Below are 55019 nucleotides of genomic sequence, written 5' to 3' on the forward strand. Positions count from 1 at the left end.
GCTTGCTGCTGATGGGCCTTGGCCTGTCACCATCCGCAATCGCCCAGACAACGATCACATACATTCACACTGATGCCCTCGGCTCGGTTGTGGCCGAAAGCGATGCCAACGGCAACGTCATCAAACGATATGACTACGAGCCCTACGGGGCCGTGGTAGGCGGTCAGGTCACGGATGGACCTGGGTACGCCGGACATGTGAGCGACCTGGCCACAGGGCTGAGCTACATGCAACAGCGCTACATGGATCCACAACTGGGTGTGTTTTTGTCAGTGGACCCAGTCACCGCTCACCAAAAGCCAGTTGAGCAGTTCAATAGGTATCGGTACGCGAACGGGAATCCCTACAGGTTCGTCGATGGGGATGGAAGGCAGGCCGCAGAGCGATTCGTTGAGCAGCATCGGAGGGATATTGCTGCCGGAAATGGCGCCGTATACGAGCCGATGAGACCGGCCGCAATCGCTGTTACAGCGGCAATGGCTGCCCCAGTGCTGATCGAAGCTGGCATGGTTGCGATGGCCAATCCAAGTGTCGTATCAGCAGCTACCAGTATCGCTGCTGATATCGCAGGAGTTACAGGTGCCGGTGGAGCAGGTGTGGCGGCATCCAAAGCTCTGAGTGTTGAAGGTCGGGCACTTCTGAATTCCCGACCTGTGGGAAGTGCACTCAAAGCCGACGCTGGGCACAATTCGGCGACCTTTATGCGAGAGACGGCTGCAGAAGCGGGTGTTCATACTCCGTTGACAGGAGGTGACGGCGTGGTCCGCACTCTGACGCAGCTGCCAGGTGAACTCAATGGAAAGGCCGGTCGATTTGAATACATAGTCGACAAGGCTGGCGACTTGACCCATCAAAGATTTGTGGAAGGTGGCAGCATGAACGGAATACCAAACAAGAAGTGAGTGTCCATGAGAACGTATGACTGTATTCAACCCTATGGACCCTGGAGTCAGACCGAGGTGGCATGGGCACTGGGGCGCCATCTGATTGACTTTGAGGTTGTGAAGCACTGCGCGTCGGAGCAGAAGGAACTGGAAGAGAAGTTCAATCTGAACGCCTTGATTGAAAGGCTTGAAGGGGTTCTTCCCGATGAGCGTAATAGCGTAGCTGCGCAGTTGGCGGCATTCGATAAGAACTCAAACGAGGATGAGATTCTCAGAAGATGGCTTGTTGCATTTCTCGCGGACGCCTACGCCAAGCGCGATGAGATTGCTGATCCGCTCGGAGAGGTTGAGAGGATCTACGCTGATTTTGATTACCCGGAGTCTCTGGAGAGCTTTGTCAGGTACATGCCAGCTTCTGATGGGTATGATCCGTCTGCTCACTCACATGAGCAGAACGTTGCGCGGCTCTTCGAGAACTGGAAACGTTATCTTGACTCGGCGAAATAGCGGATTCACTCAGCGTAATTTCCTTCGCTTGACGTGCGTCGCCTCTTCCCGAAGCGCACCGTCCCGGCTTCCATGCCGAGGACGGTGAAGACTCCCAGAATCCGTGATCTGGTTCCATGCAGGAGGCTGCGTGGTGGATCTATCAGGCCTTACCCCTCACGCGCGATCGCGCGCCAGCCGATGTCGTTGCGGTGGAATTCGTTGGCCCAGCTGACCTTGGCCACACCGGCGTAGGCATTGGCCTGCGCATCACGCACGCTGTCACCCAGCGCCGCCACGCACAGCACGCGGCCGCCGGCACTGACCACCCTGCCCTGCGCGTCCAGTGCAGTACCCGCATGGAAGACCTTGGCGCTGGCCGGCACCTCATCCAGGCCGGAAATCACATCGCCGGTGACTGGCGATTCCGGGTAGGGTTTCGCGGCCAGCACCACACCCAGCGATGGGCGCGCATCCCACTGTGCCTGCACCTGGTCCAGGCGGCCATCAATGGCGGCTTCCACCAGCTCGACCAGATCCGACTGCAGGCGCAGCATCACCGGCTGGGTTTCCGGGTCACCGAAGCGCACGTTGAACTCGATCACCTTCGGTGCGCCGCTGGCATCGATCATCAGGCCTGCGTAAAGGAAGCCGGTGAACGGAATGCCGTCGGCGATCATGCCCTGCACGGTCGGGTTCACCACCTCGCGCATCACCCGCGCGTGCACCTCCGGCGTGACCACCGGGGCCGGTGAGTATGCGCCCATGCCGCCGGTGTTCGGCCCGGTATCACCGTCGCCGACTCGCTTGTGATCCTGCGAGGTGGCCATCGGCAGCGCATGCACGCCATCGACCATCGAAATGAAGCTGGCTTCCTCGCCGTCGAGGAATTCCTCGATCACCACGCGTGCGCCGGCGTCACCGAATGCGTTGCCGGAGAGCATGTCGCGCACCGCATCCTCGGCCTCGGCCAGGGTCATTGCAACGATCACCCCCTTGCCGGCGGCCAGGCCATCGGCCTTCACCACGATCGGCGCACCCTTCTCGCGGATGTAGGCCAGTGCCGCCTCCACGTCGGTGTGCACGGCGTAGAACGCGGTCGGGATGTTGTGCCGGGCCAGGAAGTCCTTGGCGTAGGCTTTGCTGCCTTCCAGCTGGGCAGCGGCGGCGGTTGGCCCGAAGATGCGCAGGCCGGCGGCACGGAACCGATCAACGACGCCTGCCACCAGCGGCACTTCCGGGCCGACCACGGTGAGTTCAACACCTTCGGCCTGGGCCAGGGCCAGCAGGCCATCGATGTCGGTGACCTTCACCGCCACGTTGCGGCACTTGTCTTCGGTGGCGGTGCCGGCGTTGCCGGGTGCCACGAGTACCTCATCGACGCGGGAGGACTGGGCCAGCTTCCATGCCAGGGCGTGTTCGCGGCCGCCGGAGCCGATGACGAGGATCTTCATGGGACAGGGTTCTCGTAAGCAGAAAAGAAAAGCCGGGCAGGGCCCGGCTTGGTGATGCGGATCAGTGGCGGAAGTGGCGCACGCCGGTGAACACCATGGCCAGGCCATGCTCGTCGGCGGCGGCGATCACCTCGGCGTCGCGCATCGAGCCGCCCGGCTGGATGACCGCCTTGATGCCGGCGGCGGCGGCGGCATCGATGCCGTCGCGGAACGGGAAGAACGCATCGGAAGCCATCACCGAGCCTTCAACCACCAGGTTCGCGTCGGCCGCCTTGATGCCGGCGATGCGCGCCGAATACACGCGGCTCATCTGGCCGGCACCGACGCCGATGGTGCGGTTGTCCTTGGCGTACACAATCGCGTTGGACTTCACGAACTTGGCGACCTTCCAGGCGAACAGCAGGTCGGTGAACTGCTTGTCGGTCGGTACCAGCCTGCTGACCACTTTCAGTTCGTCACGGGTCATGCCGCGGTTGTCCGAGGACTGCAGCAGCAGGCCCGAGCCGACACGCTTGCTGTCGAAGTTGTTCAGGCCGTCGCCATGCGGAATGCGCAGCACGCGCACGTTGGCCTTCTTCTGCGCGTATTCCAGCGCCGCCGGCTCGTAGTCCGGTGCGATCAGCACTTCCACGAACTGACGGTCCAGGATGACCTGTGCGGTGGCGGCGTCCAGCGGCTTGTTGAAGGCGATGATGCCGCCGAAGGCACTGGTCGGGTCGGTGGCGTAGGCCAGCTCGTAGGCATCGCCGTTGCCGGCACCCACCGCCACGCCGCACGGGTTGGCGTGCTTGACGATGACACAGGCCGGCGCATCGAACTGGCGCACGCATTCCCACGCGGCATCGGCATCGGCCAGGTTGTTGTAGCTCAGTTCCTTGCCCTGCAGCTGCTGGAAGGTGGCCAGGGTGCCCGGCACCGGGTACAGGTCGCGGTAGAACGCGCCGCTCTGGTGGGGGTTCTCGCCGTAGCGCAGGTCCATCACTTTGACGAAGGTGGAGTTCATCTGCGCCGGGTACTCGGCACGCACCGGCACGGCGGCGTCGGTGGCGGTGACCGCCGACAGGTAGTTGCTGATCGCCGCATCGTACTGGGCGACGCGGTTGAACGCGGCGACCGAGAAGGCGAAGCGGGTGGCCGCCGGCAGCTGGCCATCATGGGTGTCCAGGGCGCCCAGCAGCTCGGCGTACTGCGACGGGTCGGTGGCCACGGCCACGCGGGCGAAGTTCTTGGCCGCCGAGCGCAGCATGGCCGGGCCGCCGATGTCGATGTTCTCCACCGCGTCGGCCAGGGTGCAGTCGGCCTTGGCGGTGACCGATTCGAACGGGTACAGGTTCAGTACCAGCAGGTCGATGGCGCCGATGCCGTGTTCGGCCATCACGGCGTCATCCAGGCCCGAGCGGCCCAGCAGGCCGCCGTGCACCATCGGGTGCAGGGTCTTGACCCGCCCGTCCATCATTTCCGGGAAACCGGTGACCTCGGCGACGTCCTTCACGGCCAGGCCCGCATCACGGATCGCCTTGGCGGTGCCGCCGGTGGACAGCAGCTCGACGCCGCGGGCGGCCAGAGCGGTGGCCAGCTCGACCAGGCCGGTCTTGTCGGAAACGGAGAGGAGGGCCCGACGGACGGGCAACAGATCAGCAGTCATGGGACAGGGCAATCGGCAGCGGAGCGGGGCCGATATTGTAGGCGGTGGGGGCCGACGGCGGGCGGCGGCGGCAAAATTGACCGGCCCCAACGGCCCTGCGGCCGCCTTCGGTATGCCCTGGCCGGCGCCGCGCCGCGGACATTTCGACGGAGGTGCGCTCCCAATCGGGTAGGCTGTGCCGGAACTGCCAGGGAGCTGCGGGATCGTGTCGATCTATGCATTGAAAGGACGTTTCCAGGACCTGCTGCGTCCGGCCGTAGGCGGCCTGCATCGCGCGGGGATCACCGCCAATGCGGTGACCGTGGCCGCTGCCGTGGTCTCGCTGCTGGTCACCGTCGTGGTCTGGTGCTGTGCGCCACAGCAACCGCTGCTGTATCTGGCCCTGCCGCTGTGGATGCTGCTGCGCATGGCCCTCAATGCCGTGGACGGCATGCTGGCCCGCGAGTTCGGCCAGCAGTCGCGGCTGGGCGCCTATCTGAACGAGCTGTGCGATGTGGTGGCCGATGCGGCGCTGTACCTGAGTCTGCTCAGCGTGCCGGGCGTTCGCCCGGAAGCGCTGTGGTTGCTGGCCTGGGGCGCAGCACTGAGCGAGTACGCCGGCGTGCTGGGCCTGATGGTCGGTGCCAGCCGCCGCTATGACGGCCCGATGGGCAAGAGCGACCGTGCCTTCGTCATCGGCCTGCTGGGCCTGCTGCTGGCGTTCGGTTGGGCCGGTGCCTTGACGGTCGGCGGCGTGGCCGCAGCGATGGCGCTGCTGTGCGGGGTAACGGCGGTCAACCGCGTCCGGCGGGGACTGAAGGAAGCGGCCACAGCGCAGCGATAAGTCAACAGCCCACCAGGAGAAGGCATGCGTCAGGTGCAGGAACGGGAATTCCACAGCTTCGACCAAGTACCGCTGTTCTACCGGCACTGGCCGGTTGCGGCCGCAGGCACACCACCGGGGCGCACGGTCCGGGCCATCGTGCTGCTGCATCGTGGCCACGAGCATTCAGGGCGGGTCGCCCACCTGGTCGACGAGCTGGACCTGCCGGAGATCGCCTTCTTCGCCTGGGACGCGCGCGGCAACGGCCGCTCGCCGGGCGAGCGTGGCGACGCACCGGGCTTCCCTGCGCTGGTGCGCGACCTGGACAGCTTCATCGCCCACATCGGCAGCGAGCACGGCATCGCGGTCGAGGACATCGTCGTGGTCGCGCAGAGCGTGGGCGCGGTCATCGCTGCGACCTGGGTACACGACTATGCCCCCCGCCTGCGCGCGCTGGTGCTGGCGTCACCGGCATTCAAGGTGAAGCTGTATGTGCCGTTCGCACGTCCAGGCCTGGCCCTGATGCAGAAGCTGCGCGGCAATTTCTTCGTCAGCAGCTACGTCAAGCCGCAGTGGCTGACGCATGATCCGGCACGGGTGGAGAGTTACCGCACCGATCCACTGATCACCCGGCCGATCTCGGTACGCGTGCTGCTGGGCCTGTATGAAGCCGCCGACCGCATCGTGGCCGACGCGCAGGCGATCAGCGTGCCGGTGCAACTGCTGGTGTCCGGCTCCGACTTCGTGGTGCACCGTGGTCCGCAGGACCGCTTCTATGAGCGCCTGTCCAGTCCGATCAAGGAGCGCGTGTACCTGCCGGGTTTCTTCCACGACACGCTGGGCGAGCGCGATCGTGCACCGGCACTGGCGCGCATCCGCGACTTCATCCAGGCGCGTTTCGCCGAACCGCTGCGCACGCTGTCGCGGCGCGACGCGCATCGGCATGGGCCGACGTTCGAGGAGTCGGAGATCCTGGCCTGGCCTCCGGAACGCAACAGCCTGGCCGACCTGCGCTGGCGCGGGGTGCGTGCGGGCCTGCGCCTGGGCGGCACCCTGTCCGAAGGCATCGCGCTGGGCCTGCAGACCGGTTTCGACTCCGGCAGCACGCTGGACTACATCTACCGCGACGAAGCGCGCGGCAAGGGGCCGCTGGGGCGGATGATCGACCGCAACTACCTCGATGCGATCGGCTGGCGCGGCATCCGCGTGCGTGGCCAGCACCTGCAGGAACTGCTGCGTGATGCGGCCATGCGCCTGCGCGGTCAGGATCTGCCGGTGCAGGTGCTGGACGTGGCCGCCGGCCATGGCCGGTATGTGCTGGAAGCTCTGGGCCAGGGCGAACAGCGCGCCGACCGCATCGTGCTGCGTGATTTCAGCCCGCTCAATGTGACCCAGGGCCAGGCCTTGATCGAACGGCTGGGAGCCGCCGACATCGCCCGCTTCGAGCAGGGCGACGCGTTCGATCCGGCGTCGTTGGCGACGGCGGAACCCGCGCCGACGCTGGCTGTGGTCTCAGGGCTGTACGAGCTGTTCCCCGACAACGACGCCGTGCTGCGTTCGCTGCAGGGTATTGCCGCGGTGGTGACGGAGGGGGGCTACCTGGCCTATACCGGCCAGCCCTGGCACCCGCAGCTGGAATTCATCGCCCGTGCACTCACCAGCCACCGCGGGGGCGCGGCCTGGGTCATGCGACGGCGCACCCAGCAGGAGATGGACGAGCTGGTGCGGCTGTCGGGCTTTGAGAAGGTGACCCAGCGCATCGATGCGTTCGGCATCTTCACCGTATCGCTGGCGCGTCGGGTCGCCTGATGGCCATCACCGCAACGCCGATCGTTGCCGATGCACCGCGTCCGTGGCGCCGCGCGCTGCTGTGGCTGGCGGTGCTGGGCCCGTTCTTCTTCGCCAGTTATGGCTTTGCCAACTGGATGGCCGGCCGCCACGACGTGGTTCCGGTTGTCGTGTTCGACTGGGAGACGCGCATTCCGTTCGTGCCCTGGACGATCGTGCCGTACTGGTCGATCGACCTGTTCTACGCGGTGTCGTTCTTCCTGTGCCGGCAGCGCCTGGAGCTGGACCGCCATGCGCTGCGGCTGCTCAGTGCACAGGTGATCGCAGTGACCTGCTTTCTGCTGTGGCCGCTGCGCTTCAGCTTCGAGCGGCCGGAGACGGGCGGTGCCTATGGCTGGTTGTTCGAAGTGCTGCTGGGGTTCGACAAGCCTTTCAACCAGGCGCCGTCGTTGCACATCGTGCTGCTGATCGTGCTGTGGGTGAAGTTCGCCCACTACCTGCAGGGCGCCTGGCGGCTGGTGCTGCATGCGTGGGCATTGCTGATCGGCATTTCGGTGCTGACCACGTTCCAGCATCACTTCATCGACATTCCCACCGGCCTGCTGGTGGGCTGGCTGTGCGTGTGGCTGTGGCCGGACCAGGGAACACCGCCGTTGCGTGCCTGGCAGTCCGCGGAGGATCCCGCGCGGTGGCGGCTGGCGCTGCTCTACCTCCTGGGTGCCGCCGTGCTGCTGGTGCCGGCGCTGGCGCTGCGAGGCACTGCGCTGTGGCTGCTGTGGCCGGCGATCTCGCTGCTGCTGGTGGCGCTGGCGTACGCCGGACTGGGCACGGCCATGTTCCAGAAGCGCGACGACGGGCGCCTGACCATGGCCGCGCGCTGGCTGCTCGCGCCTTACCTGGGCGCCGCCTGGATCAATTCGCGGCTATGGACATGGCGGGCACCGCAGCCCTCGGCGGTGGCCGATGGCGTGTGGTTGGGACGGATTCCACGGGCGGCCTTGGCGTCGCCACTGCACGGCGTGGTCGATACCTGCGCAGAGCTGTCGTGCCGGGCGCCAGGTGCTGCGTATGCCAGCGTTCCGATGCTGGACATGGTGGTGCCCTCGCCGGCGCAGCTGCGCGAGGCCGCTGCCGCCATCGAACGCCTGCGCATGCAGGGGCCAGTACTGGTGTGCTGTGCCCTGGGCTATTCGCGCAGTGCGGCCAGCGTAGCGACCTGGCTGCTGTGCAGCGGCCGGGCACGGGACGCAGCCGAGGCGGTTGCACGGATACGTGCCGCGCGGCCCTCCATCGTTCTGCATGACGACCACCTGCGCGCCATCCAGGCCGCCATCACCTCGGAGAGCCCCGCATGAGCCTCGCTGTCGACCTGCCGATGATGCGCCTGCTGCTGCGCCAGGGCCGGCTGCCCGCTGCGCTGTCGCTGGGACTGCTGCTGGTGGCGTTGCTGCTGCTGGGCATCGAGCCGGGACTGGCGATGTTCGCGGCCGGCCTGTTGCTGCTGAGCGTGGCGGCGGGGATGGTGCAGGCGTACTACGCGGTGCGCGTACAGCTGGACGCCAGCCTCCTGCAGCTGCTGTTGCAGGAGAATCTGCACGGTGAGGCGGCGGCCGAACGGGTGGACGCGGCCCTGCATGACGCCGGCCTGCGCCGCCGCGACGCACAGGCGCCTACGCGCGGATGGGATGTGCGCTGGGCGGGCATGCGGGGCCTGCTGCTGCGCCAGTACGCGGCAGCGCTGCTGCAGTTCGCCACGCTGCTGCTGGCCGTGCTGTGGCCGCAGACCTGAGGGGAGACATCGATGTTTGCTGAACTGATCGCCCGCGCCTGCAGTGGCGCCATCCATGTGCTCACCGGCGCGCGGGCGCTGTGGGTCGGATGCGCGCCCTCCAGCGAGCGCCGTGTCTACTACGGCAACCACGCCAGCCACGGGGATTTCGTGCTGATCTGGTCGTCGATGCCGCCGGCACTGCGGCGGCAGGTGCGTCCGGTGGCGGCCGCCGAATACTGGCAGCGCGACGCCCTGCGTCGCTACCTGATCGATGCGGTGTTCAACGGCGTGCTGGTCGAGCGCGAAGCGGCGCGCCGCCAGCAGGATCCGCTGCAGGCGCTGCGTGACGCGGTGGATGCGGAGTGCTCACTGATCCTGTTCCCGGAAGGCACGCGCAACGTCGGCGATGAGCCGCTGCTGCCGTTCAAGAGTGGCATCTACCATCTTGCGCGGCAGCGTCCGGAACTGGAATTCGTCCCGGTGTGGATCGACAACCTGAAGCGGGTGATGCCCAAGGGACGGTTCCTGCCGTTGCCGTTGCTGTGCACGGCCACCTTCGGTACTCCGCTGCGGCTGCAGGCCGATGAGGACAAGACGGCGTTTCTCCAGCGCAGCCGCCAGGCGCTGCTGGATCTGGCGCCGGACGGAGGACGCGCATGAGCGGGTTGATCGCCGTATCGGGTGATCTCGCCGCGCGCAGCGTGGGCCAGCAGACCGGGCTGCTGTTCGCCGGGGTCGGCGCGGTGCTGGTGCTGGCGACGCTGGTGGCCGAGACCCTGCGCTGGCGGCAGCGTGGACGGCCCAGCGCGGTCATCGCCAATCTGGTCTCGCGCATCCGCGCCTGGTGGGTGATGGCGATCGTGGTCGGCCTGGCGCTGCTGTTCGGCCGGGCCGGGGTGATCGTGCTGTTCGCGATCATCTCGCTGTTTGCCCTGCGCGAGTTCATCACCCTGGCACCTACCCGGTCAGGTGACTACTACGCGCTGCTGGCGGCGTTCTACATCGTACTGCCCTGGCAGTACTACCTGGTGTGGATCGACTGGTATGGCATGTACACGCTGCTGATTCCGGTCTATGCGTTCCTGTTCCTGCCGATCCTGGCCACCATCGGCGGTGACACCACGCATTACCTGGAGCGCACGGCCAAGGTGCAGTGGGGGCTGATGATCTGCGTGTTCTGCATTTCGCACGTGCCCCTGCTGCTGAACCTGCGCGTGCCCGGGCATGAGCCCGCGCGCAACGTGCTGCTGCTGGCGTTCCTGGTGATCGTGGTGCAGTCCTCCGACGTGCTGCAGTACATCTGGGGCAAGCTGCTGGGCAGGCGCCTGATCGCGCCCAGGCTGTCGCCGTCGAAGACAGTGGAGGGCTTCATCGGTGGCGTGCTGAGTGCCAGCGTGGTGGGCGCTGCGCTGTGGTGGATCACGCCGTTCACGCCGCTGCAGGCGTTCGGCCTGTCGCTGTTGATCAACCTGATGGGGTTCTGGGGTGGCCTGGTGATGTCGGCGATCAAGCGCGACCGTGGCATCAAGGACTGGGGCCACATGATCGAGGGCCATGGCGGCATGCTCGACCGGCTGGATTCGGTGTGCTTCGCCGCACCGGTGTTCTTCCACGTGGTGCGGTATTACTGGAAGGCGGGCGGCGGCGGGTGACCCCGCTTCCACGACGTCGCCATCCGCGCTCAGGCGCTGATGCCGTATTCCTTCAGCTTCTTGCGCAGCGTGGCACGGTGGATGCCCAGCATCGCCGCGGCCCGGCTCTGGTTGCCTTCGCAGTGGTTGAGCACTTCCACGAACAGCGGAATCTCCATCTCGCGCAGCACGATCTCGTAGACGTCGTCTGCATCGCAGCCATCAAGGTCGCGCAGGTACCGGCGCACGGACTGGGCGACGTGTTCGCGCAGCGGTGGCCGGGGAGCGCCACGACTGTTGTCAGGACGAGAAAGGACAGCGTTCAAGGGGGTTCCCGATCTGGTTGGCCCGTGCACGCGGAGCGCGCGGCCGGATGAGGTGGTGGCGGTCAGTCTAGCGCGAGCGTGCCCGACCTGCCATGGCTGGTCGCCTTCGTCCCGATCACAGGAACTCGAAGGTGAATGCGACAGTGGACGCCGCAGGCTCCTGCACGCGGAACGCGATGTGTGCGCTCTGACCCGGTTCCAGCACGGCGGTACCCGGGTTCTCGCCGAGGTACTGCGTGGGGCTGAAAACGTCACTGCCGATGACCCGTCCGTCCGCATCGGACAGCGAAAGCCGCAGGTCGGGCCAGGCCTGTGGCCATCGCGCGTCATTGCGGATGCTGGCCTGGACCTGCAGTACGCCGGCCTGACCAGGCAGCGGGCGGATGTCGCGACTGGTCATGGTGAAGGCGGTGGGTTCGTGCCAGGCGGGCAGGCTGCAGCGCAGCACGCTGCACAGCGCCACCAGCCATGTGCGGTGGCCGGCATCGGCGGCCAGCCGCGCGCGGTCGGCGAGCACGCTCTGCAGGATCAGCAGCGCCGCCAGCCCCGCCACCAGCAGCCAGTGCCAGCGCGGCGCCGGGCGCGAGCGTGAAGGTGCACGGGCGAGGAAACCGGGTGCGTCATGGTTCGATGGTGATGCCACCGCCGCGGCATGCGGGGGCACATCATCGGTGTGCTGCGGAACGGGTTGCGCAGTGATCACCGCCGCTGCCGGCGCATGTTCGATCTCCGCCGCAGTGGGTTCGGGCGCCGGACCGGCCTGTGCAGGCGTATCGACGTGCGCCTCGACGGCAGGTGCCGTTCCGCCTTCCGGCGCGGGGCGCAGGAAGGTGGCCAGTGGACGTCGTGCGGGGGTCGGCTCGGACATGCTCACGGTGCGGGTTCGGGTCGAGCGCTCATTCAAACACGATCAGGCGCGGCGCACGCCGGTAATGCGCATCCAGTCGCCATCGCGGGTCGCCTGCAGGTCGTCGAACCAGGCACCGTAACGCTGCAGCAGTTCGTGTTCCTGTCCGTGCAGGATGCCCGACAGTGCGATGCGGCCACCGCTGGCCACGCGCGCGGCCAGCAGCTCGGCCAGGGCATCCAGTGCCGAGGCGAGGATGTTGGCGACCACGATGGGATAGGTTGCCACCGGCTCGTCCTGTGGCAGATAGACCTGCATGCGGCCCTGCTCGCCATTGCGCTCGGCATTGTCGGCGGTCGCGACCAGGGCCTGCGGATCATTGTCCACGCCGATCGCCTCGGCGGCGCCCAGCTTCAGCGCAGCGAGGGCGAGGATGCCCGAGCCGCACCCGAAATCGAGCACGCGCTGGCCCTGCAGCTGGCCGTCCACGGCCAGCTGGTCCAGCCAGCGCAGGCACAGCGCGGTGGTGGGATGAGTACCGGAGCCGAAGGCCAGGCCCGGGTCCAGCCGGACGACGGCCGCGTCGGCGGCCTGCGCCGCCTCCGGCAGCTCATGGTTCCACGGCACGATCCAGGTGCGGCTGCCGAAGTCCATCGGCTGGAACTGGTCCAGCCAGGCACGCTCCCAGTCCTCGTCCTCGACGGCGCGGAAGCTGCCACCGCTCCAGTCCAGTTCCGGGTCGAACGCTTCCAGCGCCGCCAGCAGCAACAGCGCGTTGCTGTCAGCCGGGAACAGCGCCGTCAGCACCAGGCTGTCCCACAGCGGCGTCTCGCCCACGCCCGGTTCCAGGATCGCCTGCTCGTTGCTGGTGTCGGCCTCGGCATCGAGCAGGGTCACGGCCAACGCCCCGACGTCCTCCAGCGCATTCTCATAGCGGGGCTGGGTGGCTTCGGTGCAACGCAGGGTCAGTTCCAGGAACGGCATGGGATCGGGGGCAATCGCGGGAAAGGGGGCCATGCTAGACCATCGGGGCGTCTCCGTATGCTCTGAGATGAACGGCCCCCGTTCAGACAGGCCTGCCGGGCCTTGCTAAACTGCGCGCTTTCCTGTGCGCCCCCGACGCTTTCCGTTGCCGATGGCACTCGCTCCGACCCTGAAAACCTGGTTGCTCGTGCTGCCGGCGGTGGCCGTGCTGGGCGTGGCCGGGTATCGGGCCAGCGGGCACGTGGGCTCGGTATCGTCTCCGGTCGCGGCCTCCGGGCTGCCGACGGCCCAGGTGGCGGGCAACGAGGATGGGACGACGATGCCGGTCATGCCCGAGGCGCTGGCGCGGCGTCTGGCGGCCTTCGAGCGGGGCGGCGCACTGCCGTCCGGCCTGCCGCTGGACATCCGGGCCGACATCGAGGGCGCCACCGATCTGTTCGCCTATGCGCAGCGGTTGCGTGCGCAGGCCGACGGTGGCAACCACGAAGCGCGCTGGATGCTCAGCCGGGTGTATGACTACTGCGCGCAGTACGCGGTCGATCCCGGGGGGTATCGCCTGGACAACAACGTGCTGGCGGGGCTGGGCCTGAGTGCCGCACCGGCCATGGTCGATGCGCGCGAGCGCGTGGCCCAGCGCTGCGGCGGGTTCGTGCCCGGCGACAAACTGGGCGCGGCGCTGGTGCTGGCGGAGCGTCGCAAGGCGGCCGCGCAGGGCAATCTGGCGGCCGAAGCTGCGCTGTTCGCTGAAGGTGAGCCGCTGCATGACAGCGCGGACTACCGCCGTGGCCTGGTCGAGCGCGTGCGCCTGTCGCGCGATCCGGAGGCATTCATGGCCCTCGCTCCGGGAATGGGCGTGCGCGCCGCCGGTGACAGTGCACTGGACGGGCTGGTGGCCGGCGAGCAGCTCAGCGAAATGGCGTGGCGGCTTGCGGCCTGCGAACTCGGTCTACCGTGTGGGGCCGACAGCGTGCTGGTCAACAGTTTTTGTGCGAATGGAGGGATCTGTTCGCAGGATGAGACGCAGGATTTCCGGGATTTCGTGTATGACGCTGCGGTTTCGCGGCAAGGTGCTGGGAAGATGAACGAATGGATCAAGCGATTGATTGGAAGGGGGAGCAGGCCATGAACTACCGTCGATTCCTTCACGGGGCCAAGTTCTGGTTCTGGGTGGCACTGTTCGTGGCCTATTCGGCCGGCGCGGTGGGCCTGTTGATGATCGATACCTACGAGGATCGCTACCGGCATCTGTCGAAGGTGGAGCTGACCACGGTGAAGGCACAGGAAGACCTGCGCCGCGCCGGCGCCAGCCAGGTCGCCGCGGTCTATCGCGCGCAGAGCGGCGTGCCGTTCGCATCGCTGCCGGCGGGCAGCACCTTCCAGGTGGTCTGGCCCGATGGCTCGACCGAGACCATGGTGATCGTCGATCCGACCTCGCCCAATGGTGTGCGCCCGCTGCCGAACTCGCAGATTCCGGCAACCGCGGCCGACAGGCACTGACACCGATCCTGCAGCGCCGGGCCCTCACGCGCGGCTGCTTTTCCCGGTACGCCGGGCGCGGGGGAAGGCGCTGCAGAAAACAGAAAAGGGCGGGGATATCCCCGCCCTTTTCATGTCCGGCACCTGTGCCGATCAGGTCAGCGCGATCGGCTTGTTCTTGCGCTCGGCCAGACGCTTTTCCAGGTAGTGGATGTTCTGGCCACCGGCCTGGAAGCCCTTGTCGCGCATGATCCGCTGCTGCAGCGCGATGTTGGTCTTGATACCGTCGACCACCATTTCGCTCAGCGCCACCCGCATGCGGGCGATCGCGGTTTCGCGGTCCGGGCCGTGCACGATCAGCTTGCCGATCATCGAGTCATAGTTCGATGGCACGCGGTAACCACTGTAGATGTGGGTGTCCACGCGCACGCCGGGGCCGCCCGGCGGATGGAAGCCGGTGATGGTGCCCGGGCTCGGCACGAAGGTTTCAGCATCTTCGGCGTTGATGCGGCACTCGATGGCATGGCCGGTGAGCACCACGTCGCTCTGCTTGATCGACAGCTTCTGGCCGGCGGCGATCTTCAGCTGCTCGGCCACCAGGTCGATGCCGGTGACCATTTCGGTGACCGGATGTTCCACCTGGATGCGGGTGTTCATTTCGATGAAGTAGAAGCGGCCGTCCTCGTACAGGAACTCGAACGTGCCGGCGCCGCGGTAGCCGATGCGGATGCAGGCCTCCACGCAGACCTTGCCGATCTGCTCGCGCTGCTCGGCGGTGATGCCCGGTGCCGGTGCTTCCTCGACCACCTTCTGGTGACGGCGCTGCATCGAGCAGTCGCGCTCGCCGAGGTGGATGGCATTGCCCTGGCCGTCGGCCAGCACCTGGATCTCCACGTGGCGCGGGTTCTCCAGGAACTTCTCCATGTAGACCTCGCCATTGCCGAACGCCGCCTTCGCTTCGCTCTTGGTGGTTTCGATCGAGGTCTTCAACGAGGCTTCGGCGTGCACCACGCGCATGCCGCGACCGCCGCCGCCGCCCGCTGCCTTGATGATGACCGGGTAGCCGATCTCACGGGCGATCTTGGTGTTGGCGACGATGTCCTCGCCCAGCGGGCCGCCCGAGCCGGGCACGCACGGCACTCCGGCGGCCTTCATGGCGCGGATGGCTTCGACCTTGTCACCCATCATGCGGATGGTGTCGGCCTTGGGGCCGATGAAGATGAAGCCGGATTCCTCCACGCGCTCGGCGAAATCGGCGTTCTCCGACAGGAAGCCGTAGCCCGGATGGATGGCCTGGGCATCGGTGACTTCTGCCGCGGCGATCAGGGCGGGGATGTTGAGGTAGCTCTGCGGCGACGGCGCCGGGCCGATGCAGACCGACTCGTCGGCCATGGCCACATGCTTGAGGTTGCGGTCGACCGTGGAGTGCACGGCCACCGTGCGGATGCCCAGGGTGTGGCACGCGCGCAGGATGCGCAGCGCGATCTCCCCTCGGTTGGCGATGACGACTTTGTCGAGCATGGCGTGCCCCTCAGCCGATCACGAACAGCGGCTGGTCGAACTCCACCGGCTGGCCGTTCTCGCCGAGGATGGCGACGATGGTGCCGGACGCGTCGGCTTCGATCGGGTTGAACATCTTCATCGCTTCGATGATGGCCAGGGTTTCGCCTTCCTTGACCTGCTGGCCCACGGTGACGAAGGCCGGCTTGTCCGGAGCGGACGAGGCATAGAAGGTGCCGACCATCGGCGAACGCAGCACGTGGCCTTCCGGCAGCGCCGGGCCCGGCTTGGCGGTGCCGCCGGTGGAGGCTTCGGTCGGCGACTGCATCGGCATTGCCTGCGGCGCCGGCGCGGCAGGGGCGGCATACACCGGAGCGGCGACCGGGGCGGCATAGCCGGCGACCGGCGCGCGCGACAGGCGCACGGACTCTTCGCCTTCCTTGATTTCGATTTCGGCCAGGTTCGACTCTTCCAGCAGGTCGATCAGCTTCTTGATTTTGCGCAGATCCATGAGGGCCTCTTGGGTTTCTATCTAGGTGAGGAGAGCGCCGTGGGCGCCCGGGTCGACAATCAGGTGGCGGACAACCGCAGCAGCGCCGCGTCCATCGCGTAGCGGTAGCTGTCGGCGCCGAAGCCGCACACCACGCCGACCGCCTTGTCGCTGAAATAGCTGTGCTGGCGGAACGGTTCGCGGGCGTGCGGGTTGGACAGGTGGATTTCGATGAACGGCACGGCCACGGCCGCCAGCGCATCGCGCAGGGCGACCGAGGTGTGGGTGAACGCGGCCGGGTTGATCAGGATGAACGCCGTGCCGTCGGTGCGGGCGGCCTGTACGCGGTCCACCAGCGCGTGTTCGGCGTTGGACTGCAGGCTCTCCAGCACGTGCCCGGCGGCGTCGGCCTGGCGGGCCAGCGCCTGGTCGATGTCGGCCAGGGTGGTGTGGCCGTAGACCTCCGGCTCGCGGGTACCGAGCAGGTTGAGGTTGGGGCCGTGCAGGACCAGCAGCTTCGCCATGGGATCCGATCGACTGGAAAGGGCGGCAGTCTGGCGGAAGCGGCCGATGCTGTCCAGTTCGGCGAAGTTTGCCGCGTTTCAATCGATTGTTTGAAATCGCTGGAAGCGCTTGTGCCCGTATGCCAGGCAGCGCTTCAAGGCGCGCTGAACGCGGCGGCGGCTGGTAATAGCGGCACGTACGCCGACGATGGCAGCCAGCCGCTTCTGGCCCGACCAGGCCGGGCGCGGCTGCTCAGGTTTCCAGCGGCCGCGTCGGCACGACGTTGGGGAACACCTGTTCCAGCGGCTCCTGCTCGCCCGGCCGGGGCGCGGGCCAGTCGTAGGCGTTCACCGGCTGCGCGCGGTTCACCCACAGCGCGTAATGCAGGTGGTCGGCGCGCCCATCGCCGGTGTTGGGGTGGATGAGGATCGTCAGGCCCAGGCTGTTGAGCTGCAGCCATGGCACCACGACCGGCAGGAGATCGTTGGTGAAGCCGAAGTAGAAGGACGGGGTGACATGGGGGCCGCGTGGCTCCGGATTCCAGTTGCCCAGTTCCACCGGGAAGCGTTCCGCCACCCAGCGCCGGATCAGTGCGGCCTTGGCCGAGGTGTCCTCGTCGAAATAGATGTGGGCGTGGTAACTCTTGATGTCGGTGTAGGGGCGTGGGAGGGTCGGCAATGGCGATTCGCCCGGGCGTGTGCTGCGCGGTCGTGGGGTCGGTTCGCTGGCGGTGTCCTGTCCCCAGGGACTGCGGCCCTGCGCCGGCGGCGGGACGATCGCCTGGAATCCGGGACGCCCCGGTGCGGTCGTGTTCGCCACCTCTCGGGCCGGTGTTGCGGCGGCCGGACGCGTGGCGCCGGCCAGGCCACCTGCGGCCAGGCCGGCCGATGCGATCAGGCGGCGCCGGCTGGGTGAGAACGGCGCGGCCTGGTGTGCATCGGTGTCGTCGCCAGCAATGGCGTCAGAAGAATGCGGGGAGCGCGGCATGGTTGTTTCCGTGGACGGCGGACCGTCACCGTCGGACGGATGCGGGGGCCGCGTCCAATGATCCGGTGGCATCACCTGATGCTGCGCCGCAGGTGCGTTGAGTCCTGTGCGCGGCCCGGATAGGGTGGTCAGCTCACCGCACGGATACCCGCCATGAACAGCGCAGATGCCAGCACTGCCCGCAGACGTGCCACGTTCCGGCAGTTGCATGCGCAGGGCTGCTTCGTATTGCCCAATCCGTGGGACATCGGCAGCGCGCGCTACCTGCAGCGGCAGGGCTTCCTGGCATTGGCCACCACCAGCGCGGGGTGTGCATGGAGCGAAGGTCGCCCCGATGGTGCGGTATCGCTGCAGGCGACGCTTGACCACCTGCGGCTGATGGTGGCCGCCACCGACCTGCCGGTGAACGCAGACTTCGGCGATGGCTTCGGCGCCACGCCACAGGACGTGGCTGAGGCCGTGACGGCGGCCCTGGATACGGGCATCGCCGCTCTGTCGATTGAAGATGCCAGCGGTCTGGCCGACGCGCCGCTGCGCCCGCTGGAGGAGGCCGTGCAACGCCTGCGTGCGGCGCGTGCGGCCATCGATCGCGCCGCGGCCGATGTGCTGCTGGTGGGCCGGGCGGAAAACTTCTTCGTGGGCGTACCGGATCTGGAAGACACGCTGCAGCGCCTGCGTGCCTACGCGGCCGCAGGTGCCGATGTGTTGTACGCACCGGGCATCACCACGGCCGAACAGATCCAGGCGGTGGTGGCCGCAGCCGGCGGCAAGCCGGTGAACCTGCTGGTGGGCGGACCGACGTCACTGACGCTGCAGGACATCGCTGCGATGGGGGTACGCCGGGTCAGCCTGGGCGGGGCGTTGGCCCGTGCGGCGTGGGGGGGATTGATGCGGGCCACCGATCCCATCCAGCAGGAAGGCCGCTTTGATGGCCTGCAGGCGGCAGCATCGGGTGCGGCGCTGAACGCGCTGTTCCGCTGAGGCAGGGCCGCGGATGCACGGCAGGATCCCTTCGCTGCGCGAAGGGATCCGAGCCAGTGCTGCATCAGAACCGTGCGGTGGCGCCCACGAAGAAGGTGCGCGCGCCGCCGTCGTAGTTGTTGCCTTCGTCGATGGTGGACACGTCGCCTACGTTCAGGACGCCGGCACGCAGGGTCAGGTTCTCGTTCACGTCGAAGCCGGTCACCAGATCCCAGGTGGTGTACGCCTTGGCGAAGGTGGCGCTGGTGGCCGATACCAGTTGCTTGCCGATGTGCTGCGCACTGGCATTCAACGACCAGGCATCGGTCACCTGCCATTCCAGCGAGGTGTTGGCGGTCAGCTCCGGTACTACCAGCAGGGTGGCGCCGGTGGTGCGGTTCTTCGATTCCAGCATGCGCGTGGCGTGGGTGGTCCAGTTCAGGCGTTCGTGCAGCGGCACGGTCACGCTGGCTTCCACACCGCGGGTGCGTGCCTTCTGGATGTTCTGTGCCACCGTCCACCAGTAGCCGTTGACGAAGCTGGTGGTCTGGCCGGGGATCTGGCTCAGCGGCACCTGTTCGATCTTGTCGTCGAAGTTGGTCAGGAAGTAGGTGGCTGAGGCCGACCAGCCCTCGCGGTCGAAGCCCACGCCCAGCTCGTAGTTGGTGCTGGTCTCCGGTTCCAGGTTCGGGTTGCCGGCCATGTAGCAGCCGCGCGTGCCGTCGGCATTCACCGAACGGCTGCTCCAGCCTTCGGCGGTCAGGGCACGGCAGCCGTTGCCGCCGGACTGGGTCGCAGCGCCGGCCGTTCCCTGCTTCAGGTTGGGGGCACGGAAGCCCTTGGAAATGCCACCGCGCACGGTCCATGCGTCGGCCGGGTGCCAGACGCCGTAGATGCGCGGGCTCAGGTTGTCATCGTAGTTTTCCGTGTTGTCCCAGCGCAGGCCCAGGGTCAGCACGAAGCGCTCGTGCAGGGTGAGGTGGTCCTCGGCGAACAGCGCCCAGGAGTCGGCCTCGCTGGTCGGGCTGATGCGGCCGCTGCCCGTCCAGGTGACCGGAACGGTACCGATGGTGTCGCTGTTCTCCAACTCCTCGCGTTTCCACTGCCCGCCCACATTCAGGCTGTGCTCGACGCCCCAGTGGAAGCCGGTGTTGAAGGCGGTATCGAACACCGTTTCCTTCGAACGGTTGCCGACGTCGCTGCCCTTGTCTTCGTATTCGTTCTGCACCAGCGTGGTCTTCGACGTGGTGGCGTCGCTGTAGGTGCCGTCATGGCGGATGACGTAGCCGGTCTGCACCAGCTTGGACAGTCCCCAGCTGTTGACCTGGCCGGCCCCGCTGTTGCGCTGCGTTCCGCGCGAGGCCTCCACGCCCACGACGTGGCTGTCGCTGATGCGCCAGTCGAACAGCACGTTGGCGTTCTCTGCCTTGTTGCCCGGTGTCTGCCGCGCGCCGCGGTCAGATTCACGGTCAGTGACGTTGGCGCCGATGCGCACGCCCAGGTTGTCGGTCAGCGGGCCACTGAACAGCGCTCCCATCTGCGTGGTGTTGCCGCGGGTGTCCGAATCGGGCTTGCTGTAGTTGAAGGTGGCCGAGCCGCCCCAGTGGTCGGCGATCTTGCGGGTGATGATGTTGATCACACCCCCCATCGCGTCCGATCCGTACAGCGAGGACATCGGGCCGCGCACCACTTCGATGCGTTCGATCATGTCCGGCGACAGCCAGTTCAGATCCTGCGGGCCCAGGTCATCACGATAGTTCACGCCGGCCGAGCTGCCCTGGCGGCGGCCATCGATCAGGATCAGTGTGTACTGCTCGGGCAGGCCGCGCAGCCGGATCTTCGACTGCGCACCGGACAGCGCGTAACCGCCGGTCACCCCGGGCACGGTGCTCAACAGCTGGCCGATGCTGCTGACCGGCTTGCGCTCGATGTCCTCGCGGGTGATCACGCTGATGCTGGCGGGGGCATCCCGGATCCATTGCTGGGCGCCGGTGGCGGTGACCACCACGGTGTCCATCTGCTTGGCGGCGGCATCGGCTGACGCCTCGGCGTGGGCCTGGGAGGCGAGGGCAAGGCCGATGGCCACGGTCAGCGTGGCAACGGAACGACGGGACTTCAGACTGGCATGCAACATCGCGCGGTACTCCGGGTGAGGGGTCCACTGGCGATGGCTGGGACGTCCGTGTGGGGTTTCAGATCTCCTTAACAATCGTATCACGAATCATTTGCATTTGACTTGAGGCGATACAGAACGCCAGAAACAGTGTCCTGCTGGCAGTGCTGATCGGGCTGGGTGCGCTAGTTACCATTAGTAACTAATCTCCAAGGAGTTGCCCATGCACAGCCTGATTGTTGTTGCCCATCCCGATCCTGCCTCGCTGACCCACGCGGTAGCCGCTCGCATCGCGCAGGCCATCGCCGATGCCGATGAGAGCAATACCACCGCCATGGCCGATCTGATGGCCGAAGGCTTCGACCCGCGCTTCAACGGGCAGGACCAGGCCCTGTTCCGCGGCATCGCGCCGCCACCGGCCGATGTGGCGGCCGAGCACGCACGGCTGGATGCGACCGACACGCTGGTGCTGGTCTACCCGCTCTACTGGTGGTCGTTCCCGGCGCTGCTGAAGGGCTGGATCGATCGCGTTTTCACCCAGGGCTGGGCCTACGCCGAGGGTGCCGATGGAAAAGTGGAGAAGCGGCTGCAGCGGCTGCAGGTGCATCTGGTCGGCATCGGGGGTGCCGATGCCGCGATGATTGAACGCCGTGGCTATGGCGCGGCCATGAACACGCAGATCGACATGGGCATCTTCGATTACTGCGGCGCGCGCGTGCTGTCCTCCACCCTGCTGCTGGAGGCGGACACCGGGGCGGCCGCGGCGCATCTGCAGACCGCGATGGAGATCGGCCGTAAAATCGGACATCCAACGAGCTGACAGCCGTGTTCCGCCGATGCCTGCCACCGACACCCCCACGCGTCGCCGACTGACCCGCGAGCAGCGGGCCCGCCAGCTGCTGGATGTCGCATGGGCGCTGGTAGGCGCCGAAGGCACCGATGCCTTGACCCTGGGGCGCCTGGCCGAAGCGGCGGGCGTGACCAAGCCGGTGGCCTACGATCACTTCGTGACGCGCAACGGCCTGCTGGCGGCGCTCTACCATGACTACGACCAGCGGCAGACGCTCATCTTCAATGACCGTATCGCCGCGGCGCCGGCAGAACTGACCGCGCGCGCAGCGGCCATCGCGTCCGGTTACATCGACTGCGTGCTGAGCCAGGGCAGTGACGTGCAGAGCATCCTCGCAGCGCTGGTCGGCGCGCCGGAGCTGCGCGAGGTGCGGCACTGCTACCAGCAGGAGTTCATCGACAACTGCGCGGACTGGCTGGGCCCGTTCGCCGGTGACGGCCAGGTACCGGTGGAGGGGCGCTGGGCGATCCTCGGCGCTGCCGAAGCGCTGTCCGAAGCGGTGGCCAATGGCGCGATCGGCAAAGCCGCCGCGGAACGCGAACTGCAGCGGGTGATCGTATCCACCGTTGTACGGGACTGACTGCCCGCGCAGCTCAGGCTTCTGCGACGGTGTCGCCGGCCAACGCGGCGAATCCACTGGCAAGGTGCCTGCGCACCCGCGCATCGCGTGCTTCGCGGTCTTCCGAGCCAAGCACCACGGTGATCAATCGCACCGGCTGCGCGTGTCCGGCGATGGGGCGGCGCGCCGTAGCCGCCAGGCAGAACCCGGCCGCGCGGGTATAGCCGGTCTTCAGGCCGTCCACACCTTCATCGGCGAGCAGTGCGTTCTGGTTGCTGCGGCTGAACGTCCCGTGCGCGAACGCCGGCTGTGCGGTGATGGCCAGCACCTGCGGATGATCTGCCAGCAGGCGGCCCGCCAGCACCGCCATGTCGCGTGCGCTGGATACGTGCCGCGGCGTGGTGATGCCGGACACCGACGCGAACCAGGTACTGCCCAGGCCGAGACGCCGCGCCAGCGCGTTCATGTGCTGCAGGTACGCCGCCTGCGAGCCGTGCAGATGGCGGGCAAGCACAAGGGCCGCGTCGTTGCCCGATACCACCAGCATGCCCTGCAGCAGCCGGCCCAGCGTGACCGTTTCGCCGGGCACCAGGCCCATGCGCGTTTCATCGTCAGCAACCGCGTGCACGTCCTCGGCGGCAACGGTCACCGGCATCTCCCAAGCGGCGGCGCCGGATGCGACCTGTTCGTAGGCTGCGTACGCGGTCATCAGTTTGGTCAGTGAAGCAGGCGGACGCTGCAGGTCGGCGTTCTCTTGGTGGATGACCGCGAAGCTGCCGGCATCCAGAGTGATCGACGAGACCGGGGAACGTGGAGACGGCATGGTGGCGCGGCAGGGGAGACGTTCACAGGATACCGCTGCCAGGATGCGTGAATCTGCAATATTGCAATGATATAACGTCGCGCATTCCGGGCCGCCTGCCCGACCCCACAGGATGCACGATGACCGCACACACGCCGCGCCGTTGGCTCTACCCGTCGATTCTGGCCGCGCTGGCAGCCCTCGCCGGCTGCCAGCCGGCACCGCGTGCGCAGGCGCCGGTGGCGACCGGCGGCTACCCGCACAACGTGATCGTGATGATCAACGACGGCGCGGGCTGGGGAACCTGGGATGCCGCCGCGTACTGGCAGTATGGCAGCCGCGAAGGCGCCCCGTACGCGCACTTCCCGCAGCGCCTTGCGGTGGCCACGTTCCCGCTCAACGCCAGCAGCCAGCCCACGCACGATTCGGCGCAGACGCTCGGCTACGACGCCGCGAAAGCATGGGATGCCACCCCGGTACCGGCAGCGGATCTTCCGTTCGCCGGTTATCAGCACCTGGCCGCGGTGGCGACCGACAGCGCCGCGGCGGGCACGGCGTTGTCGTCGGGCATCAAGACGTACAACAACGCCATCAACGTCGACAACGACGGCGTCGCGGTCGAGTTCAACACCCTGCGCGCCAAGCGCCTGGGCATGGCAACCGGTGTGGTCACCTCGGTGCCGTTCTCGCACGCGACACCGGCCGCGTTCGCCGCGCAGAACGCGTCGCGCAACAACTACCATGCCATCGCCCACCAGATGCTGGCCCAGGGCCACATGGACCTGGTCATGGGAACCGGCGGCCCCGGCTACAGCGTCGATGGCCGCGCCTGCGATGACGATGCAGGCGCAGTGAAGGAAGAGGGTTGCGCGAACCCCTGGGAGTGGGTGTCGCAGCAGGACTGGCAGCAGCTGGAAGCAGGCACCCCCATCGCTGGCAATCCTGCCGGACCGTGGCGGTTGATCCGCAGCAAGGAAGCGTTCGCTGCGCTTGCACAGGGGAGGGTGCCAGCCGACCGCCCGTTGATCGGCGTACCGCGTGTGGCCAGCACCCTGCAGCAGGCGCGTCAGCTGCAGGTCCTGGGCAGGGATGAGACCACTCCCTCCGGCGTGAGGAAGATCGACAGCGTGCCGGACCTGGCGACCATGACCCGCGGCGCCCTGCAGTTCCTGCAGCAGCGCTCGTCCAAGGGCCTGTTCCTGATGGTGGAAGGCGGGGCCACCGACTGGGCCGCGCATACCAGCGCGTGCGGCACGGAATGGCATTACGGCCAGTGCGGCGACCAGCCGCAGTACGGCCGCCTGATCGAAGAGACGGTCGAGTTCAACGATGCGGTATCGGCGGTGGTGGCGTGGATCGAGCGCAACGGCGGATGGCAGCGCAATCTGCTGATCGTCACCACCGACCACGACAACAGCATGCCGATGGGCCCCGACGCGCAGCAGGTGGCGTTCGAGCCGGTGCGCAACAACGGGCGCGGGCGGATGCCGGGGATGAGCTTCCGCCCCACCGGCAATCATTCCAATGCACTGGTACCGCTGTGGGCCAAGGGCGCCGGCGCCGAGCGGCTCACCGCCCGCGTGCGCGGCATCGACGCCGGTTACCGCCAGCATGTGCGGTGGAATGATGGCAGCTACATCGACAACACCGACGTGGCTGCCGCAGTGGAGGACGTGCTGCAGCGGCCGTGACCCGAACGGCGCACGGTTCGGCCCGGTTGCCATCGCGTCCGAAGCGATGCAGCCTGCGCCGATGGAACCGCAGATCCGCATCGATGGTCGTGTCTTCGCCTACGTCTTTCCCTGCGCCTGGGAGGATTACGCCAAGATCGGCTTCTCGCGTGACCCGCTCGGTCGCATCAGCGCACTGCATCGGCGCTGGTTCGAGTTCTTCGATCTGTGCGCCGGGGCGCTGGTGGAGGCGGAAACCGAGCGCGATGCGCGTGACCTGGAGCTGGAGCTGCGTGCCCCCTTCCGAGCCCATCGCGCGCCGGCACCGATGACCGTGCAGGACAAGGCCGGCGGACGCACCGAATGGGTGCGTGGCGCGAACCAGGCCCTGTCCGATGCTGTGCGTACGCTGGATGGGCGCGGATATCGGACCTTCCCGCTGCGCCCCTGGCTGCGCGCCGCCATGGTCCAGCGGCTGGATCGCCTGCATGACTGGGCCGCCCTGCAGCTGCCGGAAGAGGAAAGCCTGCGCATGCCGGGCAGCCCCGGACCGGCGGTGCTGCGCGATACCCTCGATGGCTATCGCGCGCTGGACATCGACCCGCTGCCATCGCTACCGCCCCATGTGCAGGCCTGGTACGGGCATTAGCGCCCCGGCACTGGTAAGCCCGCCGCTGCCGCGCTCAGCGCGGGGCGGGGCAGGTGGGGCAAGTCACCTTTGCTGCAGCTGGACGGTCGAGGTGCGTGCTCCGGTACGGCTTTGCCGGTGCCCCGGTCGTGCTGGCCACCGGCGTGGCCAACTGGCGGGCCAGTTCGGCGCTTGCGATGTGACCGTGCAGGAACAACAGACTGCTGAAGATGTTCATGATCGTCGCTCCACTTGAGTGGATTGAACGATACGGGCAGCATGAGGACGTAAAAAGCGACATTTCCGCAAGCTTGACTTGAACAGGATTCAAGCCTCATGTCCCGCCCACCCCTCCATGCCCTGCAGGGTTTCGTGGCTGCCGCGCGCCTGGGCAACCTGTCACGCGCCGCGGCGTCGATGAACCTGACCGTCAGCGCGCTCAGCCACCAGATGCGGCAGCTCGAAGAACGCCTCGGCCAGCCGCTGCTGGTCCGCCAGGCGCGCGGGGTCGCACTGACCCTGGAGGGCCAGCGCCTGCTCGATCGGGTCGGGCCGCACCTGGATGCAATCAACGAGGTGTTCCAGCGCTACGCCGCGCGCGCCGAACATGTGCTGACGATCAGCGCCGTACCGTCGATGGCCTCCGCATGGCTGGTGCCACGGCTGGGTCATTTCGTCGCCGCACACCCGCAGATCGAGATCAACCTGCAGTCCAGCGAGCGCCTTGTCGATTTCGATCGGCAGCTGCAGTTCGACGCGGCCTTGCGCGTAGGCGGCGGGCAATGGGCCGGGCTGGTGGTCGAGCGGCTGTTCGATGAGTGGCTGGTGCCGATGGCCAGCCCGGCGCTGATCGCGCGGATGGGCGGCATCGACCGTGCTCCACTGGCGCAGTGGCCGCTGCTGGGCGATCCGGATGGCGCATGGGCCGCGTGGTTTGCCCTGATCGGGCAGAGCCCCCCTTCGCGGTTCGTGGCGGTGCTCGACGATTCGGAAGCGCATCACCGTGCAGCGCTCGATGGCGTCGGTGTGGCCCTGGGCCGGCTGACGCGCGCGCGCCTGCTGCTGGATTCGGGCCAGCTGGTCGCGCTGTCGGAGCAGCGGCTGAAAACGGCCTGGCCGCACTGGCTGGTGTATCCGCAGCGCTCGGCGCGCCACCGTGGATTCCTCGCTTTCCGTGAGTGGTTGCATGCGCAGGCCAGCGAGCATGCGCGGCACATGGAGACGCAGGGCTGATCCGGCCCGGCGCACGCAGCCACCTGCCGCGTGCTGCGGGTCACTGCTGCGTCATCGCACCAGGGTGACCGCCTGTCCGGAACGTGCGAAAGCGTCCTCGAGCAAGGGCCCTGCCCTGATCGCCTCGACCTCGTCGAACAGGGCCCGCAGGGCGGCAGCGGGGCGCGCCGCAGGTGCGGCCACGGCCTGCTGGATCGCAGTGAAGCGGTCGGCGAGCACGCGGTGTCCCGGATGCTGCAGTGCCCAGGCCTGCAGTGGCTGGCGCACGCCAGCGGCGGCATCCAGGCGCCGCGCGTCAAACAGATCGATGGCCGTCGCCGACGTGTCGGCACGCTCGATCGTGGCGTGCCGCAGTTCCCGGCTCAGGAACAGATCGTAGGCGGCACCGCGGCCAACGGCGATACGCAGCCCATCGCGATCCAGATCGGCCACCCGCCGCGCGGGACTGTCCTCGCGCACCAGGTAGGTTCCTTCGATCTCCACATACGGTGCACTGAAGGCGATGCGGCCGGCACGTGCCGGATCGATGGCGAGAAAGGCCAGGTCCCATGCGTCGTCGGCTGCCGCCGCGACCACCGATGCGGCCGCATCGTGACAGGTGAATCGCGCCTGCACGCCCATCCGCTGCGCCAGCGCGGTGGCCAGCTCCACCGAGGGGCCGCGCGGCGATCGTGCGTCGCCCTGCGCAAGGACCGGATTCCCCAGATTGATGGCGACGCGCAGATGGCCCAGTGGCGCCAGTGCACTTCGGTGATCGGCCAGGGTCATGCAGCGCTCCGCGAAGGGTGGGCAGGCCAGCATGCCCGCAACGATGCGCACGGAATGTCAGGGCGGCGCTATCCTGCGACGATGCACCCCATCGCGCATGTCGAGATTCCGGCCAGCGACCTGGCTCGCGCCATCGCCTTCTACCTGCAACTGCATGATGCCGGCCACTGGCGGGTGGCCGAGATCTGCGACAGCGAGGGCAACCGCATTGCGCTGCAGGCGCCGGTGACGTTGTAACCCGGGCACCGTGCCGCGCGGTGCTACCGTGATGCGGCGTGCGAGCGCTGCAGCCAATCGGTGATCGCCGGATCGAGCCGCGCATCGTCCGGCACGCGCAGGCCGAATGCCGACTGCAGCACGTCGCGCACGTCGGCGGCATCGCGCAGCGGGCGCTTGAGCGGCGCCTGCCCGGGGCGGTACTCGGTGTAGTTGCCACTGCCGATGGTGCGCCGCCAGTCCGGGCCGGCCAGTGAGGCGCGCAGCTGGCCAGGGAAACCCGAATCCGGGTGCGTGCACACGTACCAGTTGGCCACCACGTTGTCGATCGGCGCTGGCGGCCGCAGGTCGAAGCGGTACAGCGCCCGCCATGCGTCGCCCGCCTGGGCGGACAGCACGAAATCGTCCCCGCCCGGCAGCTGCTGCAGCTGGAAAGACTCATGCGGCGTGGTTTGCGGCGCCGTTTCGTGCAGCCGCAGTGGCACCGTCGGCGTCAGGCCACCGAAGCCGGCATCGACCAGCCAGTCCTCTCCCTCCACGTGCACGCGCAGCAGCAGGTGGGTACGCGCCGTCGGGGCATCGTCCTGTGCCGCCAGCAGCACGCGCGCGCTCAGCGGCTGTGCGTCGAAGCCCACTGCCTGCAGGAGCACCAGCAGGCCGCCGTTGAGTTCAAAGCAGTAACCGCCGCGCTGCTGGTCGAGAAGCTTGTGCTGCACGCTGTCCAGATCGATCGGCACCGCGTCGCGCAGCAGGCTGCTGAGGGTTTCAAAAGGGAGCAGGGCGTTGTGGCGCTGCACCAGCAGGGTCAGTCCGGCAAGGTCCAGCGACGGCGGAGCATCCAGTTGCAGGCGCTGAAGATAACGGGGGACGTCGAGCGGGGTCATGGCGAGGGCGGCCGGTGGGAAGAATCCCACTGTGCAACCGCAACCGGGGTTGAGGTCAAGCGCGGGCGCTGTGTCACGTCTCCGTCGCCTGGGGCCGGTACAAAGAGCGCAACCGGCACGGTGCGTGCCACGGCATCGGCAATGTGCCTAAAGTTGCCGCCGGTCAGGCCGATACAGGTGCGTCCTTCCGCCTGGAGTCTGTGATGTCGGCCGCCGTCCCCCTTCGGTCCCTGCGCACCCGTCTCATCGCGATGCGCTCGGCGTTTCCACGCCTGCTGGTCTGGCTGCAGCCGCATCGACTCAGCGTGGCCAACAAACTCAAGGCCACCCTGCTGGTCTGCGGCGCGGGCCTGGTGGCGATCGCCGCCGTCCATGCCTGGACCGGCCATGCCAGCAGCCAGGCCGCACGCAGTCAGGCCAGTTACCAGCGTGGCAGCGATCTGGCCGCACGCCTGGCGACACGGGTGGCGGAGGCGCGTCGCCTGCAGACCCAGTATGCACGCAGTTTCGACGACGCTGACCGCAGCCAGCTGCAGGCTGCCCAGCAGGCATTGCAGGTCGATCTGAATGCGCTCAGGGCGATGCCGATGGATGCCGGTCGCCGCAAGGCATTGCAGGCGCTCACCGAGGCCGCCGAGGGATTCTCGCAGGGAGTGGCCGCGCTGTTCGAACGTGTGGATGAGATGGGGCGGGGTGATGCCGGCCTGGCTGCACAACTGCAGCAGGCCGCCGACGCCCTGCAGCAGCGGGTGGATGGCCTGGACCGGCCGGCACTGGCGCTGCACCTGCAGAAGATGCGGCGCCAGGAAGCGCTGCTGCTGCTCGATGGCGATTCGACTCATGCCGACCGCGCCAGCGAAGAGAAGCTGCCGTTCGATCTGGCGCTGGCGGGGTTGCCGCCCGACGTGCAGGAGGCGCTCCGCAGCGGCATGGACGCCTATCAGTCGGCACTGCTCGGCTATACCGCTGCCCGCGTCGGCCTTGACGTGGAGACGCAATCGCTGATGGAGACGGCTGCCGGCGTGGCGCCCGCGCTCGCCGCCTTCCAGCAGGCACAGGTGAATGCGCTGGCCCTGGCGCAGGCGCGGCAGCAGGCCGGTGCACGCACCATGAGCGTGCTGTTCGCCCTCACCCTGCTGCTGGTGGCCGGCGTGCTGATCACCAGCCTGCTGCTGGTGCTGCGCGCGGTGCGCAGGCCGATCCAGGACACCCTGCGGTTCGCCAGCGACATCGCCGATGACCGGCTCGATACCACGTTGCGCGTGCACAACGCCAACGACGAGATCGGCCAGCTGGCACAGCGCCTGGTGGACATGCAGCAGCGGCTGCGTGCGCGCATCGAGACCGAGCGTGCGATGGCCCGTGGCAACACGCGCGTACGCCAGGCCCTGGACTGCGCGCAGACCGGGCTGATGGTGGTCGATGCCGAAGGCCAGGTGGCCTACGCCAATCCTGCGTTGCGGCACGTGCTGGGCCTGCAGGCCGACGCGCTGGTCGGCACTGACGCGCGGGACCTGCATCCGGCCCTGGCCAGCCTGGTAGACGCGCGCCACCGCCAGGAGCGGGAAATCAGTCATGCCGGTGTGCGCTATCAGTTGATCGCCAATGCCATCGTCGATGACGACCAGTTCCTGGGCGTGGCGCTGGAGTGGCGCAGCCGTGCGCTGGAAACGCTGCTGGAGACCGAGGTGGCGGCACTGGTCGACGCTGCCGCGCAGGGTGACCTGCACGGGCGCATTTCGCTGCAGGGCAAGCACGGTTTCGTGCATACGCTGTCCACCAGCATCAACCGCCTGCTGTCCACCTTTGAAACCAACCTGGGGGACCTGCAGGCATTGCTGGCGGCGTTGGCCCGTGGGGATCTCAGCGTGCGCATGGAAGGTGAGCTGCAGGGCGTGTTCGCACGCATGCGCGACGACGCCAATGCAACCGTCGCACAGCTCGGCCGCATCGTGACCCGCATCCAGCGCGCCGCTGCCAGCCTGGACAGCGGTGTCGGTGAAATCGTTGCCGGCCATCACGACCTCTCGCAGCGTACCGAGCAGCAGGCGGCCAATCTGGAAGAGACCGCAGCCTCGATGCATGAGCTGACCGACACCGTCGGCCGCAACGCCGATGCCGCCGGACGTGCCGACGCGCTGGTGCAGGGGGCTGCAGCGGTTGCACAGCGGGGTGGGGTGGCCGTCGGTCAGGTGGTGGAGACCATGCAGGGCATCAGTGAAGCATCGCACCGCATCGGGGACATCACCCAGTTGATCGACGGCATCGCATTCCAGACCAACATCCTTGCGCTCAACGCCGCCGTGGAGGCTGCGCGTGCCGGAGAGCAGGGCCGCAGTTTCGCGGTGGTGGCGGCGGAAGTGCGTCTGCTCGCGCAGCGCAGTGCCGAGGCAGCCAGGCAGATCAAGGCGCTGATCGAGGATTCCGTGGCACGCGTCGGCCAGGGCAGCGTGCAGGCCGCGCAGGCGGGCACCACCATGGACGAGATCGTCGGCAGCGTGCAGCAGCTGGCGGACCTGCTCGCTGGCATCCGCAGCGCCTCGCAGGATCAGCACGCAGGCATCGCCCAGGTGAACCACGCCATCGTGCAGATGGAGGCCAGTACCCAGCGCAATGCCAGCCTGGTGGAAGAAGCCGGCTCGTCGACCGCGCAGATGCAGGCGCAGGTGCGCGCGCTGGCCGAAGCCGTGTCCGCGTTCCGCCTGCAGCCGGACCGTCAGGCCCGCGCGGCGGCGTGATCGCGTCCGCCGCCGGGTCCAGCCCGGCGGCGCGGCTCAATACACGTCGCGCCGGTAGCGGCCGCTCTCGAGCAGCGTTTCCACCACCTCGTCACCGAGCGCGCCCCGCAGTACCTGATCCACGCCCTCGGCCATGCCCTGCAGCGAGCCGCAGACATGGATCACGGCGCCACGCTGCATCCATTCCCGCAGTTCATCGCAGGCCGACCGCAGGCGGTCCTGGACGTAACCGCCCGCTGCGTCGCGCGAGAACGCCAGGTCGACCCGGATCAGATGGCCCTGCGCCTGCCATGCGCTCACCTCATCGGCGAACAGGAAGTCATGAGCGCGCTGGCGCTCGCCGAACAGCAGCCAGTGGCCGTGCTCGCCTGCGTGTGCCGCCTCGCGCAGCAGGCCGCGCAGGCCGGCGATGCCGGTGCCGTTGCCGATCAGCACCATGGGTGCGCCCGGCACGCGATGGAAGCCGGGGTTGCGGTGCACGCGCGCGGCGATGTGCGCGCCTGCCGGCGCATGCAGCGACAGCCAGCCCGAACCCAGCCCCGGGCGCCCGTTGTTGTCGTGCACCAGGCGCACGACCAGTTCCACCATGCGATCGGCCGGGCAGGAGGCGATCGAATACTCGCGGCCCGGCAGTACGGGCAGGGCCGTCAGCCAGCGTCCGGCATCCTGCACCTGCAGCGCACTGGCCGCGTCCGGCAGTTCGCGTTCGCTGGCCAGGCACTGCAGGGTCTGCGTGCCGCCTTCGATCAGCAGCGGTTGCAGCGGGTCCAGTCCATGCGCCAGCAGTACCGCACGGGCATGCGCGGCGCTGTGCCGCGGCGCGATGTGCAGGATGTCGCCGGCCTGCCACTGCACGTCATCCGGCGCGGCCAGCCGGATCCGCCAGATCGGACCACCGACGCTGCCCGGGTTCAGCTGCTGGCGATCCAGCAGCTGCCAGTCGTGCATGCGGGTGGCCGCCGGCAGCACGCTGTCGTCGGCAGCAATGCCGGTCAACAGGCCGAGCTGCTGCTGCCACTGGCGCAATGCCGCGACCGATGCAGCGTCCACGTCGATGCGGTCGAACATCGCGCGGGCACCGTTGCCCAGCAGCCACGCATCGAACTGGCGGCCGAAGGCGCAGTAGTGCGGGTACTGGCGGTCGCCCAGCGCGAGCATGCCGAACTGCAGTGTGGCCAGGTCCAGGGATCGGCCCAGCAGCTGGCGCGAGGCACGTCGTGCCGAATCCGGCGGTTCGCCGTCACCAAAGGTACTGAGCACGAACAGCGCGTGGCTCGCCGCCTGAAGGCGGTGCGCGTCGATCCTTGCCAGCGGCAATACCTGCACCGCCTGTCCGCTGGCCTGCAGCTGCGCTGCCGCGCGCCATGCCAGCTGTTCGGCCAGGCCGCTCTGGCTGGCATGTACCACCAGCCATGCGGCGCCGTTGGCTGCGACCGCCGGCAGCGGCTGGCGCAGCGCACGTGCGGCGCGCTGGCTGCGGCGACGGTCGAGATAGAGCAGCCAGCCGGTGATGAAGAACAGGCTCATGCCCAGGCTGCTGAGCATCACGATGATGCGCCCGGGAATCCCGAAGTAGCTGCCCGAGTGCAGCGCGAACATGCTGGTAGCCAGCTGACCGCCAGCGCCCTGGCGCGCGTAGGGACGCGCGTCCAGAATCGCACCGCTGGCAGGGTCGAGCTGCAGCAGATCGTGCGCGCGGTCATGATGGCCGCCGCGCAATGCTGGATCGCCCGCCATGGTCCGCACATTCAGTGCCTGGCCGGGCTTCTCGGGCAGCCGCAGGTCGATGTAACCGGTGCGCACCCCGGCCTGCGCGTACAGCGTCGTTTCCACGCGGCGCAGGTCGAGCACGGCGCCGGCATCGATCACCTGCTTGGCCGGTGGCGCCACGCCGAGCAGGGCATTGGCCGCGCTGCGATACCAGTCGAACGACCACCACAGGCCGGTCAGGGCACTCATCAGGTAGATCAGCAGCACCCAGGTGCCGGCCACCGAATGCAGGCTCCACAGGAAGCCGCGGCCGCTGCGCTTCCATTCCACGGCCAGCCAGCTTCGCCAGTGCCACCAGCGGCGGGGCCAGCGCAGGTAGAGCCCGGACAGCGTGAAGAACAGCAGGGCGATCGCGCAGCTGCCGGTGATCCATTTTCCGCGCTCGCCCGCGGCGAGGTGGCGGTGCAGGTCTTCGACGAAGTCGAAGAAGGCCTGCCCGCGCAGGGCGCTGAAGCGCTCGCCGCTGTATGGGTCGAAGTACACCCAGTGCGCTTTGCCGCCGGCGAAACGGGCCACCGATGGGCGCTGGCCGCTGGCATCCACGCGCAGCCGCTGCAACGGCCGTTTGCTGTCGGCCTGCAGCATCGGCACCAGCTCGCTCAGGGGCAGCGGCTGCTGGCCTTCAGCGTGATGTTCGGCGATGGCGGCGAAGCCGGGGTTGGCGGCGCGCAGCAGTTCATCTTCAAAAGACAGGGCTGCGCCGCTCAGGCCCATGATGGCCAGGACGGTGCCGGCCGTGATGCCCAGCAGCCAGTGCAGTTGGAACAGGACGTTCTTGAACATCGGGGGATGAAAGCCAGGAGGGCTGCCGCCCGCATCCTGCGCAACAGCAAATGAGAATTAGTCGCGTAATTCTCGGGGGCGCCCTGCCTGCGGTCAAGCCGGTGGGGTGGCGCCAGCGACGGGGCCTTCCATGGCCACCGTTGCGCGCACTTGCACCTGCGTCAGAACTTCCAGCCCACCCGCGTGTAATAGAACCCGCCGTTGAATCCGTAGGGCGAATGCACCGGATACTGCGCACCGGCCACGCCCCCCCAGGGGTTGCTGGCCGGCACACGGTCGAACAGGTTCTGCGCGCCCACGCTGACGTACAGGCCCGAATCGAACTTCCAGCCCACCTCCGCATCCACGATCAACGCGCTGCCCCCGTAGATCGGCAGGCCGCCGTCCTCGGCGGAGATCACGCCGCTGTCCAGGTGATCCTCGTACCAGTTGCTGTAATAGTTGAACCGGAGATTGGCGTGGAAGATCTGCCGCTGGTGATTGATGCTGAAGTAGCCCTTGGTCCTGGGCAGCGATTTCTCCAGCTTGTACACGCGCGCTTCGTCGATGAAGTCGGTGTCGTAGCGGTCCACCTTCGTGCGGTTCCAGTTGGCCGCCAGCGAGTAGGTGGTGACCCCGCCGAAGTGGTTGCTCTTGAAGCTGGTCACCAGGTCCACGCCGGTGGTGGTGGTATCGAAGGCGTTGCCGAAGTAGGTCACCTGCGAGATGGACGCGGCTTCCGCATTGCCGCCGGCCACCAGCGCCGCACGCTCCTCCGGAGTGACTGCAAAGCTGGTGCTCAGGGCAATGCGGTCTTCCACCTTGATCTGATAGCCGTCCAGGGTGACCAGCCAGTCACCTTCGGTCCACACCGCACCCAATGACACATTCCTGGACTCTTCCGGAGTAAGCGGCTGCGCGCCCTTGAGCTGGGCAATCGGATTGGTCGGCGGCAGGGTGGCGATGTCTTCCAGTGCGGTACCGCCGAACACGGTGCTGATCTGGCTGATGTTGGCCTGGCCGGGAGTCGGCGCACGGAAGCCGGTGTTGTAGGCGCCGCGCAGAGCGAAGTGCTCGTTGAAGTCGAAGCGTGCGGTGAGCTTGCCGGTGGTGGTGCTGCCGAACGAATCGTAGTCCTCGTAGCGCAGCGCACCGGCCAGCAGCAGCCGCTCGGTGAGCTGTGCTTCCAGGTCGGCGTAGGCGGCCCAGTTGCGACGATCAAAGGTGCCGGCGGTGCGCGTGCTGAAGCCGTTGAATCCGTTGGAGCCCAGCGCGAAGCCCTGCTCGGTCAGCGGCCCGATGGCGGTGGACGGGCCGTCACCGGGGCTGATCCTGAAGCTCTCCTCGCGCCATTCGGCACCCATCGCCAGGCGCAGCGGCTGGCTGCTGAAGCTGACCGGGATGTCCCGGCTGACGTCCACGTTGAGGTTCTTTTCGGTCTGGGTATTGCCACCCGGGCGGAAGAACAGCCCGGCCGGCTGGTCGGGACCGAGCGAGGCGTTGACGGTGTTGTAGATGGTGAACTCGATGTCGTTGCGTCCCCAGGAGCCGCTCACGTCCCAGTACCACTCACCCCAGGTACCTTTGGCGCCGGCGAACACCGAGGCGTCTTCCAGTTTGCCGCCGAAGCGTGGGGTGAAGCCGCCGGGCAGGCTGGACAGGAAGGTGAAGCAGTTGGCGGGCAGGGCAGCCACCGCGCCGCTCACGGTGCCGTACGGCAGGAGGTTGCCGGCGCCATCGCGCAGGGCGATGGTGGGGCATGCGCCCACGCCGGTCAGGTTGCCCACCAGCAATGTCTGGCCGCCATCGTTGGAGTAGACGCCCGAACGTGCGGTGGGGTCGCGGTAGTAGAACCCGCCATCCACTTCACGCTTGGCGTAATTGCCGAACAGGTAGAACTCCACGTTCTCGGTGTCGTAACCGAGGTTGGCGACCAGCTTGAGGTCGTCGTCCACCTTCGGCGATCCCCAGATCTGCGCAGGATCTTTCACCCCGGGGTAGCCTGCAGCTGCGACCGCGGCGGCATCGTCGCGCTGCACACTGCGCGAGGTGTCGTCGGCGTTGCGCCATTCGGCTGTAAGGGTGGCGAAGCCGTGCTCGGTGAGCGGCAGGCCGATCTGCGCCGAGTACTGGGTGGTGAGGCCGTCGCCCTCGTAGTACTGGCCGGCGAACACCTCGGCGGTGCCGCCTTCGCGCAGCTTCTTCAGGCTGAAGTTGAGCACGCCGGCAATGGCGTCCGAGCCGTATTGTGCCGCTGCGCCGTCGCGCAGCACGTCCACCTGTTCCAGCGCCAGCGAGGGGAACACGGACAGGTCCGGTCCCTGTGCGCCGTCGGACAGTCCGTGGCCGAGGAACGTGATCACCGCCGAGCGGTGGAAACGCTTGCCGTTGACCAGCAGCAGGGTGTTGTCCGGCGGCAGGCCACGCAGGTTGGCCGGACGCACCAGGCTGGCCGCATCGTCGATGGGAATCGTGCTGACGTTGAAGGAAGGCACGAGCACTTTGAGCTGGTCGAGGGCGTCGGTCGCGCCTTGGTTGCGGAACTCTTCACCGCCGATGATGTCGATCGGCACCGCCGACGAGGACACCGTGCGCGGTTTGGTGCGGCTGCCCAGTACCGAAACGGTATCCAGGGTGGTGGCCGCGTCGGGCGTCGTCGATGTGCCGCTGTCCTGCGCCCGTGCAACGGGGCTGGTGGACAGCAGCGCGGTGGCGAGGGCCACCATTACTGCGGATGCCAATGGCGTGATTGCGTCTGGAGCCTGAACACTTCTGCGAATTCCGTGTTTCATGCATGCACCCTGCAGTCGATTTGAGTGGTTTGTCGGTCAGTCGTTCATCCTGTTGGTTCTCCTTGCAGCCAGGGCCCTGGTCGCTAAACGCAGAATTAACAGAACGTAAACCGTACTGCAACGAATCTTTCGTTTTAAGGCGCCAAGACGCGGAATGGATCGCAAAACAGCCTTATATGGTTGCTCAAGGCATGTACTATGTGCCCAAGGCAACCATCAGGAACGTCCCCGTGTCTGCGCTCACTTCCGATCCCGTCGCACAGGTCCGCGCCTTCAACCGCTTCTACACCCGCAGGATCGCGGTGCTCGAGGAGCGTTTGCTGCACAGCGACTTCACCCTCACCGAGGCGCGGGTGCTGTTCGAACTGGCGGCGGGCCAGGGCATCACGGCTGCGCAGCTGGGCCATCGGCTGGACCTCAACGCGGGCTACCTCAGCCGGCTGCTGAGCGGGCTGCAGGCGCGCGGTCTGGTTCAACGCGAACCGTCGGTGATGGATGCGCGCGCGAACCGGCTGGTGTTGACCGAGTCGGGCCGCGCCGCCTTCGCACAGCTGGATGCAGCGTCCAGCGAAAGCGTCGCTGCCATGCTGGGAGATATCAGCGAAGCAGGATGCCAGCGCCTTCTTGAGGCGATGGCGCACATCCAGGCACTGCTGGGAGGTGCATCGTCGGATTGCGTGCTGCGCGATCCCCGCCCCGGCGACATGGGCTGGGTGATCCAGAAGCACGGCGCGCTGTATGCACGCGAATTCGGATGGAACGCGGAGTTTGAAGCGCTGGTGGCCGACATCGTCACCCGCTACCTGCGCGAACACGACCCGCAGACCGAGCGCTGCTGGATCGCTGAACTGGACGGCACCCCGGTGGGGTCGGTGTTCGTGGTCCGGCACGACGCGCACAATGCCAAGCTGCGGCTGCTGCACGTCGATGCCAGCGCGCGCAGGCGGGGCATCGGGCAGCGACTGGTGGACGAGGCGATGAGCTTCGCGCGCGCGGTGGGCTACAAGCGCATGGTGCTGTGGACCAATGCCGCGCTCATCGACGCCCGCGGCCTGTACGAACGGGCCGGCTTCGAACTGATGACCGAGCAGCACGAGCAGCTGTTCGGCCAGCCACAGGTGTCCCAGCTCTGGGCGCGCTCACTGGTCTGACCGGGATCAGGACGCGTGGATGCCGGCCGCGGCCAGGCTTACAGCCGGGCCCACGTCTGCACTTCGCCGGCGGCAAACGGCCCCAGCTTCTGCTTCACGATGCGGCCCTGTGCATCCACCAGCACGCTGTAAGGCAGCAGCCCCTGGGCATTGCCCAGCTGCACGCTGGCATCGCGCGGACCGGGCGTCTCCAGCACGATCGGGTAGTCCACCGGCACCCGCTGCAGGAAACGCTGCACATCTTCGGGTGTATCCAGCGCCAGCCCCAGCACCTGCACGCCGTCAGGTTGCTGCGCCTGCGCGAAGCGCGACAGTTCCGGCATTTCCTCGACGCAGGGCCCGCACCAGCTGGCCCAGACATTGATGAGCAGCGGCCGGCCGGCAAAACGCTGGCGCAGATCGAGCGGCTGTCCCTGCAGGTCCGGCAGCACCAGTGCGGGCAGGGCATCGCCTGCCTGCAGCACGGGCAGCGGTGCTGCAGGTGGCTGCACGTCTGGATCGCCAGCGTCTGCCGCCGGCACCGGCGTCAGCCGATGGCCGGCCCACAGGCCCAGTCCGGCAGCCAGCACCGCGGTCCACAGCAGCGCTGGCCGTTGCCACCTCATCGTGCGGTGCGCAGCAGCGCTTCTTCGACCACGGCCTGGGTAAGCAGGGTCGGCAGCACCGTCGGCGGTGCGCCGGGCCCGTACACCACGTAAAGCGGAACGCCCACGGCCTTGTGCTCATCGAGGAAAGCGGTGATCTGCGGGTCCACGTTGGTGTAGTCGCCGCGCATGTACACCGCGTTGGTGCGCCTGAGCAGCTCCCTGAACTCCGGTCGCGACAGCACGGCGCGCTCGTTCGCCTTGCAGCTCACGCACCAGTCGGCGGTCATGTTGACGAACACCACGCGGTTGTCGGCACGCAGGCGGTCGAGCAGCTGCGGCGAATACTCCACGACGTTCTCGCTGGTGGCCTGTGCCGCACGTGCCGGTGGCTTCAGCTGGGTCACGCCCCACACCGGTACCAGCGCGGCGATTGCCAGCAGCACGCCCAGCAGGCCGGCGGCGCGCTGGCTGCGCCAGCGGCTGCGCTCGAACAACCACAGGCCCAGGGCCAGCAGCAGCAGTCCGCCCAGCGCCAGCGCCATGCCGTCCACGCCACGCTGCTTGCCCAGCACCCACAGCAGCCACAGTGCGGTGGCATACATCGGGAACGCCAGCACGTGCTTGAGCGTTTCCATCCACGGGCCGGGCTTGGGCAGGCGCCGCGCGAGCGCCGGCACGAAGCCGATCAGCAGGAACGGCAGGGCCAGGCCAAGACCCAGGAACAGGAACACGGCCATCGCCTGTACGGGCGTGGCAACGAAGGCATAGGCGACCGCGCCTCCCATGAACGGACCGACGCACGCGCTGCCGACCACGCAGGCCAGCGCACCGGTGAAGAAATCGCCGGCCGGACCGCTGCGACGGGCGAGTGACTGGCCGAGGTTGCCCAGGCCACCGCCGAGGGTGAACACGCCGGACAGGCTCAGGCCAACCGCAAACATGATGTAGGCCAGTGCCGCGACCACGCCTGGGTGCTGCAGCTGGAAACCGATGCCCACCGCATTGCCAAGCATGCGCAGGCCGACCATCAGCGCGCCGATCACCGCGAAGGCGACCAGTACGCCCAGCGTGTACCACATGGCGTGGCTGCGGGCGCGCTCGGCGCTCTCACCGCTCTGTGCCAGGCCCAGCACTTTCAGCGACAGGATCGGCAGCACGCAGGGCATCAGGTTCAGTACGAGACCACCGGCCAGTGCCAGCAGCAGCACCCACAGGAACGAACGGTCCGGATCCGGGGTGGTGGCCGGCGGGCGGGTACGCAGCGCGTTGTCGCCCCGCGCATCGGCGGCGAACCCTGCCTGCGCGCCGTCCACATCGGTACGCGCCGGTTCGCTGTTCGGCACGGTCGGCAGCAGGCGCAACGGGGTGCCGTTGGCAGCCTCGCGCGGTGCGGCGCTGCCCGCCGGCAGCGGTCGGATCATTTCGCTGCGTGGCGCAGGCTGGCCGGCGTGGGCGCTGATCTTTCCCGCGGGGATCGACAGCTTCACCCGGCGGGTCATCGGCGGGTAGCAGATGCCATCGGTCTGGCAACCCTGGAAGGTCACCACCAGTGTGCTGTCCACCGCGTCGGTCACCGTGCGGCGCAGCGGCAGCGGCACTTCGACCTGGTTGAAGTACACCGACACATCGCCGAAGTGCTCGTCGCGATGCGACTGCGCGGCGGGCCAGCGCGGCGTATCTGCCAGCACACCGGCACTGCCTTCCAGCTTCAGTGAAGTGCGATCGCGATACAGGTAGTAGCCCGGCGCGGGACTGAAGCGCAGCAGCAGGGTGTTGCCATCGCTGGCGATCGCGTCGAAGCCGAAGGCTTGTTCGGAGGGCAGCGGAAGCGCCTGGCTGTTGCTGCTGCCGGGCAGGCGCAGGCCACCACCGCTGCCGGCCCCGGCAAGCGGAGTGTTGAACGCGTTCACGCCGGTGACCCGCGCGGTTGGCAGGGCGGCTGCGGCGCCACCGCCACCACCGGGCAGTGTCACCTGGACCACGCGCTTCTGCGGCGGGTAGCAGACACCGGCATCGGCGCAGCCCTGGTAGCGCACTTCCAGGCTGAGGGTGCCGGCCGCATCCGTCGGGGCGCCCGGCAGCGAAACCTGCAGGCGTTCGCGGTAGGTCTCGACCTCGCCGAAGAAATCGTCGTGGTGCTTGGTGCCGCTGGGCATCTGCAGCGCACCGGCATTGAAGGCCGGGTCGGCCTTGACGCTGGTGCGGTGGCGATAGAGGTAGTACCCCGGCGCGATCTTGAACTGCAGCTGGATCTGGTTCCGCTCCGGCGCACTGGCGGTCAGCGCGAACGCCTGGTCCACCGGCAGCAGATCTTTCTCGTCCAGGGCGAATGCAGGCAGGGCCAGCGAGAGCAGGGCGCACAGCGCGGCGGCACGGGCAAACAGATTCATCAAGCGGTGTCCTCCCGGGTCTGCGCCCGGATCCAATCCAGATAGGCCGGCAGTCCGGCCCGGGCTTCGACCGCGATGCACTCGGGGAGTTCATACGGATGCAGTTCGACGATCCGTACCATCGCTGCCTCCACGCGGCTGGCCGTAGTCTTCACCAGCAGCTGCAGCTCGGCATCGGTAGTGACCTCGCCCTGCCAGCGGTAGGTCGACTGCGCCCCTTCCAGGCGCGTCACGCAGGCGGCCAGGTGCTCGCCGACCAGCGCATGCGCGATGCGCTCGGCACTGGCCCGGTCCGGGCAGGTGGTCAACAGCAGCAGGACGGGATCGACGGTCGGCATGACCGTCGAGTATAGGGCCGCCGCCGGATCAAGGTCCGGCGGCGGCGATGGACCGCTGCGTTGCGCGGTCAGTTGGCCAGCTGGCAGGTCGCCGGCTTGGCCGAGGTGAACAACGCCGGCGTCGCCCACTCGGGGTGGTCGATGAACGGGTTGCGGTTGCCCTGGAAGCTGTAGATCACGTCGTTGCGCGCGCGCTCGGCGTCGTCCGGCGGATCGGACAGATGCCAGTCGATCAGGGTCGAGAGCAGGCCCATGTAGGCCGGCGAACTGCTGGTCCTGACGATCCGGCTGCGGTCGTCGGTCAGCTCCAGGTCCGGCTCGGACTGGCCGGTGGCTGCATCCTTGCCGCCCTCGTAGCGGATCGCCATGTACATCACCGCGCGCGCCATGTCGCCCTTGCGATGGCCCCACACCTCGAAGGTGCCGGTGTTGCCGTCCGGCGTGCGCACCCAGTTGGAATTGCCCGGGTAGCCGCCGCTGCCGCCGCCATGGCCGTTGTTGGCCTCGGTGGCGCGCTCGCCACAGTTGGCATCGCACTTGCCGAACGGCTTGTTGCCGCGGTCGGCATTCCACTGCGCATCGGTCAGGTACAGCATGTGGGTGTCGGTGTAGGGCGCGTAGGGCAGGCCCTTGTCGCCGGTGGTGCTGGCAAAGCCCAGCGAGTTCGGCCAGGTGTGCTCGCGGTTGTAGGTCAGGCCGCTGCCCGTGCCAGCGCGATCGCTGACCTTGGCGTAGCTGCGGTTGCGATAGGCATCGAGGATGCGGTTGGGATTGTTCGGATCCTCGTCGGCGATCTCCAGGATGGTCCAGGTGCTGGTGCCCGACCCGCTGTACGGATAGGCGGTGTGGCCCTTGATGGTCGCGTGCAGCGAGCAGCGCAGCTGGCTCGGGCTGGAGGTGTTGACCCTGGAGTAGTAGCCCGCCGGTACGCCGGGATTGCCCGGATCGGGGTTGCCCGTGGCGCTGGCCACGGTGAAGGCGATGCGGCTGTCGGCAGCCGGATGCGCGCCCTGCAGGTCGGTGATGCGCGCGGCGCGGATGTCGAAGCGGCAGGCCTCACCGGCCACCAGCGCGGTGTTGGTGGACAGCTTCACGCTCCTGCCGCTGGCCGGGTGGGTCAGCGGTACGCTGCCGGAGGCGCCGCAGCTCAGCGCGAAGGCGCCGCTGGCCAGGTTCACCGTCTCGCTGAACACCACTTCCAGATCGGCCGCGGCCGGGAACGTGCTGCTGCCCTGGGCGGGGGTGGTGGTGGACACCGATGGCGGCGTATTGGGACCGGGCGTACCCCCACCGCTGAAGGTCTGGCCGTTGTTGCAGCTGCCGAAGGTGTGCGTCGCCGATTCGGCCCAGGTGAAGTGGGCGTACTGGCTGCCGCTGCCCGTCAGCTGCAGTGAGGTGCCAGGGGCCGTGCTGTTGGTCTCGGCCACCGGAATGTTCTGGCTGGTCATGCCTGCGGCAGGACCGCCGGAGGCAGTGATCGTGCCCTCATAGCTGAGGAACTGGACCACCTTGCCGCTGGCGTCGACCAGCGCGATGCCGTCGTTGGGACCGTTCTGGATGCCGTTGGTCGGATAGCTGACCACGGCCAGGGTGGCGCTGCCGCACCCGGCCGCGCTGCCGGCAGGGACGGCCGTGTTGGCGTACACCGAAGCGGCCGACGGCGTGCTGCCGTTATAGAGATACAGCCGATAGCCGGACAGATCCTCGCCGGCGGTGGCCACGACCTCGATCGCCTCGCCGACGTCACCGGCTGCGGTGCTGTCGTCGTAATGCAGTTCGTTGATGAAGACCTCGGCCTGGGCCGGCGCGGTGGCCAGGGCCAGCACGCAGGCGGTGGCGAGCGGGGACAGCAATCGCATCGACGACTCCTTGTGATTGGGAATGCGCGGCCGAGCCTAAGGCCGATCCAGTGACACTTTGTCGTAAATGAACGTCAGATATCTGACAGTGCGACGTTGGTCACCTAATTCGGGGCCGCCCCACCGCACTGCCGCAGCGTCCGGCGCGGAAACTTTTTTCGCTATGCCCCTTGAAAGCCTCCCGGGGGGCTCCATCTCTGCCGTGCTCCCGACCTTGTCGGGTTTCTTCACGTGCGGTTCTGGCACTCGCCTGGTGCGAGTGCTAACATCGCCGGACTTTTTTAGACCAATCAATCACTTAAGAGGTCTCCTATGAGCATCAAGCCGCTGCACGACCGCGTTGTGGTCAAGCCGATCGAAGCCGACGAAATCTCCGCCGGTGGCATCGTCATCCCCGACTCGGCCAAGGAAAAGTCCACCAAGGGTGAAGTCGTGGCCGTCGGCCCCGGCAAGCCGCTGGACAACGGCAGCGTGCGCGCGCCGTCGCTGAAGGTCGGTGACAAGGTCATCTACGGCCAGTACGCCGGCAGCTCGTACAAGAGCGAAGGCGTCGAGTACAAGGTCCTGCGCGAAGACGACGTGCTCGCCGTCATCGGCTGAGCCCCGCCGCGACCTGTTTCAACCTGATCCCCACATCCCAGCCGCCGGGCACGGCCCGGCGCGACCAATGAGGTAATTGCAATGGCTGCCAAGGATATCCGTTTCGGTGAAGACGCCCGTTCGCGCATGGTGCGCGGCGTCAACGTTCTCGCCAATGCCGTCAAGGCCACCCTCGGCCCGAAGGGCCGCAATGTCGTGCTCGAGAAGAGCTTCGGCGCCCCGACCATCACCAAGGACGGCGTCTCCGTCGCCAAGGAAATCGAACTGGCTGACAAGTTCGAGAACATGGGCGCGCAGATGGTGAAGGAAGTTGCTTCGCGCACCAACGACGACGCCGGCGACGGCACCACCACCGCCACCGTGCTGGCCCAGGCCCTGATCCGCGAAGGCGCCAAGGCCGTTGCTGCCGGCATGAACCCGATGGACCTCAAGCGCGGTATCGACAAGGCCGTCGTGGCTGCCGTCACCGAGCTGAAGAACATCTCCAAGCCGACCGCTGACGACAAGGCGATCGCCCAGGTCGGCACCATCTCGGCCAACTCGGACGAGTCGATCGGCCAGATCATCGCTGACGCGATGAAGGAAGTCGGCAAGGAAGGCGTGATCACCGTTGAAGAAGGCTCGGGCCTGGACAACGAGCTGGACGTGGTCAAGGGCATGCAGTTCGACCGCGGCTACCTGTCCCCGTACTTCATCAACAACCAGCAGTCGCAGACCGCTGACCTGGATGACCCGTTCATCCTGCTGCACGACAAGAAGATCTCCAACGTCCGTGACCTGCTGCCGGTGCTGGAAGGCGTCGCCAAGGCCGGCAAGCCGCTGCTGATCGTGGCCGAGGAAGTCGAAGGCGAAGCGCTGGCGACCCTGGTGGTCAACACGATCCGTGGCATCGTCAAGGTCGTGGCCGTGAAGGCCCCGGGCTTCGGCGATCGTCGCAAGGCGATGCTGGAAGACATGGCCGTGCTGACCGGCGGCACCGTGATCTCCGAAGAAGTGGGCCTGTCGCTGGAGAAGGCCACCATCAAGGACCTGGGCCGCGCCAAGAAGGTGCAGGTCTCCAAGGAGAACACCACCATCATCGACGGCGTGGGCGACAAGGCTGCGGTCGAATCGCGCGTTGCGCAGATCAAGACCCAGATCCAGGACACCTCCTCGGATTACGACCGCGAGAAGCTGCAGGAACGCGTGGCCAAGCTGGCTGGCGGCGTTGCCGTGATCAAGGTGGGTGCGTCCACCGAAATCGAAATGAAGGAAAAGAAGGATCGCGTCGACGACGCCCTGCACGCTACCCGTGCAGCCGTTGAAGAAGGCGTGGTTCCGGGCGGCGGCGTTGCACTGGTCCGTGCGGTCACCGCGTTGGCCGGCCTGAAGGGCGCCAACGAAGACCAGAACCACGGCATCCAGATCGCCCTGCGCGCGATGGAAGCCCCGCTGCGCGAGATCGTCGCCAACGCCGGCGAAGAGCCGTCCGTCATCGTCAACAAGGTCAAGGAAGGCAGCGGCAGCTTCGGCTACAACGCCGCCACCGGTGAGTTCGGCGACATGCTGCAGTTCGGCATCCTGGACCCGACCAAGGTGACCCGTTCGGCGCTGCAGAACGCGGCCTCGATCGCTGGCCTGATGATCACCACCGAAGCCATGGTTGCCGAAGCTCCGAAGAAGGACGAGCCGGCCCTGGGCGGCGCCGGTGGCATGGGCGGCATGGGTGGCATGGGCGGCATGGACTTCTAAGGTCCGCTGTTCCCGATGAAGTGAAAAACCCCGCCGCAAGGCGGGGTTTTTTTTGTGGGCGTTCCGCCCCCTCTGCTGGACGTGGACCGTGGTCCACCTGTCAGCGCACGAATGCCTTCGTGGCGCCGTATTCCCAATCCCACGGCACCCCCGTCTCGCCCAGCACGAAGCGCACCAGTGCCGGAAAGGCCGCTTCGGCGCGCACATCGTTGCCCAGGATCACCACGCAGCGTTGGCCTTGTTCGACGCACACCAGCGTGTTGCCCACCGCATCGTCATGTCCGCCCTTGTAGAAGCCTGCGCCCTGTGGACCGGTGAATGTCACCACGCCCAGTCCCGCAGCCAGGTTTCTGCGCCGCTGCGCCACCGGCAGTTCCGGCTGCAGCGTCGGGAACTGGCTGGCGGTGGTGATCGGCAGCTGCGGCCGCACCAGCTCCCGGCGCATCGATGCCGACAGCCCCTGGCCACTGACATAGCCGGCCGCGAAATTGCCCATGTCGGCGATGGTCGTGTCCATCGAACCGGCGGCACGCACGCGGCTGCGTTCATCGTGCGGTTCCGTCGTGCCTTCGGCGGTCCAGCCGTCGGCCAGATTCGTGGCGAAATCCTCGCGCCACATCATGCTGGTGCGGGGCATGCCGAAGCGGTCGAATACGCGCTGCTGCATGAGCGTACCCACGTCCTGGCCCAGCCCGCGCTCCAGCACGAACTGCAGCAGGATCAGGCCTTCGCCGGAATAGCCATAGCGGCTGCCCGGATCGAAGTGGAATTTCAGTTTTCCGTCCGGCTCCAGGAATGCAAAGTTGGCAAAGCCGCTGGCATGGTTGAGCAGCAGGCGCGGGGTCAGCCGGCGCCAACGTTCGTCGCCGGCCAGCACGGTGTAATCGGCGTACTTCTTCGGCTCGGCCGGATAGTCCGGTAGCGGTCTGTCCAGCGCGCTGGCGATGCTGGCATCCAGATCGATCACCTTGTCCTGTGCAAGCTGCGCGATCAGGTGGCCGAAGGCCATCTTGGTCAGCGATGCCGCATACATCACCGTGTCGGTCTGCAGCGGTTCGCCGGCAGCGTTGCGCTCGCCATAGGCGGCGACGTGCACGACCTTGCCACCGTCGACGACGGCCACTGCCATCCCGCGGGCGTGAGCCACCTGCATCAGGCGCTTGGCTTCGGCATCGATCCGGGCCGGGGAGGGCACGGGAGGGGGAGCGGCCATTACGGCGGCGGGGAACAGCGTCAGCAACAGCAGGACGGCACGGCGCATGCGTGGAACTCCTGGCGGGACGTGGCGCGATGCTACCGCAGCTTCGGCTGCTTGCAGCCCCCTGCGCGAGGAGTGCGCCCGGCCGGGCCCGGCGGCAGGCCCCGTAGGTGTTGCGTTCCATCCCGTCATGAATATGATTAGGCGCCTAAACATATTGGAAATCACTGTGCTTGAGGCAAAACATGGCGCCCTTCTGGACGAGGCCCGGCGACGTGGCCACGCCAATGTCGCCCTGCTGCATCTGTGCTTCCAGCTGCTGTCGCTGTCCTCGGCGATCGATCGCGACTGCGCCAGCCGGCTGGCACCGCACGGGCTCAGTGAAGGCCGCTTCATCGTGCTGTTCCTGCTGCACGGTGCCGGCGGCACACTGTCGCCGCATGCGCTGGCCGAACGTGCAGGCGTGACCCGCGCCACCATCAGCGGCCTGCTCGATGGCCTGCAGCGCGAAGGGTTGCTGCAGCGGCGCAGCGATGCGGACGATGGCCGTCGCCTCCAGATCGTGCTGACCGTGCAGGGCAAGCGCTTGGCCGAAGACCTCTTCAATCAGCACACGCAGTGGATCGCGGGCCTGTTCAACGGCCTGGACACTGCCGAGCAGGTGCAGCTCTCACAGCTGCTGGCCAAGGTGTGGCAGCACACCGGCGGCGGACGGAAGGACCCGCAGTGAGCGCAGCGATCAGCCCGGCGCGAAAGCATCAACTGGATACCGGGACAGCCGCCAGCACGCATCTGGCGGAATGTCTGGCCGTCGATTTCGCGGTGTTGCTGCAGACCGTTGCGGTGCTGCCGGAGACTGCCATTCAATGCATGCGCGATGCCGCCAGCAAAGGCATTACCCAGCGCATGGTTCTGGCGGCAACGCTGTTGCGTGAGGCCAGGCAGGGTGATCCTGCACAATGGCAGTCGCATGCATCCGACACCGTGCGCGGCTGGGCCTGCTACCTGATCGGTGGCGATGCCACCGCCTCCCTGCCGGTGAAGCTGGAGAAGATGCGCCCGTTGGCCGATGATCCGCATTTCGGCGTGCGCGAATGGGCGTGGCTGGCGCTGCGCACCGACATCGTTGCCGGGCCACTGCTGGCGCTTGAATGCCTGCAGCCGTGGACGCAGGAACCGTCCGCCCATCTGCGCCGGTTTGCCTGTGAAGCACTGCGTCCCCGTGGCGTCTGGGCGGCGCACATCGCTCTTTTCAAGCAGCATCCCGAACACGCGCATTCGCTGCTGGAGGCACTGGCTGATGATCCCGAACGCTATGTGCAGGATTCCGTCGGCAACTGGCTCAACGATGCCGGGAAGACCCAGCCGCAGTGGCTGCGTGACCTGTGCACACGCTGGCAACGCGAGCGCGACAGCCCTGCCAACGCCTACATCCGCAGGCGCGCACTGCGTTCACTGTGATCCGGCGGGTGCCGGCCCATGACCGGGCCATCGGGCCCGGTCACATTGCGCGGACGCGGCTAGTGGGGCTGCAGGCGTTCGGCCGCATGCGTGGCCAGCCCCAGGGATGCCAGCATCAACCCTTCCATCACCCGGTCGCTCACGTGATGTTCGGGCGCGGCATTCTGGCGGCAGCGTTCGGCGGCCAGCAGCACCTCCTGCACGATGCGCAGGCCGGCCAGTGCGCCATCGGCATCGGCCAGCATCATGCGCCGGCCGTTCGCTGGATGGCGTTCGGGCCAGGGTTGGCCATCGGCGGCCGCACCGCTGCCGATGCGTTGCAGATTGGCGACCAGACTGTTGGGATCGATCGGCGCCTGATCGGCATTGGCCGGATCGGGGTGGGCACCCGGGAAGGGAACGTGTGGTGTGTTCATGGCGTGTGCTCCGTACAGGACAGACGACACCGCCACCGGAAGAGGTGGCGGACGGTACGTGGCGGCAAAGACCGGGTCACTGATCCGGCGGGCGCAAGCGCCCCCCCGCACCGCCCGCCATGGAACGCGGACGGATTGCCAGCCGGCGCCGCCCAAGGCGACGCCGGCTGACAAACGCGAACTTCAGTGACACACGGGCTTTGCCGACCCGGCCACCCTTTTCCGGTGGCAAACCATCTTGAGCACATGTCCGCGTGGGATGCCAAGGCAGTACGCGACACGTCATGGAGACGGAGGAAGTATCGCATATGCCGTTGCCCGTATAACCGCGCATTGAGCGCCTGCAGGCCCCTCCCGGCCGGAGGGTGAGAAGCCTGGAAGGAAGATCTCAACGCGGTGGCACCATCGGTCCAGTCGCGACACCATCGATCCGCACATCGGCACATGCGCCGGTCATCCGGACGCGGTAAACAGTGCATTGCCCACGTCCACCCGCAGGGAAGTCGATCATGCAGAGCACGCTCCAGGTCACGCTGTTCGGCCCTCCCGGCGACACCCCGGCGTTGCAGTTGCCGGATGTGGACGGGCCCTCGGTGGCGATACCGGAATCGACCCTGCGGCGGCTGGTCTCCGATCTCTACACGGCGCGGTCCCTGCTGAACCCCGAGCAGTTGGAGGAGGCGAGGCGGGAGCTGGATCAGGTGCTGGAGCGCTGGGCCGATATCCACGAGGGCCTGCTGCTGGACGTGGAAGTGCATGGCAGTCGCTAGATCGCCGTGCTGCTGAACCGCTTCCCCAGTTGCGGATGAAACATTTTGTGCTGCGCAGAAGCTGTGCTATCAATACACCCCATGAACGCAGCCGCTACCCGCTTTTACTGGTATTACTTTCCGAAGCCACTGGCGGAGGAAGGACTGCGCTCACCCTGAAGAAAGCTTCAGACGCATTCCCGAAAGCCGCCAGCGAACCTGGCGGCTTTTTTCATGCCGCCTCGCTGGGGACCCCCTACGTACCGGAGACCTCCCCCATGCCCCCCCATACCGACGACCTGCGCATCCGCACCATCGAACCGCTCACACCGCCTGCCCAGCTGCTGGCGATGCTGCCGTGTGACGATGAAGCCTCCGACACCGTCAGTGCTTCGCGCGCGGCCCTGCACCAGATCCTGCATGGCCGCGACGATCGCCTGGCGGTCGTGGTCGGCCCGTGTTCGATCCACGATCCGAATGCGGCCATCGAGTACGCACAACGCCTGAAGCCGCTGCGCGACGCGCTGGCCGGCGAGCTCGAGATCGTCATGCGCGTGTACTTCGAGAAGCCGCGCACCACGGTGGGCTGGAAGGGCCTGATCAATGACCCGGACTTGGACGGCAGCTTCCGGATCGACAAGGGCCTGCGCATTGCCCGCGGCCTGCTGCGCGACATCAACAAGCTGGGCCTGCCGGCCGGCGTTGAATTCCTTGACGTGATCTCGCCGCAGTACATCGCCGACCTGGTGGCATGGGGCGCGATCGGCGCACGCACCACCGAAAGCCAGGTGCACCGCGAACTGGCCTCCGGCCTGTCGTGCCCGGTGGGCTTCAAGAACGGCACCGATGGCAACGTCAAGATCGCGGCCGATGCGGTCGGCGCGGCCTCCAACCCGCATCACTTCCTGTCGGTGACCAAGCAGGGCGGCACCGCCATCGTTTCGACCACCGGCAACCCGGATTGCCATGTGATCCTGCGCGGCGGCAAGCAGCCGAACTACGACGCGGCCAGCGTGGCCGACGCCTGCCAGGCACTGGCCAAGGCCCGGCTGCCGACGCGGCTGATGATCGATGCCAGCCATGCCAACAGCCTGAAAAACCCGGAAAACCAGCCGAAGGTGATCGAAGACATCGCCGTTCAGCTGGAGGACGGCGAACAGCGCATCGTGGGCGTGATGATCGAGAGCCATCTGGTGGGAGGCCGGCAGGAACTGGTGGAAGGCCAGCCGCTGGTCTACGGGCAGAGCATCACCGATGGCTGCATCGACTGGGACACCACCGTGACGGTGCTGGAGCGACTGGCTGCGGCCGTGCGCGCCCGTCGCGAAGTGACGGTGTCAGAAGCCGCCTGAGCGCGGCATGTGTGTGGATGGCGGCCTGCGCCTGCGGGGGTGCGGCCGCGATCAGGGCCGGTCGGAGTTGGAGACCGGCCCGTCCGCACCGGCGATGCGCCTGGCGCTGCGCATGAACGACAGCGCCAGGTCCATCGCCGGGGTGGTGCGAACCCCGACGACCATTCACGATGCGGTTGACGCGGTAGATCCACGCCATGCGTGGATAGGGGCAGGCCACGGCACGATTTCGGAAGAATTGCATGGAACCTGCTTGCGGCTTGGGCCGAAGATCGGGGCCTCGCCTGGCTGGACCCCGCCGATGTACGTTTTCCCCGACGACAGCCCGCTGGGGCCAGAATGCCGATCAGTTTCCGGAGAGGCCGCAGCGGCCCTCGTTCGCTTGAAGGGCGGCCCGATTGCCGATGATGCGATCTCCGTCATCGAGGACTGGTTTGAACCCTCGTCTCCCGCGACGACGGCAAGTCTGCTGGCGGAGCTTGATGAAAGAATCGAGCTTTACCGCAACGAAGGAGACCAGGCACTTCTGCGTACGACGTTGAAGGCCAGGGCGATGATCGCGGCCTCTGCCGACCAACCGAGCGATGATCGTGAGTCCCCCTCTTCGTACAAGATGGTGCCTGCGGCGTCCCTCGTTGGCGACTGGCGCTCAGACTGGGAAACGGATTGCGTGATCGTCGACGGAGATCTGAGCGTAGAAGGCACGCTGGCGCTCAATGATCTGGGCGAGACCCGGTGTGTGATCGTCCTGGGCAGTCTCAGCGCCCGCAATCTTGACTGTGGTGGTTGGGTCTTCGTACGCGACGATCTTATGTGTGAGCATCTCCACGCGTGCTCACTAAATGATGGGATTTTGGCCGTAGGTGGCGATCTGACTGTTCAGACTTTCCTCGAGACGGGGACTTACACCCAAGTGGCGGGGCACCTGAGCGCTAGCTACCTCGGCAGCACCCACAACTCCATTGAAGTGGAGGGCAAAGTGAACTGTCCAGGCTTCGAAAGACGATCTGATAGCGACTACTTGTGCGAATGGATCGATCCTGCGTTGCTGGAAGCCCACGATTCCGACAGCGGTTGGGGATGCGAACCCCCACTGTATCCGTCGGATGACTATCCAGAGCGGATACGCGCGGGGGGCAGCCCTATGAAGTTCAGGCTCTAGATCCACGCTATGCGTGGATACCGCTCTTCTGTAGCGCCGGGCCATGCCCGGCGAACACGCCATCGTTCAATGCACTTCGTCGTGATACACGAACTTCGGCATTTCCCAGCGGTAGTGGATGGCCAGCAGGCGCAGGGCGAAGCCGCCCGCCAGGCAGCACAGGATGGCCGTGGCATCGGACACGTTCCAGTGCAGCAGCAGCAGATAGGCGGCGCCGGTCAGCAGCGCGATGATCGCGTACAGCTCCTTCTGGAAGATCAGGGGCACTTCGTTGCACAGAATGTCGCGCAGCACGCCGCCGAACGCACCGGTCAGCATGCCGGCGATCAGCACGATCGGTGTGGCATGACCGGCCTCGCGTGCGATCGAGCAACCGATCAGGGTGAAGGCGATCAGGCCCAGGCCGTCGAGCACCAGGAAGGTGCGGCGGAAGTGGTGCATCCAGCGTGCGACCCAGGTGGCGATCAGCGCCGCGCACACGGTGAAGCCGAGGTACTCGGGATGTTTGACCCAGCCCAGCGGATAGTGGCCAAGCAGGATGTCGCGCAATGAACCACCGCCGAGCGCGGTAACGCAGGCGATCATGACCACGCCGAACAGATCCATGCGGCGGCGTCCCGCGGACAGTGCGCCGGTCATGGCTTCGGCGGAAATGGCGATCAGGTAGATGATGGACAGCAACATGGAACAGGCTCCGGACGCGGTGGGGCCGGCCATGCGCGGACGCCGTCATTGCCTGCGCAATGACGGGATGACGATGACCGGTGCCGCTCCCGCTGTCCTTTTGCCTGAGAGTTCAGCGGCGTAGGCCGCGTGCCCCTTCGGCGGATCGTACCGGGCATGCCCGGTGACCTCTCTCCAGCTCGGCGAGTCGAATGCATGGTTGGTGGGATTCCAGCCCACCGGCCTGAGCGATCATGGGAGCCTGCGCCTTCGGCGGGCGCCAGCGCGGCGCCTCTCTCCTGCATTCGCGGGCAGTATATCCGCTGCGGTGCAGCACGGCATAATCCCGGCATGGCCCCGTCCCACCGCCCGTGGTTCCTGTACCTGCTCGAATGCCGCGATGGCAGCTACTACGCTGGCATCAGCACCGACGTGGACGCGCGTTTCGCCGCCCATCGCGCCGGTACGGGGGCGCGCTACACCCGGGCCCGCCCGCCGCTGCGCATCCTGGCCGTGCGCGAGTACCCGGACCGCTCCGCGGCTTCGCGCGCCGAGTGGCAGCTCAAACAGCTACCGCGCGAGCGCAAGCTGGCGTGGTTGCAGGCGCCGACCGAGGGAATTCTTTAGAGACGGGCCGTGCTCGGCTCCGGCCCTCCGCCATCACTAGGTTCAGGACATTCACAACATGCGACGACAGGAACTCTGACCATGCGATTATCGCTGCGACCATCGACACAGGGATCGATCCGATGAAGGTCCGTTGGATGCTGCTGTTGACCCTCTGCTTGGCCCTGCAGGCCTGCACGCAGACACCGGCACCGCCGTCGCCGCTTCAGCACGGGCAGATCGGTACCGCCGCCGAGCTGGCCTCGCAGCGTGGCCTGACCGCGCCGAATACGCCCCGTTTACGCCGCGATCTGGTGCCGGCCGAACTGGTCGATCTGATTCCGCTCGCCGAAAAATGGGGCATCGGCGATGACCTGCTGCGCAGCGAGATGCAGGAACGTGCCACTGACGCGGAGAAGCAAGCGATGGGCGATGCATTGAAAGACCGTCATGCGCGTATCACCGCGTGGCTCGACAGCCTTCCGCCGGGGCAGTCAATGTCCGACGAGGCCGCTGCGTTCATGTATATGCAGGTGAGTGCTGACGAAATGGGCCTGATGCAGCAGTAGGTTCACACCATGTGGGGTCAGATCCCCACAGGAAAGGGATCTGACCCCGTTGCAGACCTGCGCTACCGTTTCGGCCGGCGGTCATCCTGGTCATCGCCGAAGATGATGCGTGCGCTGCGCTGGTAGCTCCAATACGCCACCGCCCAGTTCAGCAGCACCACGATGCGGTTGCGGAAGCCGATCAGGAAGAACACGTGCGCGGCCAGCCAGAACCACCAGGCCAGCACGCCCGACAGCTGCAGGCGCCCCAGGTGCACGATGGCGGCCATGCGGCCGATGGTGGCCAGGTTGCCGTAGTCCGCGTACTTGAAGGGACCGGGCTCCGGCCTGCCGTGCAGGCGTGCACGGATGACCTCGGCCACGTACTTGCCCATCTGCTTGGCGGCGGGCGCTACGCCGGGCACGGGCTTGCCGTTGGCCTGGTTCACCGCGGCCAGATCGCCGGCCACGAACAGTTCCGGATGCCCGGGCAGGGTCAGGTCCGGCTGCACCTGCACGCGCCCGGCACGGTCCAGTGGCACGTCCAGCGTGCGCGCCAGCGGCGAGGCGGCCACGCCGGCCGCCCACACCACGGTGCGCGCCGGCACGAACTGGTCACCCAGCGTGAAGCCCTGGCTGTCGATGTTGCTCACCGGCGTTCCGGTCAGCACTTCCACACCCAGCTTTTCCAGCTGCCGGCGCGCCTTCAGCGAGAGCACTTCCGGGAACGAGGACAGCACGCGTGGACCGGCTTCCACCAGGCGCACCTTGGCGCTGGCCGGATCGATGTGGCGGAATTCATTGCGCAGCGTATGGCGCGCAATCTCGGCCAGGGTGCCCGCCAGTTCGACGCCGGTCGGGCCGCCGCCGACGACGGCAAAGCTGAGCCATGCCGCCTTCCTGGCCGGGTCCGGTTCGGCTTCGGCGCGCTCGAACGCCAGCAGCAGCTTGCGGCGCAGGGCAATGGCATCGTCGAGGGTCTTCAGGCCGGGCGCATCATCGGCCCACTGGTCGTTGCCGAAGTAGGCGTGAGTGGCGCCGGTAGCCAGCAGCAGACTGTCGTAGTCCAGCGTGCTGCCGTCGGCCAGCCGCACCTGGCGGAGCTGCCTGTCGATGGCCACGACCTCACCGAGCCGCACTTCCACGTTGCGCTGGTGGCCGAGGATGTGGCGCAGCGGTGCGGCGATGTCCGGCGCTGACAGGCCTGCAGTGGCGACCTGGTACAGCAGCGGCTGGAACAGGTGATGGTTGCGGCGGTCGACCAGGGTGATGCGGATGCGTTCGCGTGCCAGCGCACGGGTGGCCCAGAGGCCGGCAAAACCGCCGCCGACAACGACCAGATGGGGAACGCGCTCACGACTCATCGACTCACTCCAGGGGGCATGGGGAACCGTCCGGCATCTTCGCACGGCGGCGGCCTGTCACGTCAGCGTGCGCGCGGATCGGCGATACTCGGATTCAGGCAACCGCCAGCGAGAGGCCCATGAGCGAACCGGAAAAGCGCATCGCCCTGTTGATCGACGCCGACAACGCGCCCGCATCGAAGATCGACGAAGTGCTGGCGGAGGTGGCCCGCTACGGCGTGGCCAATGTCCGCCGTGCCTACGGCAACTGGAAGAGCCCACGGCTGAAAGGCTGGGAGGCGGTGCTGCACGAGTACGCGATCCGGCCCATCCAGCAGTTCGCCTACAGCAAGGGCAAGAACGCCTCGGACATGGCCATGGTGATCGATGCGATGGACCTGCTGTACGCGCGCAACCTCGACGGCTTCGCCATCGTCTCCAGCGATGCTGATTTCACTCCAATGGTGATGCGCCTGTTGACCGACGGGGTGAAGGTGTATGGCTTCGGCGAAAAGAAGACGCCGGAACCCTTCGTCAATGCCTGT

The 55019-nt window shown here is 67.2% G+C and carries 53 protein-coding genes and 2 riboswitches (2 of these 55 running past the window's edge); of the genes, 29 read left to right on the top strand and 24 right to left on the bottom strand.

Translation table 11 applies throughout. The features are described 5' to 3' along the window. Together AC5P76_RS08105 and AC5P76_RS08110 are read left to right on the top strand one after the other, a co-directional pair. On the top strand, positions 1 to 902 hold the 3' portion of the coding sequence (locus AC5P76_RS08105; protein ID WP_253119285.1) for an RHS repeat domain-containing protein. It extends 145 nt beyond the left edge of the window; the window shows 902 of its 1047 coding nt (coding positions 146-1047); its start codon lies beyond the left edge, outside the window; its stop codon occupies positions 900 to 902. 6 nt (positions 903 to 908) lie between these two features. Continuing rightward, positions 909 to 1391 (top strand): DUF2247 family protein, encoded by a 483-nt coding sequence (locus tag AC5P76_RS08110; RefSeq protein ID WP_253119284.1) that lies wholly within the window; start codon positions 909 to 911, stop codon positions 1389 to 1391. 149 nt (positions 1392 to 1540) lie between these two features. Here the strand turns inward: AC5P76_RS08110 and purD are convergent, their stop codons facing one another. Next, on the bottom strand, positions 1541 to 2824 hold the full coding sequence (purD, locus tag AC5P76_RS08115; RefSeq protein ID WP_193395994.1) for a phosphoribosylamine--glycine ligase: 1284 nt from the start codon (positions 2822 to 2824) through the stop codon (positions 1541 to 1543). A 61-nt stretch (positions 2825 to 2885) separates the two neighbouring features. Next, entirely contained in the window at positions 2886 to 4469 is a 1584-nt protein-coding gene (gene purH / locus AC5P76_RS08120) for a bifunctional phosphoribosylaminoimidazolecarboxamide formyltransferase/IMP cyclohydrolase (RefSeq protein WP_128987697.1), read from the bottom strand. Positions 4470 to 4674: 205 nt separating this feature from the next. Here purH and AC5P76_RS08125 point away from each other — a divergent pair, with 205 nt between their 5' ends. From AC5P76_RS08125 to AC5P76_RS08150, 6 genes are read left to right on the top strand one after another with little or no spacing between them, the layout of a single operon-like run. Then, entirely contained in the window at positions 4675 to 5292 is a 618-nt protein-coding gene (locus tag AC5P76_RS08125) for a CDP-alcohol phosphatidyltransferase family protein (protein WP_253119282.1), read from the top strand. A 24-nt stretch (positions 5293 to 5316) separates the two neighbouring features. Next, positions 5317 to 7080: a bifunctional alpha/beta hydrolase/class I SAM-dependent methyltransferase gene (locus tag AC5P76_RS08130; protein WP_065181554.1), complete on the top strand. Its 1764-nt coding sequence runs from the start codon at positions 5317 to 5319 to the stop codon at positions 7078 to 7080. Beyond that, a complete protein-coding gene (locus AC5P76_RS08135; RefSeq protein ID WP_429000969.1) occupies positions 7080 to 8414 on the top strand; it encodes a phosphatase PAP2/dual specificity phosphatase family protein in 1335 nt (444 codons plus the stop codon). The genes AC5P76_RS08130 and AC5P76_RS08135 overlap by 1 nt, the downstream gene beginning before the upstream one ends. Beyond that, positions 8411 to 8848: a hypothetical protein gene (locus AC5P76_RS08140; RefSeq protein WP_253119280.1), complete on the top strand. Its 438-nt coding sequence runs from the start codon at positions 8411 to 8413 to the stop codon at positions 8846 to 8848. Before AC5P76_RS08135 ends, AC5P76_RS08140 begins: the two co-directional genes overlap by 4 nt. 12 nt (positions 8849 to 8860) lie before the next feature. Beyond that, positions 8861 to 9490, top strand: a complete 630-nt coding sequence (locus tag AC5P76_RS08145) for a lysophospholipid acyltransferase family protein (RefSeq protein ID WP_193395991.1) — start codon at positions 8861 to 8863, stop codon at positions 9488 to 9490. Continuing rightward, positions 9487 to 10482, top strand: coding sequence for a phosphatidate cytidylyltransferase (locus AC5P76_RS08150; protein ID WP_053515673.1), 996 nt, complete (start codon positions 9487 to 9489; stop codon positions 10480 to 10482). The genes AC5P76_RS08145 and AC5P76_RS08150 overlap by 4 nt, the downstream gene beginning before the upstream one ends. A 29-nt stretch (positions 10483 to 10511) precedes the next feature. On the opposite strand, the gene fis is transcribed toward AC5P76_RS08150, so the two are convergent. The 3 genes from fis to prmA all read right to left on the bottom strand — a co-directional run bounded on the left by fis (position 10512) and on the right by prmA (position 12618). Next, on the bottom strand, positions 10512 to 10787 hold the full coding sequence (gene fis, locus AC5P76_RS08155; RefSeq protein ID WP_005419706.1) for a DNA-binding transcriptional regulator Fis: 276 nt from the start codon (positions 10785 to 10787) through the stop codon (positions 10512 to 10514). Between the two features lie 115 nt (positions 10788 to 10902). Continuing rightward, on the bottom strand, positions 10903 to 11655 hold the full coding sequence (locus AC5P76_RS08160) for a DUF3426 domain-containing protein (RefSeq protein ID WP_111186285.1): 753 nt from the start codon (positions 11653 to 11655) through the stop codon (positions 10903 to 10905). Between the two features lie 42 nt (positions 11656 to 11697). After that, positions 11698 to 12618, bottom strand: a complete 921-nt coding sequence (gene prmA / locus AC5P76_RS08165) for a 50S ribosomal protein L11 methyltransferase (protein WP_065174416.1) — start codon at positions 12616 to 12618, stop codon at positions 11698 to 11700. A 151-nt stretch (positions 12619 to 12769) separates the two neighbouring features. Here prmA and AC5P76_RS08170 point away from each other — a divergent pair, with 151 nt between their 5' ends. Both AC5P76_RS08170 and AC5P76_RS08175 read left to right on the top strand, forming a co-directional pair. Further along, on the top strand, positions 12770 to 13744 hold the full coding sequence (locus AC5P76_RS08170) for a hypothetical protein (protein ID WP_053515678.1): 975 nt from the start codon (positions 12770 to 12772) through the stop codon (positions 13742 to 13744). Next, on the top strand, positions 13741 to 14115 hold the full coding sequence (locus tag AC5P76_RS08175; protein ID WP_065174417.1) for a hypothetical protein: 375 nt from the start codon (positions 13741 to 13743) through the stop codon (positions 14113 to 14115). The genes AC5P76_RS08170 and AC5P76_RS08175 overlap by 4 nt, the downstream gene beginning before the upstream one ends. 132 nt (positions 14116 to 14247) lie before the next feature. Here the strand turns inward: AC5P76_RS08175 and accC are convergent, their stop codons facing one another. From accC to AC5P76_RS08195, 4 genes are all read right to left on the bottom strand, one after another. Beyond that, positions 14248 to 15615, bottom strand: coding sequence for an acetyl-CoA carboxylase biotin carboxylase subunit (gene accC, locus AC5P76_RS08180; protein WP_014648613.1), 1368 nt, complete (start codon positions 15613 to 15615; stop codon positions 14248 to 14250). 10 nt (positions 15616 to 15625) lie between these two features. After that, a complete protein-coding gene (gene accB, locus AC5P76_RS08185) occupies positions 15626 to 16105 on the bottom strand; it encodes an acetyl-CoA carboxylase biotin carboxyl carrier protein (RefSeq protein WP_053515682.1) in 480 nt (159 codons plus the stop codon). A gap of 59 nt (positions 16106 to 16164) precedes the next feature. Then, positions 16165 to 16608 (bottom strand): type II 3-dehydroquinate dehydratase, encoded by a 444-nt coding sequence (aroQ, locus tag AC5P76_RS08190; protein WP_053515684.1) that lies wholly within the window; start codon positions 16606 to 16608, stop codon positions 16165 to 16167. Positions 16609 to 16840: 232 nt separating this feature from the next. Next, a complete protein-coding gene (locus tag AC5P76_RS08195; protein WP_253119278.1) occupies positions 16841 to 17575 on the bottom strand; it encodes a DOPA 4,5-dioxygenase family protein in 735 nt (244 codons plus the stop codon). A 153-nt stretch (positions 17576 to 17728) separates the two neighbouring features. Between AC5P76_RS08195 and AC5P76_RS08200 the strand changes: the two genes are divergently transcribed. Continuing rightward, positions 17729 to 18556 carry an isocitrate lyase/PEP mutase family protein gene (locus AC5P76_RS08200; RefSeq protein WP_253119277.1) on the top strand — a complete coding sequence of 276 codons (828 nt, stop codon included), beginning with the start codon at positions 17729 to 17731 and terminating at the stop codon, positions 18554 to 18556. Positions 18557 to 18620: 64 nt separating this feature from the next. Here the strand turns inward: AC5P76_RS08200 and AC5P76_RS08205 are convergent, their stop codons facing one another. Beyond that, entirely contained in the window at positions 18621 to 20669 is a 2049-nt protein-coding gene (locus AC5P76_RS08205; RefSeq protein WP_253119275.1) for a TonB-dependent receptor domain-containing protein, read from the bottom strand. Between the two features lie 202 nt (positions 20670 to 20871). Between AC5P76_RS08205 and AC5P76_RS08210 the strand changes: the two genes are divergently transcribed. Beyond that, the gene (locus AC5P76_RS08210; protein ID WP_053515689.1) at positions 20872 to 21468 is read left to right on the top strand and encodes an NAD(P)H-dependent oxidoreductase; all 597 of its coding nucleotides are present in this window, start codon (positions 20872 to 20874) and stop codon (positions 21466 to 21468) included. Between the two features lie 16 nt (positions 21469 to 21484). Continuing rightward, a complete protein-coding gene (locus AC5P76_RS08215) occupies positions 21485 to 22078 on the top strand; it encodes a TetR/AcrR family transcriptional regulator (RefSeq protein ID WP_065174421.1) in 594 nt (197 codons plus the stop codon). A 13-nt stretch (positions 22079 to 22091) separates the two neighbouring features. On the opposite strand, the gene AC5P76_RS08220 is transcribed toward AC5P76_RS08215, so the two are convergent. Next, positions 22092 to 22880, bottom strand: a complete 789-nt coding sequence (locus AC5P76_RS08220; protein WP_180875467.1) for a D-alanyl-D-alanine carboxypeptidase family protein — start codon at positions 22878 to 22880, stop codon at positions 22092 to 22094. A gap of 119 nt (positions 22881 to 22999) precedes the next feature. Here AC5P76_RS08220 and AC5P76_RS08225 point away from each other — a divergent pair, with 119 nt between their 5' ends. Both AC5P76_RS08225 and AC5P76_RS08230 read left to right on the top strand, forming a co-directional pair. Next, a complete protein-coding gene (locus AC5P76_RS08225; protein WP_253119274.1) occupies positions 23000 to 24550 on the top strand; it encodes an alkaline phosphatase in 1551 nt (516 codons plus the stop codon). 61 nt (positions 24551 to 24611) lie between these two features. Continuing rightward, a complete protein-coding gene (locus AC5P76_RS08230; protein WP_065181563.1) occupies positions 24612 to 25178 on the top strand; it encodes a GIY-YIG nuclease family protein in 567 nt (188 codons plus the stop codon). A 34-nt stretch (positions 25179 to 25212) separates the two neighbouring features. Here AC5P76_RS08230 and AC5P76_RS08235 read toward each other — a convergent pair whose 3' ends face one another. After that, positions 25213 to 25395 carry a hypothetical protein gene (locus AC5P76_RS08235; protein ID WP_081279699.1) on the bottom strand — a complete coding sequence of 61 codons (183 nt, stop codon included), beginning with the start codon at positions 25393 to 25395 and terminating at the stop codon, positions 25213 to 25215. A 98-nt stretch (positions 25396 to 25493) separates the two neighbouring features. On the opposite strand from AC5P76_RS08235, the gene AC5P76_RS08240 reads away from it, so the two are divergent. Beyond that, a complete protein-coding gene (locus tag AC5P76_RS08240) occupies positions 25494 to 26390 on the top strand; it encodes a LysR substrate-binding domain-containing protein (protein ID WP_065174425.1) in 897 nt (298 codons plus the stop codon). A 51-nt stretch (positions 26391 to 26441) separates the two neighbouring features. On the opposite strand, the gene AC5P76_RS08245 is transcribed toward AC5P76_RS08240, so the two are convergent. Beyond that, positions 26442 to 27158: a transporter substrate-binding domain-containing protein gene (locus AC5P76_RS08245; protein ID WP_253119272.1), complete on the bottom strand. Its 717-nt coding sequence runs from the start codon at positions 27156 to 27158 to the stop codon at positions 26442 to 26444. Between the two features lie 81 nt (positions 27159 to 27239). On the opposite strand from AC5P76_RS08245, the gene AC5P76_RS08250 reads away from it, so the two are divergent. Further along, positions 27240 to 27395 carry a VOC family protein gene (locus AC5P76_RS08250; RefSeq protein ID WP_253119270.1) on the top strand — a complete coding sequence of 52 codons (156 nt, stop codon included), beginning with the start codon at positions 27240 to 27242 and terminating at the stop codon, positions 27393 to 27395. A 23-nt stretch (positions 27396 to 27418) separates the two neighbouring features. Here AC5P76_RS08250 and AC5P76_RS08255 read toward each other — a convergent pair whose 3' ends face one another. Beyond that, positions 27419 to 28258, bottom strand: coding sequence for an arylamine N-acetyltransferase family protein (locus tag AC5P76_RS08255; protein ID WP_253119269.1), 840 nt, complete (start codon positions 28256 to 28258; stop codon positions 27419 to 27421). A gap of 203 nt (positions 28259 to 28461) precedes the next feature. Between AC5P76_RS08255 and AC5P76_RS08260 the strand changes: the two genes are divergently transcribed. Beyond that, positions 28462 to 30996: a methyl-accepting chemotaxis protein gene (locus AC5P76_RS08260; protein ID WP_253119267.1), complete on the top strand. Its 2535-nt coding sequence runs from the start codon at positions 28462 to 28464 to the stop codon at positions 30994 to 30996. 36 nt (positions 30997 to 31032) lie between these two features. Here AC5P76_RS08260 and AC5P76_RS08265 read toward each other — a convergent pair whose 3' ends face one another. Both AC5P76_RS08265 and AC5P76_RS08270 read right to left on the bottom strand, forming a co-directional pair. Continuing rightward, positions 31033 to 33549, bottom strand: a complete 2517-nt coding sequence (locus AC5P76_RS08265) for a PepSY domain-containing protein (RefSeq protein WP_253119265.1) — start codon at positions 33547 to 33549, stop codon at positions 31033 to 31035. A 161-nt stretch (positions 33550 to 33710) separates the two neighbouring features. Continuing rightward, on the bottom strand, positions 33711 to 36254 hold the full coding sequence (locus tag AC5P76_RS08270; RefSeq protein ID WP_445394069.1) for a TonB-dependent receptor plug domain-containing protein: 2544 nt from the start codon (positions 36252 to 36254) through the stop codon (positions 33711 to 33713). Between the two features lie 296 nt (positions 36255 to 36550). Here AC5P76_RS08270 and AC5P76_RS08275 point away from each other — a divergent pair, with 296 nt between their 5' ends. Then, complete coding sequence (locus AC5P76_RS08275; protein WP_262101404.1) at positions 36551 to 37471, top strand: bifunctional helix-turn-helix transcriptional regulator/GNAT family N-acetyltransferase; 921 nt, start codon at positions 36551 to 36553, stop codon at positions 37469 to 37471. A 38-nt stretch (positions 37472 to 37509) separates the two neighbouring features. Here AC5P76_RS08275 and AC5P76_RS08280 read toward each other — a convergent pair whose 3' ends face one another. From AC5P76_RS08280 to AC5P76_RS08295, 4 genes are all read right to left on the bottom strand, one after another. Beyond that, complete coding sequence (locus AC5P76_RS08280) at positions 37510 to 38076, bottom strand: TlpA disulfide reductase family protein (RefSeq protein ID WP_053515709.1); 567 nt, start codon at positions 38074 to 38076, stop codon at positions 37510 to 37512. Beyond that, entirely contained in the window at positions 38073 to 40451 is a 2379-nt protein-coding gene (locus AC5P76_RS08285; RefSeq protein ID WP_180875458.1) for a protein-disulfide reductase DsbD family protein, read from the bottom strand. Before AC5P76_RS08285 ends, AC5P76_RS08280 begins: the two co-directional genes overlap by 4 nt. Then, positions 40448 to 40786, bottom strand: coding sequence for a divalent-cation tolerance protein CutA (gene cutA, locus AC5P76_RS08290; RefSeq protein ID WP_445394070.1), 339 nt, complete (start codon positions 40784 to 40786; stop codon positions 40448 to 40450). Before cutA ends, AC5P76_RS08285 begins: the two co-directional genes overlap by 4 nt. A gap of 68 nt (positions 40787 to 40854) precedes the next feature. Then, entirely contained in the window at positions 40855 to 42645 is a 1791-nt protein-coding gene (locus tag AC5P76_RS08295; RefSeq protein ID WP_445394071.1) for an endonuclease, read from the bottom strand. A gap of 312 nt (positions 42646 to 42957) precedes the next feature. Between AC5P76_RS08295 and AC5P76_RS08300 the strand changes: the two genes are divergently transcribed. Together AC5P76_RS08300 and groL are read left to right on the top strand one after the other, a co-directional pair. Further along, positions 42958 to 43245 (top strand): co-chaperone GroES, encoded by a 288-nt coding sequence (locus AC5P76_RS08300; protein ID WP_006396661.1) that lies wholly within the window; start codon positions 42958 to 42960, stop codon positions 43243 to 43245. A gap of 81 nt (positions 43246 to 43326) precedes the next feature. Then, positions 43327 to 44976 (top strand): chaperonin GroEL, encoded by a 1650-nt coding sequence (gene groL, locus AC5P76_RS08305; RefSeq protein WP_053515717.1) that lies wholly within the window; start codon positions 43327 to 43329, stop codon positions 44974 to 44976. A gap of 100 nt (positions 44977 to 45076) precedes the next feature. Here groL and AC5P76_RS08310 read toward each other — a convergent pair whose 3' ends face one another. Then, positions 45077 to 46237: a serine hydrolase domain-containing protein gene (locus tag AC5P76_RS08310; RefSeq protein ID WP_346475317.1), complete on the bottom strand. Its 1161-nt coding sequence runs from the start codon at positions 46235 to 46237 to the stop codon at positions 45077 to 45079. A gap of 166 nt (positions 46238 to 46403) precedes the next feature. Here AC5P76_RS08310 and AC5P76_RS08315 point away from each other — a divergent pair, with 166 nt between their 5' ends. Together AC5P76_RS08315 and AC5P76_RS08320 are read left to right on the top strand one after the other, a co-directional pair. Continuing rightward, positions 46404 to 46904 (top strand): MarR family winged helix-turn-helix transcriptional regulator, encoded by a 501-nt coding sequence (locus AC5P76_RS08315; RefSeq protein WP_065181579.1) that lies wholly within the window; start codon positions 46404 to 46406, stop codon positions 46902 to 46904. Next, a complete protein-coding gene (locus AC5P76_RS08320) occupies positions 46901 to 47635 on the top strand; it encodes a DNA alkylation repair protein (protein WP_263175978.1) in 735 nt (244 codons plus the stop codon). Before AC5P76_RS08315 ends, AC5P76_RS08320 begins: the two co-directional genes overlap by 4 nt. Positions 47636 to 47694: 59 nt before the next feature. Here AC5P76_RS08320 and AC5P76_RS08325 read toward each other — a convergent pair whose 3' ends face one another. Further along, complete coding sequence (locus AC5P76_RS08325; protein ID WP_445394072.1) at positions 47695 to 48051, bottom strand: hypothetical protein; 357 nt, start codon at positions 48049 to 48051, stop codon at positions 47695 to 47697. Between the two features lie 509 nt (positions 48052 to 48560). Here AC5P76_RS08325 and AC5P76_RS08330 point away from each other — a divergent pair. The 3 genes from AC5P76_RS08330 (at position 48561) to AC5P76_RS08340 (ending at position 51314) form a co-directional block, all read left to right on the top strand. Beyond that, positions 48561 to 48821 carry a hypothetical protein gene (locus AC5P76_RS08330; protein ID WP_053515725.1) on the top strand — a complete coding sequence of 87 codons (261 nt, stop codon included), beginning with the start codon at positions 48561 to 48563 and terminating at the stop codon, positions 48819 to 48821. A 257-nt stretch (positions 48822 to 49078) separates the two neighbouring features. Further along, a complete protein-coding gene (locus tag AC5P76_RS08335; protein WP_053515727.1) occupies positions 49079 to 50152 on the top strand; it encodes a 3-deoxy-7-phosphoheptulonate synthase in 1074 nt (357 codons plus the stop codon). A gap of 112 nt (positions 50153 to 50264) precedes the next feature. Then, on the top strand, positions 50265 to 51314 hold the full coding sequence (locus tag AC5P76_RS08340; protein ID WP_445394073.1) for a hypothetical protein: 1050 nt from the start codon (positions 50265 to 50267) through the stop codon (positions 51312 to 51314). Positions 51315 to 51380: 66 nt separating this feature from the next. Here the strand turns inward: AC5P76_RS08340 and AC5P76_RS08345 are convergent, their stop codons facing one another. Next, entirely contained in the window at positions 51381 to 51998 is a 618-nt protein-coding gene (locus tag AC5P76_RS08345; RefSeq protein WP_053515730.1) for a trimeric intracellular cation channel family protein, read from the bottom strand. An 82-nt stretch (positions 51999 to 52080) separates the two neighbouring features. Then, positions 52081 to 52186, bottom strand: a riboswitch (glycine riboswitch). A gap of 13 nt (positions 52187 to 52199) precedes the next feature. After that, positions 52200 to 52289: riboswitch (glycine riboswitch) on the bottom strand. Positions 52290 to 52328: 39 nt separating this feature from the next. On the opposite strand from AC5P76_RS08345, the gene AC5P76_RS08350 reads away from it, so the two are divergent. Both AC5P76_RS08350 and AC5P76_RS08355 read left to right on the top strand, forming a co-directional pair. Beyond that, positions 52329 to 52604 (top strand): GIY-YIG nuclease family protein, encoded by a 276-nt coding sequence (locus AC5P76_RS08350; RefSeq protein ID WP_253119252.1) that lies wholly within the window; start codon positions 52329 to 52331, stop codon positions 52602 to 52604. A gap of 137 nt (positions 52605 to 52741) precedes the next feature. After that, the gene (locus AC5P76_RS08355) at positions 52742 to 53152 is read left to right on the top strand and encodes a hypothetical protein (protein ID WP_253119251.1); all 411 of its coding nucleotides are present in this window, start codon (positions 52742 to 52744) and stop codon (positions 53150 to 53152) included. 62 nt (positions 53153 to 53214) lie between these two features. On the opposite strand, the gene AC5P76_RS08360 is transcribed toward AC5P76_RS08355, so the two are convergent. Then, positions 53215 to 54495 (bottom strand): NAD(P)/FAD-dependent oxidoreductase, encoded by a 1281-nt coding sequence (locus AC5P76_RS08360; RefSeq protein WP_065174438.1) that lies wholly within the window; start codon positions 54493 to 54495, stop codon positions 53215 to 53217. A gap of 119 nt (positions 54496 to 54614) precedes the next feature. On the opposite strand from AC5P76_RS08360, the gene AC5P76_RS08365 reads away from it, so the two are divergent. After that, positions 54615 to 55019 carry the 5' portion of an NYN domain-containing protein gene (locus AC5P76_RS08365; RefSeq protein ID WP_253119249.1) on the top strand. It continues 390 nt past the right edge of the window, so only the first 405 of its 795 coding nucleotides appear in the window; its start codon is at positions 54615 to 54617; its stop codon lies beyond the right edge, outside the window.

This window comes from Stenotrophomonas sp. YJH_SMC_36, assembly GCF_059369935.1.

Bases quoted from the DNA above. Each gene is read 5' to 3' on its own strand.
- AC5P76_RS08110 (WP_253119284.1), top strand. From the start codon at position 909: ATGAGAACGTATGACTGTATTCAACCCTATGGACCCTGGAGTCAGACC.
- purD (WP_193395994.1), bottom strand. From the start codon at position 2,824: ATGAAGATCCTCGTCATCGGCTCCGGCGGCCGCGAACACGCCCTGGCA.
- purH (WP_128987697.1), bottom strand. From the start codon at position 4,469: ATGACTGCTGATCTGTTGCCCGTCCGTCGGGCCCTCCTCTCCGTTTCC.
- AC5P76_RS08130 (WP_065181554.1), top strand. From the start codon at position 5,317: ATGCGTCAGGTGCAGGAACGGGAATTCCACAGCTTCGACCAAGTACCG.
- AC5P76_RS08135 (WP_429000969.1), top strand. From the start codon at position 7,080: ATGGCCATCACCGCAACGCCGATCGTTGCCGATGCACCGCGTCCGTGG.
- AC5P76_RS08140 (WP_253119280.1), top strand. From the start codon at position 8,411: ATGAGCCTCGCTGTCGACCTGCCGATGATGCGCCTGCTGCTGCGCCAG.
- AC5P76_RS08145 (WP_193395991.1), top strand. From the start codon at position 8,861: ATGTTTGCTGAACTGATCGCCCGCGCCTGCAGTGGCGCCATCCATGTG.
- AC5P76_RS08150 (WP_053515673.1), top strand. From the start codon at position 9,487: ATGAGCGGGTTGATCGCCGTATCGGGTGATCTCGCCGCGCGCAGCGTG.
- AC5P76_RS08160 (WP_111186285.1), bottom strand. From the start codon at position 11,655: ATGTCCGAGCCGACCCCCGCACGACGTCCACTGGCCACCTTCCTGCGC.
- prmA (WP_065174416.1), bottom strand. From the start codon at position 12,618: ATGCCGTTCCTGGAACTGACCCTGCGTTGCACCGAAGCCACCCAGCCC.
- AC5P76_RS08170 (WP_053515678.1), top strand. From the start codon at position 12,770: ATGGCACTCGCTCCGACCCTGAAAACCTGGTTGCTCGTGCTGCCGGCG.
- AC5P76_RS08175 (WP_065174417.1), top strand. From the start codon at position 13,741: ATGAACTACCGTCGATTCCTTCACGGGGCCAAGTTCTGGTTCTGGGTG.
- accC (WP_014648613.1), bottom strand. From the start codon at position 15,615: ATGCTCGACAAAGTCGTCATCGCCAACCGAGGGGAGATCGCGCTGCGC.
- accB (WP_053515682.1), bottom strand. From the start codon at position 16,105: ATGGATCTGCGCAAAATCAAGAAGCTGATCGACCTGCTGGAAGAGTCG.
- aroQ (WP_053515684.1), bottom strand. From the start codon at position 16,608: ATGGCGAAGCTGCTGGTCCTGCACGGCCCCAACCTCAACCTGCTCGGT.
- AC5P76_RS08195 (WP_253119278.1), bottom strand. From the start codon at position 17,575: ATGCCGCGCTCCCCGCATTCTTCTGACGCCATTGCTGGCGACGACACC.
- AC5P76_RS08200 (WP_253119277.1), top strand. From the start codon at position 17,729: ATGAACAGCGCAGATGCCAGCACTGCCCGCAGACGTGCCACGTTCCGG.
- AC5P76_RS08205 (WP_253119275.1), bottom strand. From the start codon at position 20,669: ATGTTGCATGCCAGTCTGAAGTCCCGTCGTTCCGTTGCCACGCTGACC.
- AC5P76_RS08210 (WP_053515689.1), top strand. From the start codon at position 20,872: ATGCACAGCCTGATTGTTGTTGCCCATCCCGATCCTGCCTCGCTGACC.
- AC5P76_RS08215 (WP_065174421.1), top strand. From the start codon at position 21,485: ATGCCTGCCACCGACACCCCCACGCGTCGCCGACTGACCCGCGAGCAG.
- AC5P76_RS08220 (WP_180875467.1), bottom strand. From the start codon at position 22,880: ATGCCGTCTCCACGTTCCCCGGTCTCGTCGATCACTCTGGATGCCGGC.
- AC5P76_RS08225 (WP_253119274.1), top strand. From the start codon at position 23,000: ATGACCGCACACACGCCGCGCCGTTGGCTCTACCCGTCGATTCTGGCC.
- AC5P76_RS08230 (WP_065181563.1), top strand. From the start codon at position 24,612: ATGGAACCGCAGATCCGCATCGATGGTCGTGTCTTCGCCTACGTCTTT.
- AC5P76_RS08235 (WP_081279699.1), bottom strand. From the start codon at position 25,395: ATGAACATCTTCAGCAGTCTGTTGTTCCTGCACGGTCACATCGCAAGC.
- AC5P76_RS08240 (WP_065174425.1), top strand. From the start codon at position 25,494: ATGTCCCGCCCACCCCTCCATGCCCTGCAGGGTTTCGTGGCTGCCGCG.
- AC5P76_RS08245 (WP_253119272.1), bottom strand. From the start codon at position 27,158: ATGACCCTGGCCGATCACCGAAGTGCACTGGCGCCACTGGGCCATCTG.
- AC5P76_RS08250 (WP_253119270.1), top strand. From the start codon at position 27,240: ATGCACCCCATCGCGCATGTCGAGATTCCGGCCAGCGACCTGGCTCGC.
- AC5P76_RS08255 (WP_253119269.1), bottom strand. From the start codon at position 28,258: ATGACCCCGCTCGACGTCCCCCGTTATCTTCAGCGCCTGCAACTGGAT.
- AC5P76_RS08260 (WP_253119267.1), top strand. From the start codon at position 28,462: ATGTCGGCCGCCGTCCCCCTTCGGTCCCTGCGCACCCGTCTCATCGCG.
- AC5P76_RS08265 (WP_253119265.1), bottom strand. From the start codon at position 33,549: ATGTTCAAGAACGTCCTGTTCCAACTGCACTGGCTGCTGGGCATCACG.
- AC5P76_RS08270 (WP_445394069.1), bottom strand. From the start codon at position 36,254: ATGGTGGCCCTCGCCACCGCGCTGCTGTCCACCAGCCCCGTTGCACGG.
- AC5P76_RS08280 (WP_053515709.1), bottom strand. From the start codon at position 38,076: ATGAGGTGGCAACGGCCAGCGCTGCTGTGGACCGCGGTGCTGGCTGCC.
- cutA (WP_445394070.1), bottom strand. From the start codon at position 40,786: ATGCCGACCGTCGATCCCGTCCTGCTGCTGTTGACCACCTGCCCGGAC.
- AC5P76_RS08295 (WP_445394071.1), bottom strand. From the start codon at position 42,645: ATGCGATTGCTGTCCCCGCTCGCCACCGCCTGCGTGCTGGCCCTGGCC.
- AC5P76_RS08300 (WP_006396661.1), top strand. From the start codon at position 42,958: ATGAGCATCAAGCCGCTGCACGACCGCGTTGTGGTCAAGCCGATCGAA.
- groL (WP_053515717.1), top strand. From the start codon at position 43,327: ATGGCTGCCAAGGATATCCGTTTCGGTGAAGACGCCCGTTCGCGCATG.
- AC5P76_RS08310 (WP_346475317.1), bottom strand. From the start codon at position 46,237: ATGCGCCGTGCCGTCCTGCTGTTGCTGACGCTGTTCCCCGCCGCCGTA.
- AC5P76_RS08325 (WP_445394072.1), bottom strand. From the start codon at position 48,051: ATGAACACACCACACGTTCCCTTCCCGGGTGCCCACCCCGATCCGGCC.
- AC5P76_RS08330 (WP_053515725.1), top strand. From the start codon at position 48,561: ATGCAGAGCACGCTCCAGGTCACGCTGTTCGGCCCTCCCGGCGACACC.
- AC5P76_RS08335 (WP_053515727.1), top strand. From the start codon at position 49,079: ATGCCCCCCCATACCGACGACCTGCGCATCCGCACCATCGAACCGCTC.
- AC5P76_RS08340 (WP_445394073.1), top strand. From the start codon at position 50,265: ATGAACGACAGCGCCAGGTCCATCGCCGGGGTGGTGCGAACCCCGACG.
- AC5P76_RS08345 (WP_053515730.1), bottom strand. From the start codon at position 51,998: ATGTTGCTGTCCATCATCTACCTGATCGCCATTTCCGCCGAAGCCATG.
- AC5P76_RS08350 (WP_253119252.1), top strand. From the start codon at position 52,329: ATGGCCCCGTCCCACCGCCCGTGGTTCCTGTACCTGCTCGAATGCCGC.
- AC5P76_RS08355 (WP_253119251.1), top strand. From the start codon at position 52,742: ATGCTGCTGTTGACCCTCTGCTTGGCCCTGCAGGCCTGCACGCAGACA.
- AC5P76_RS08360 (WP_065174438.1), bottom strand. From the start codon at position 54,495: ATGAGTCGTGAGCGCGTTCCCCATCTGGTCGTTGTCGGCGGCGGTTTT.